The organism is Lentzea sp. NPDC051838 (genome assembly GCF_040681245.1).
Lineage (GTDB): Bacteria > Actinomycetota > Actinomycetes > Mycobacteriales > Pseudonocardiaceae > Lentzea.
In genome coordinates this window covers 1-54626 of the sequence record NZ_JBFAYI010000043.1, presented here as the reverse complement: position 1 = coordinate 54626, position 54626 = coordinate 1, and the positions used below count along the sequence as shown (strand labels likewise).

Sequence of the window (54626 nt, the reverse complement as noted above, 5' to 3'; positions counted from 1 at the left end):
ACAGCAAGCCGCCCAAACCAACAGGCGTGCCATCAACCCGCAGACGGCGCTGGCCCCCAGATCAGATTGGCGGGGTTTGGGGCAGAGCTCCCAAGAGGGAAGCACGCAACAGCAACCCGCCAAACCAACAGCACCACCTACAGACCCAACGCGCCCCTAATCGTCAAACCCCCGCTCAGCCAACTCCTCAATCCGCCGAACCGCCTCCCCGGCATCCTTCCCAGTAGCCACCACAGTGATCGCCTTCCCCCCAGGCGCACTCAACCCCATCAACGCCAACACACTCGCAGCGTTGGCCTCCTCATCCCCGTACCGAACAACAACATCAGCATCCAACTCAGCAACAGTCCGAGCCAACAAAGCCGCCGGCCGAGCATGCAACCCGACCTCGTTGGTCAACAACACCTCAGCCGAAACGGCCCCAGAAACCAGATGCAACGCAGGCCGAGCAGGCACCACGACAGGAGCCTCCCCAGAAGCCCCCTCAGCAGCAGCCGCGACGTCAGCCAGCGAAGCACCACCCTGTGCCGCAACAGCAGCAGCCACCGCCCCCTCGACCAACGGCGCATCGACCACCGCAAAACGAGACGGATCGTCAGCAGACTCCACCGCCATCTCAGCGGTCATCTTGGCGCTACCGAGGTCGTAAAGAACCACAACCCCAACCCCGGAATCCGCATCGGCCAACGCCTCGACCACAGACCCGTAGTCGGTGCCGAGCCCACCTTCCTCCGTGCCACCAACGGGCAGCACCGACACGTCCGGCGCCATCTGCCCGGCCAACTCGGCAACCCCGTTGGCCAGCATGTCGCTGTGCGAAACGACCACCAGCCCGACCCGCCCGCTCATGCCTTGGCCGCCGAATCAGCGAACGCCCGCAACAACAACGCGGTGGACCGAGCCCCGGGATCCAGGTGCCCAGCGCTCCGCTCCCCCAGATACGAAGCCCGCCCCTTCCGCGCCACCATCGGCACGGTCGACGAAGCCCCCTCCTCAGCAGCATCAGCCGCCGCGGACAGAGCATTGGCCACCGAGTCAGCCTGAGCCGCGGCAGCAACGGCGGGCGTCAACGCGTCCACCATCGTCTTGTCCCCGACGACGGCCTTGCCCCGAGCGACCACCCCGTCCAACGCGGCCTGCAAGGCCCGAGCCACCGCCTCGCAGTCCAGCTCCTCCAGATCCCCCACCGCAGCAGCGGCACGCAGGAACGCCGTCCCGTACAACGGCCCAGCCGCCCCGCCCACAGTGGAGATCAGCGTGGTGGCTACGAGCTTCAGCACCTTCCCAGGCGTAGCGGGCGATTCACTGTCCAACTTGGACACCAACGCGGTGAACCCGCGCCGCATGTTCTCGCCGTGGTCAGCGTCCCCGATGGCCTGGTCGAGCCGCACCAGCTCGTCCCGGTGCTCCTGCACGACCACCGCGGCAGCCCGCAGCGCCGCGACGACGTCCGCCGCCGTGCACCCCACCTCAGACTCCCCACCGCAGAGCGGGCGTGTGCACCGGCGCGTCCCACAGCGAGATCATCTCGTCGTCCAGCTTCAACAACGTGAGACTCATCCCCTGCATCTCCAACGACGTGATGTAGGGCCCGACCAGCCGACGTTCCACCGTGATCCCCCGATCAGCCAGCAACTGCTCCGCGATGCCGTGCGCCAAGTACAGCTCGATCAACGGAGTTCCGCCCATCGAGTTCGTGAACAGCAGCACCCGGTCGCCCGAAGAAAACGGCAGATCCTCCAAGATCGGCTCCAGCAACGCCGACACCATCTCGGACGCCGACGACACGGGCACGCGCGCACGGCCGGGCTCGCCGTGGATGCCGATGCCGATCTCCATCTCGTCGTCGGCCAGCTCGAACGACGGCGTGCCCACGTGCGGCACCGTGCACGCCGTCAGGGCCAGGCCCATCGACCGCACCGACGCGATCACGCGCTCTGCCAGAGAAGCACACGCGTCCAACGAGTCGCCGCGCTCCGCCGCCGCGCCGACGATCTTCTCCAGCAGCACCGTGCCGCCGACACCGCGACGGCCCGCGGTGTAGAGCGAGTCCTGCACGGCCACGTCGTCGTCGATCACCACCGAGCGCACCTCGGACTCCGCGAGCTCACCGGCCATCTCGAAGTTCATGACGTCGCCGGTGTAGTTCTTCACGATCAGCAGCGCGCCCGCGCCGCCGTCCGTCAGCGACACCGCGGACGCCATCTGGTCCGGTGTCGGCGACGTGAAGACCGCGCCGGGACAAGCGGCGTCGAGCATCCCGCGCCCGACGAAGCCGCCGTGCATCGGTTCGTGGCCCGACCCACCGCCCGAGATGAGCGCGACCTTCCCCTGCACCGGTGCGTCCGCGCGCACGATGACAGCAGGGTCGAACTCCACCCGCAGCAGATCGGAATGGGCAGCCTGCATGCCCCGCAGCGCGTCCTGCACCACGGTTTCCGGATCGTTGATGATCTTCTTCATCGAACTGCCCTCCAGAGAAGCCGGTGACCGTGTTCCTTCTTACTCCGGGGGTCTGACACTCGGAACGGGCTAAGGACCCGAGGTCCGTTAGGCTGCCCTAATAAAGCCAGGTCAACATCACTGCGAGTAGCGGAGGAACAACGTCGTGTCGAAGAGAGCAGCACTGCTCGTCGCAGCAGCCCTGACCTTGACCGCGTGCACCCAGAGCACGCCGGACAAGCCCACCGTCGCCCAGGGCGGCGAGGACTTCGGCAAGGCGTACGAGCTGAGCAACGGCTTCGGCACCAAGGAGAAGCCCGGCGTCTTCCCCCGCACGATCAAGCACGCGATGGGTGAGACGAAGCTCGAGAAGAAACCCGAACGAGTGATCGTGCTCGACACGGGCGAGCTCGACAACGTCGTCGCCCTCGGCATCAAGCCCGTCGGCATCGCGTACACGGACGGCTCGCCGACCATGCCGTCCTACATCGGCGACAAGGGCGGCACGCCGGAGAACGTCGGCACGATCAACAACCTCAACCTCGAGGCGATCACCAAGCTCAACCCGGACCTGATCCTGGGCTCACAGCTGCGCGCGGAGGCCCTCTACCCGAAGCTGTCCGCGATCGCCCCGACCGTCTTCTCGGTGCGCCCCGGCTACGTGTGGAAGGAGAACTTCCTCCTCAACGCCGCCGCGCTCGACCGCCAGGCCGACGCCGCCAAGATGCTCGAGGACTACACGAACAAGGCCACCGAGACCGGCAACGCCATCGAGAAGAAGCTCGGCGTCCGCCCGACCGTCACGGCGCTGCGCTTCATGCCCGGCAAGATCCGCCTGTACGCCAAGAAGTCGTTCATCGGCACGATCCTGATCGACGCCAAGATCGGCCAGCCGACGCCGTCCCAGGTGGACGACCTGGCCGCCGAGGTCAGCGCCGAGCAGATCGGCAAGGCGGACGGCGACTTCATCGTCTACTCCACCTACGGCGACCCGGCCAAGACCGCGTCGGCCTCCGTGCTCGGCGGTCCGCTGTGGAGCGGCCTGAACGCGGTCAAGGCGGGCAAGGCCAAGCCGGTCGCCGACGAGACCTACTTCCTCGGCCTCGGCGTGCTCGCCGCGAACGTGGTCCTCGACGACCTCAAGAAGCAGCTCGGCGCCTAACGTCCGAACAGGAGGCGGGCAAGCCGCAGCATCTGCTTGCCCGCCAGCGACGAGCGGTCGAACGTCGTCATGTTGAGCAGAGCCTTGAACCGCTGCTTCGTCACGGCCTTGGGGTAGGCGAACTCGCGCAGCCCGTCCTCGCCGTGGATGCGCCCGAACCCGGAGTCGCCCACGCCGCCGAACGGCAGCCCGGGAACCGCCGCGTAGGTCAGCACCGCGTTGATCGACACCATGCCGACCCGCAGCTCCCGCGCCAGCTCCTCACCACGCGCCCTCGAAAAAACAGCCGCGCCCAGCCCGTACTTCGACTGGTTCGCCAGCCGCACGCCCTCCAGCGCGTTCGGCACCCGGTTGATCACCACGGTCGGCCCGAAGGTCTCCTCGGTGATCGCGAGCGAGTCCTCCGGCACGTCCGTCAGCACGACCGGCTCGACGTACGGCGGCCTGATCGACTCGGGCCCACCCACCAATGCCTTGCCACCGCGGTCCAGCGCGTCCTGCACGTGCTCGCGGATGATCTCCACCTGCGACGGCATCGTGATCGGCCCGAGGTTCGCGCTCGGCTCGCCACCCGGCTTGAGCTTGCGCGCCCGCTTCACCGCGATCTCGATGAACTCGTCGGCCACCTCTTCGGCCACGTACACGCGCTCAACGCCCGCGCACGTCTGGCCGGCGTTCGACACAGCGCCCCACATCGCGGCCTCGGCGGCGGCCACGAGGTCCGCGTCCGAGTCGACGATCAGCGCGTCCTTGCCACCGCACTCGACCAGCACCGGCGTCAGCGTGGAGGCACAAGCCGCCATGACCTTCTTGCCGGTTCGCGTGGAGCCGGTGAAGGCGACCTTGTCGACGCCGGAAGCACACAGCGCCGCGCCCGTCTCGCCGAAGCCCGTGACGACCTGGAACACCGGGTACTCCGGCACGGCCTCGGAGAACGTCGACGCGAGGAACGTGCCCACACCCGGCGTGAACTCCGACGGCTTGAACACCACGGCGTTGCCCGCGGCGAGCGCGTACGAGATCGAACCCATCGGCGTGTGCGCGGGGTAGTTCCACGGCCCGATGACGCCGATGACGCCCAACGGCCGGTATTCCAACGTGGCCGCGTGGTTGAACATCAGCATGCCCGAGGAGACACGGCGCTTGCCCAGCACACGGCCCGCATGACGCGAGGCCCAGTGCAGGTGGTCCATGACCAGCGCGATCTCGACGCGGGAGTCGTCGGCGGGCTTGCCGGTCTCGGCGCTGATCAACGCGACGAACTCGTCAGCACGTTTCGACAGCACTCTGCGCCACGCGTCGAGCTTGGTCTTGCGCCCCTCGAAACCGAGGCCGGCCCACCACGCGGAAGCTTCGCGCGCCGAGGACACCGCCTCGTCGACCTCCGCCGCCGTGTGGATCGGGTGATGCGCGACGACCTCGCCCGTGCGCGGGTCCAGTGAAGCGAACCGCCGCTGCTCGCCATCGGCCGACAGCGCGCTGTCCGAAGCGGTCTGCGTCATGAGCCCTCCCGGGTACTCGCCAGTAACCTCGACACTAACGCGTACTTGAAGAACTTTCAGCCCCCGCCTGGCCCCGTCAGGCGCTGGGCAGGCTCGGGAGCACTGCCTTCGCGAACGCCTGCGCCGCCTGGCAGCGATCTCCAGCCTTCTCCTTCGACATCCCGACCTGGAACTCGGCGATCTCACCCGCGTCGCTCGAGTCCTTGGTGCGGACGACGATCAGGTGACAGGTCGGGAACGGCCCGTCCTTGAACACCTGGTAGCCCTTCGCGCCGCCGAGGTCGACCTCGGCGGAGTCCTTGTCGAACTTGCCGTCCTTCGGGATGCGCGCCGTCCTGAAGTCGAGCTGCATCGACCCGCTCTGCCCGCTCCACGTGCACTGATGCAGCCCGAACGGCAGTGACCGCGGCGAGGCACCGAGCACCGGCGCGAGCGTCGCCTTGTCCACGATCGTGCACGGGTCGACCTCGACCGGCGACCCCTTGGGCGGGCTGTACTTCTGCGGGTTGCCCTTCGCCTTGCGGACAGCGCCCTCGAGCACCTTGCGCGCCGGCTCGCACGTCTCGGCCGCGGCGTCGTTGCCGGTGCCGGTGCTCGCCGAGATCTGCAGGGCCTGACCGGGGTTCTCCTGCGTGACGGCCGTCACGCGGCACGACGACGTGAGCTTTTGCTCGCTGCTCTTGAGACCCGCGATCTGCTTGGTCGCGTTCTTCAGGTCGCCGGACGTCAACGTGTAGCCGACGTCCACGCTGATGCTGAGCGACTTGCCCGCCTTGTCCTTCATGTAGTTCGAGCAGCGCGTGTAGTTGCTGCTCGTGTACCTCGACGGCGTGCCGACCGTCTGCAGGACGTCCTTGTCGATCAACGCGCACGGGTTGACCAGCCGCATCCGCTCCGCCGCGAACGCCGGGTCGACCGGTTTGCCCGGCTGCGAGGACGGCTTGGTCGACGGGTCCGTCGACGTCGCGTCCGCCTCCGCCTGCACGGTGCGGCGCAGCGAGTGGGTCTTGTCGAGACCGGGTCCGGTCGCGCAGCCCGCCATCAGCAGAGCGGCGGCGGCGACCACGGCCGTGGCACGAAAACGGGGCACGACGTGCACGGTAGCGACCTTTCCCCGCGCTCGTGGGCGGTACCCCGAGTTAGCCCGTGGCACATGTCACTCAGCGCTACGGGAACGATTCAGAAGATCAACGCGATGTACAGGATGAAGACCCCGACAGAAGGAGAGACGTGGTTAACCGAATTCGCCGCGCATTCAACTGGCTCGACGCGTGGACGATCGAGGCCTTCAACCCTGTTTACCCAGGTCGTCCCCAGTCCTAGTCCTTTTTCGCGAACTGAGGCCGCAGCGTCGCCCACAGCGCGAACAGCGCCGAGAGCACGACCATGGCGATGCCGGCCCACAGGTTGATGTTGACCCCTTCGGCCTTCTTCAGGTCCGCGTCGGACGTGAACCCGACGCCTATGACGACCAGTACAACGCCGTACAGGCCGAAGAGGAAAGCGATGATCAGTCGCAGGTCGAACAACCTCATGACGGCCTCCCTCAGCCGAAGATGATGTAGAGAACGGTCGTCAGCGCCAGCACTCCGCCGCCGAGCAGGGCGGGCGAGCGGTACCAGCCCGCGTCCTCACCGGTGGTGGAGTGCGAGCGGTCTTCCTTGGGCGTCAGGCTGTAGACCAGTCCGACGAGCTCGCTGTCCGCCTTCGGCCGCGTGACGAGGCTGACCCCCACGGACACGACGACGTCCACCACGAACGCGAGACCCGCGCCGAGGAAGCTCGCACCCTGACCGGGCAGCTCCAGCCACTTGATGCCGAACGACGGCTCCGAGATCGCGTAGACGAACATCGCGGTGAACGTGCCCGCGAGCAGACCCACCCATCCGGCGGTGGGCGTCATGCGCTTCCAGAACATGCCGACGATGAACGTCGCGAACAGCGGCGCGTTGAAGAACGAGAACAGCGCCTGGATGTAGTCCATGATGTTGGACCCGCCGAGCGCCGCCGCGATGAACGCCGTGCCGATCGCGAGCACACAAGCACCGACGGTGGCGAGGCGTCCGACGCGCAGGTAGTACTCGTCCGGCCGGTCCTTCTTGATGTAGTCCTGCCACAGGTCGTACGTGAAGACGGTGTTGAACGAGCTGACGTTCGCCGCCACACCGGCCATGAAGCTCGCCAGCAGACCCGTGATCGCGATGCCGAGGATGCCGTTGGGCAGAAGGTCGCGCATCAGCAGTGGCAGCACGTTGTTGTAGACGACCCCACTGCTCGTGTCGCCCGACTTCAGCTGCGCCATCTCCGGCACGATCACCGCGGCGATGATGCCCGGAATGATGATGATCGCCGGGATGAGCGCCTTCGGGTACGCACCGATGATCGGCGTGCGCTTGGCCGCGCTCATCGACTTCGCACTCATCGCGCGCTGCACCTCGGCGAAGTTCGTCGTCCAGTACCCGAACGACAGCACGAAGCCGAGACCGAACACCAACCCGACGACGCTCCACACCGGGTTGCTGATGCCGGTCAGCTCAGTCGCGGGCCACGCACTCAGCTGCTCCTGGTCGGTGACTTTCTGCACCAGTCCCTGCCAGCCGCCGACCTTGATCAGGCCGACGATCGTCAACGGCGCCAAGGCAGCCACGATGACGAAGAACTGCAGAACCTCGTTGTAGATGGCCGCACTGAGACCACCCAGCGTCGTGTACGCCAGCACCACCAGCGCGGCGACCACGATCGACACCGGCAGCGGCCACCCCAGCAGCGCGTCGATGATCACCGCGAGCGCGAACAGGTTGATGCCCGCGATGAGGATCTGCGCGACGGCGAAGCTGATGGCGTTGACGAGGTGAGCCGGCTTGCCGAACCGCCGGCGCATGAACTCGGGAACGCTGCGCACCTTGGAGCCGTAGTAGAACGGCATCATCACGAGACCGAGGAACACCATCGCGGGGATGGCGCCGATCCAGTAGTAGTGCACGGTCGCCATGCCGTACTGCGCGCCGTTGGCCGTCATGCCCATGAGCTCGAGCGCACCGAGGTTCGCGCTGATGAACGCGAGCCCGGTGACCCACGCCGGCAGCGACCGCCCGGACAGCAGGAAGTCGAGACTGGAACTCACGGATCGGCGTGCCATCACACCGATGCCGAGCACCACGCCGAAGTAGATGATCAGCAACGCGTAGTCGATCGGTCCCGCGTCGAGCCGCAGGTCCGCCTCGGCCAACACCGTCGTCGGCACGGCCACCTCCCAGACTTCCAACAAAGTCGAACATGAACGACCAGGAGAGGACACTACTCCAGGTGCGCGAGTTCTTACCCCGTGTGCCCGATCACGAAACCACGAGCCGAGATGGGGTGCTCACTGAAGTCGGAGTACCGGGAAATCGGGTGCGCTGACCAACGGCAGGGCCAAGACTTCTCGCCATGGACGTCACGTACGCCAGACGCTGCGACGCCTGTGGGGCGACGTGGTCGAGCACCAGCCCTGACACGGACTGCGTCGACTGCCCCGCGCTCGCACTGCTCGCCGACCTGCCCGACGAGGTGCTGGCCGAGGTGCAGGAACTCGTGCTCGTCGAGAGGATCTTCCAGGCGACGAGGGTGATGTGGGAAGCGTCCAGGCCCCGTCACTCGCTCCGCGCGGCGATCATCGCCGTCGGAATGCTGTGCGAGACCTGACAGCTCAGAACAGGCGGAACTCGTCCGGCTCGATCCCGCGCAACGCGTCGTAGTCCAGCACCACGCACCGAATCCCGCGGTCCTCGGCCAGCACCCGAGCCTGCGGCTTGATCTGCTGCGCCGCGAACACCCCCTGCACGGGAGCCAGCAACGGGTCGCGGTTGAGCAGCTCCAGGTACCGGGTCAGCTGCTCCACACCGTCGATCTCGCCGCGGCGCTTGATCTCCACGGCGACCGAGACGCCGGAGGAGTCGCGGCACATCAGGTCCACCGGGCCGATGGCGGTCGGGAACTCGCGGCGCACCAGGGTCCAGCCCTCGCCCAGGGTCGTGACGTGCTCGGCGAGGAGCTTCTGCAGGTCGGCCTCGACGCCGTCCTTCTGCAGGCCGGGCTCCGGGCCCAGCTCGTGCTTGGAGTCGTGCATGACCTCTTCGAGGGTGATGATCAGCTTCTCCCCCGCCTTGTTCTGCACTGTCCAGATGTCCGGGTCCTCGATCAGCCAGCAGGGCGGGCTCATCCAGTTCAACGGCTTGAACGCACGGTCGTCCGAGTGGATCGACACCGAACCGTCGGCCTTGATCAGCAGCAGGCGCTGAGCCATGGGCAGATGGGCGGTGAGTCGGCCTACGTAGTCGACCTGGCAGCGAGCGATGACGAGACGCACCGCGACAGGCTACGGGGTGTGTCCAGAAACGGGTCGTTAGGTACGGTCCGTGGCGTGGAGAGCCTCGGCACCCGTGAGGTGTACGCAAACCCGTGGATGACCGTTCGCGAGGACGAGGTCCGGCGCGCGGACGGTACTACCGGCATCTACGGCGTGGTCGACAAGCCCGACTTCGCGCTGATCATCCCGCTCGACGGCGAACGGGTGCGGCTCGTCGAGCAGTTCCGGTACCCGATCGGGATGCGGCGCTGGGAGTTTCCGCAGGGCACGGCGCCGGATCGGGCTTCAGCCGACCCGCTCGAACTTGCGGCCAGGGAACTTCGCGAGGAGACGGGGCTGCGGGCGGGCAGGATGACCGAGCTCGGTGTGGTCGACGTGGCGCCGGGCATGTCGTCGCAGCGCGGGCGCGTTTTCCTCGCCACCGAGCTCACCGAGGGATTCCACGAGAGGGAGCACGAGGAGCAGGACATGCGTTCGGCGTGGTTTCCGCGCGCCGCGTTCGAGACGATGATCGCGAAGGGTGAGATCACGGACGCGCAGTCGATCGCCGCGTACACGCTTCTGTTGCTGCACGAGCATTCTCAGCCCTGAAAGGCCGCGCGGTACGACTGAGGTGAAGTCCCCGCGATCCGCTTGAACCTGTCGCGGAACGCCGTGGCCGACCCGAAACCGACCTTGCTCGCGATCAGTTCCACCGAGTCCTTCGACGTCTCCAGCAGGTGCTGCGCCTGACGAACGCGCGCCCTGTGCAGCCATTGCAACGGTGTTGTGCCGGTCTGCTCGCGGAACCGGCGGTTCAACGTCCGGGTGCTCATCCCCGCGCGGCCGGCGATCTCCACCAATGTCAGATCGCGTGCCGCATTGGTCTCCATCCACTTGAGCACTGGTTCGAGCTCCGCACCTTGAGGCGCCGCAGGCGGTGTGACGATGAACTGCGCCTGCCCGCCTTCTCGCTCCAACGGCATCACGGCCAGGCGCGCCGCGTCCGCCGCCACCGCCGATCCGTGGTCGCGCCGGATCATGTGCAGGCACAGGTCGAGGCCGGCCGCAGCGCCCGCGGACGTCAGGAACTGCCCGTTGTCGACGTAGAGCACGTCCGGGTCGACCTCGACGGACGGGTGCCGCGCCTGCAGCTCCTCCGCCCCGAGCCAGTGCGTGGTCACCCGCAACCCGTCCAACAGCCCGGTCTCCGCGAACACGAACGCGCCCGTGCAGATCGACGCGATCCGCGCGCCTCTCGCGGCCGCCTGCCGCAAAGCCTCGATCACCCGCTGCGGAACCTTCAGCTCCGGATCGTGGCCGGGAATCATGATCGTGTCCACTTCGGACAACAACTCCAAGCCGTGCGGCACTTTCAGCTCGAAGTGCTCACAGCGGGCAGTCCTCTTCGGACCGCACACCCGGACCCGGTAGCGCCCGGTCCAGTTGAACCCGTCGAGCCCGACCGCGAAGTCGAACGGGACGAAGCTGTCCATCACCAGTACCGCAACCTCGTGCACGCCTCTCACCATAGCTGGCGAGAATCCGTTGGAACATGGCATTCCAGCCACTCCTGCCAGGAGCCGTCCCCTCCTACCGTCGTGATCACAGACGAAGGAGGGGCACGTGCACGCTCAGGTGGTGCTGTTCGACGGGTTCGACCCGTTGGACGCGATCGGCCCGTACGAAACGCTGTCAGCAGCCGGAATCACGGCCGAACTGGTCACGGCGGAAGGCCCGCGCGAGGTCCCCGCTGGCTTCGGCCTGCTGACGCTCAACGCGACCGCGCAACTCGACCCGACCGCCGACGTCATCATCGTCCCCGGCGCGGCTTCCTTCGACGAGAAGGAGATGTTCGGGCTGTTCAGCGCGGCGGCGCCGACCCTTGCCCCGTTGCTCAAGGACTCCAGCGCGATCATCGCCACCGTGTGCGGCGGATCGCTGCTGCTGGCCGTGGCCGGGCTGATCAAGGGCCGCAACGCGACCACCAACCACCTCGGCCTGCAGGCGCTGGAGTCCCTGGGCGTCAACGCCATCCGGGCCCGCATCGTCGACGACGGCGACCTCGTCACCGCCGCCGGCATCAGCTCGGGCCTCGACCTCGGCATCTACCTGGTGGAACGCGAGATCGGCGCCCAGAAGGCACTCGAGGTCGAAACCCTCTTCGCCCACGAACGGCGCGGCACCGCGTGGAGGGCCGCGTGAGCAAGCTGTTCCTCTCGCTGCACGTCCTGGCGGCCATCATCGCCATCGGCCCGGTGACGGTCGCGGCCAGCATGTTCCCGAAAGCCGTGCGAACCAACGGCAATCCCGAACTGCTGCACCGGATCTGCCGCGTCTACGCCCTCATCGGCATCTCGGTGCCGGTCTTCGGGTTCGCGACGGCCGGCGTGATGGGCGTGACCGGCCACCCGTGGGTGATCGTCTCCATCGCGCTCACCACCGCCGCCGCGTTCCTGCTCGCCCTGAAAATCCTGCCCGGCCAAGAGAAGGCCATCAAAACCCAGAACCTCAAGGGTCTCGCCATGTACACGGGCCTGTTCAACCTGCTCTGGGCGACGGTCACCGTGCTGATGATCCTCCGGCCGGGCTCGACGACCGGCGCCTAACGCTGGGACACCGGCCGCACCACGATCTCGTTGACGTCCACCGATGCGGGCTGCGAGATCGCGTAGGAGATCGCCTCACCGATCGCCGAAGCGGGCAGCGCGATCTTGCGGAAGTCCTCCATCAACGACGCCGCGAAGTCCTCGGTGATGGTGTCCGCGAGCTCGGACTCCGTGACACCGGGCGAGATCACGGTGACCCGCAGGTCGTCGCGCTCCTGTCGCAACCCCTCGGACAACGCCCACACCGCGTACTTGGTCGCGCAGTACACCGCGGCGGTGGGCATGACCATGTGCGCGCCGATCGAGGCGACGTTCACGACGTGCCCGCCGCCGACGAACCGGGGCAGCACTGCGGCGATGCCGTTCAGCACTCCCTTGATGTTCACGTCCACCATGCGATCCCACTCGTCGACCTTCAGCGAGTCCATGAGGGACAACGGCATCACGCCCGCGTTGTTCACCAGCACGTCGACCCGTCCGTACTGCTCGACCGCCGCGTCCACAAAGGACTGGAACGACTCCCGCGAGGTCACGTCCAGCACCGCGTACCCACCACCGACCTCGTCGGCCAGGGTCTTGAGCCGGTCCTCCCGCCGCGCCCCGAGAAACACCTTGTGCCCGGCAGCGGCCAGAACACGGGCCGTCGCCTCGCCGATACCGCTGGAAGCTCCACTGATCACCACGACTTTGCTCATGGCCACAACTTTGACCAGCAAAAACAGCGCCAACCAGGACACCTTCTCCCTAGGTGTGCCACACCCAGGCAGACGAACAGGACACGTAATAGCCTCGAAGACGTGCTCGGAGAGTTCCTGAAAGCCCACCGCGCCCGCGTCAACCCCGAGGACGCGGGCCTGCCGAGCCACACCCAGCGCAAGGTCAAGGGCCTGCGCAGAGAAGAAGTCGCCGTCTTGGCCGGTGTCAGCGCCGACTACTACGCACGCCTGGAACAGGGCCGCGAGACCAACCCGTCAGCCCAGGTCCTCGACGCCCTGAGCCGCGCGCTCAGGCTCGACACCGACGCCCGCGCCCACCTGCACCGCCTGGCGGGCGTCGTCGCCGACGAAGGCCACGCGACCGACGTCGTCAGCCCCGAACTGCGGCAGCTCATCAGCGGCATGCACGACATGCCCGCGTTCGTGATGAACGGCCTGCTCGACATCCTCGCGACGAACGCACTGGCCGACGCCCTGTACGAGCCGTTCACCCCGGCCGACAACGCGGCGCGCATGACGTTCCTCGACCCGGCCGCCCCGAGCTTCTACCCGCGCTTCCAGTGGGTGGCCCAGAGCACGGTCGCCCACCTGCGCCAGACCGCCGACCCGAAGTCCCCGCGCCTCCAGCAGATGGTCGCCGAGCTCAACGCGAGCCCGATGTTCCGCGAGCTCTGGGAACAGCACGAGGTGCGCGGCAAGACCCAGGACGCCAAGGAGTTCGTGCACCCCGCCGTCGGCCCGCTGAAGCTGAACTACCACTCGTTCGACGTGCGCGAGGCCCCGAGCCAGTTCCTGGTGATCTACCAGGCCGAACCGGGCCCGAACGCCGACGCCCTGAAGCTCCTCGCGACTAGTCGGGCCACACGGGCGGCCGCTTCTCCAGGAACGACGCCCGCCCCTCTTTGGCTGACGGGGACTGCGAAGTCTCGGCCATGACCGCCAACGCGATGTCGTAGGCGTCTGCCTCAGGCCGGTCCAGCTGCGCGTAGATCGTCCGCTTGCCAACGGCTTTCGACACCCGCGAACCCCGAGTCGCCCGCGCCAGCAAGTCGTCGACAGCGTCGTCCAACGAGTCGGCGGGCACCGCCCGGTTGATCAGCCCCCACTCGACGGCCGTGGCCGCGTCGATGACGTCGCCGGTGAGCACCATCTCCATCAACCGCTTGCGACCGATCGACCGCGCCACCGGCACCGCGGGCGTGTGGCAGAACCACCCGGCTTTGCCTCCCGGCAACGAGAATCCCGCCGTGTCCGCCGCCACCGCCAGGTCGCACGACGCCACCAGCTGACACCCGGCCGCCGTCGCCAGACCGTGCACGCGCGCGATCACCACCTGCGGCACGGACTGAATGGTCTTCATCAGCACCGTGCACAACTCCAGCAGCAGCCGCACGCCCTCCTCATCCCGGGCGTGCACGTCCGCGAAGTCGTGCCCAGCGCTGAAAACCGGCCCCTCGGCGGCCAGCACGATGCCAGCCGCGTCCGACGAACCGGCCTCCCGGAACGCCTCCAGCAGCTCGGTCAGATGCTCGGCGGACAGCGCGTTGCGCTTCGCCGCGCGGTTCATCGTGATCCGGACAACCGAGCCCTCACGCGCAACATCGACCATGCCGCTGACACTAGGTGCCTACGAGAGCGAGTGCACCTCACGAATCACGGTGACGATCTCGTCCATGATCTCGGTCAGCTCGTAGTCCTTCGGCGTGAACACCCGTGCCACACCCCGCTCCCGCAGCTTCGCCGCGTCGTCCGGCGGGATGATGCCGCCGACGATCACCGGGATGTCCCCGGCGCCGGCCGCGCGCAGGCCGTCGACCACCGCGGGCACGACTTCGAGGTGCGAGCCGGACAGGATCGAGAGGCCGACGACGTGCACGTCCTCCTGCACAGCCGCGGCCACGATCTGCGACGGCGTGAGGCGAATGCCCTGGTAGACGACCTCGAAGCCGACGTCGCGGGCGCGCACGGCGACCTGCTCGGCGCCGTTGGAGTGGCCGTCGAGACCCGGCTTGCCGACCAGCATGCGCAGGCGCTCGCCGATCTCCTCGCCGGTGCCGCGCACCCGCTCCCGCACGCGCGCGATCTCCGAGCCCGCCTCGCCCGAGGCCGAAGCGCCGGAAACGCCTGTGGGGGCGCGGTATTCGCCGAACGTCTCGCGCAGCGCCTGCGACCACTCACCGGTCGTCACACCGGCACGCGCACACGCCAGCGTCACCTCGACGAGGTTCTGGTCGGTCTTGGCGGCCTCGCGCAGTGCGTCCAGAGCCTCAGCGACCGCGGCGTTGTCGCGCGAAGCACGCCACTGCTGGATCGCCTCGACCGCGTGCAGTTCGACGATCGGGTCGATGGTCTCGATCGCCTTCGCGCCCTCGGCCTGCAGCGGCGACGGCTCGGTGGTGTCGAACTTGTTGACGCCGACGATGATGTCCTCGCCGGCCTCGACCCGGCGACGACGATCCGCCAGTGACGACACCAGGTTCGACTTCATGTAGCCGGACTCGACGGCAGCGACGGCGCCGCCCATGGCCTGCACGCGGTCGATCTCCTCGCGGGCACCGGCCAGGATCTCGTTGACCTTGGCCTCGATCACCGGCGAGCCGTCGAAGATGTCGTCGTACTCCAGCAGGTCCGTCTCGTAGGCCAGAACCTGCTGCATGCGCAGAGCCCACTGCTGGTCCCACGGACGCGGCAGGCCCAGCGCCTCGTTCCACGCCGGGAGCTGGATCGCGCGGGCACGAGCGTTGCGGGACAAGGACACCGCGAGCATCTCCAGCACGATGCGCTGGACGTTGTTCTCCGGCTGGGCTTCGGTGAGACCGAGCGAGTTGACCTGCACGCCGTAGCGGAACCGGCGGTGCTTCGGGTTCTCGACGCCGTAGCGCTCCAGCGTGATCTCGTCCCACAGCTGGGCGAACGCGCGCATCTTGCACATCTCCTCGATGAACCGCACACCGGCGTTCACGAAGAAGGAGATGCGGGCGACGACCTCACCGAACTTCTCGACCGGCACCTGACCGGAGTCGCGCACCGAGTCGAGGACCGCGATCGCCGTGCACATCGCGTACGCGACCTCCTGCGCCGGCGTCGCGCCGACCTCCTGGAGGTGGTAGCTGCAGATGTTGATCGGGTTCCACTTCGGCACGTTCGACACGGTCCACGCGACCATGTCCGTGATCAGCCGCAGCGACGGTCCCGGCGGGAACACGTAGGTGCCGCGGGACAGATACTCCTTGATGATGTCGTTCTGCGTGGTGCCGGCCAGCGCCGACGGGTCCGCGCCCTGCTCCTCCGCCACGGTGACGTACATGGCGAGCAGCCACATGGCCGTCGCGTTGATCGTCATCGACGTGTTGGCGCCGGCGAGCGGGATCTGGTCGAAGAGCTGCCGCATGTCGCCGATGTGGCTGATCGGCACGCCGACCTTGCCGACCTCGCCCTTCGCGAGCTCGTCGTCGGGGTCGTAGCCGGTCTGCGTCGGCAGGTCGAACGCGACCGAAAGCCCGGTCTGCCCCTTGGAGAGGTTCCGGCGGTAGAGCTCGTTGGAAGCCGCGGCCGAAGAGTGCCCCGCGTACGTGCGCATCACCCAGGGGCGGTCGCGTTCGCGGTCAGCTGGGTACGGCACAGCAACCTCCCACATCGTCGTTCCTCGGAGCGTACTGGCCGGTAACCATTGCCGCGCGTGCGCTTGCTCACTGAATCGAGACCAGAGGGAGCATGATGAGGAGGTGACGGGCTTCTACCAAACCGCGGTCGTGTTCGGCGTGATCGGACTGCTGGCGTTGGTGTTGCGGTACTTCGTCGGCAACGACAGACGAGCCGTGCCGGATCTGGACGGCACGGACTTCGGGTTGTTGAGCGAGGTCGCGCTCGTGCCCACGGAAGAGGCCGCGAACGTCCTCGTGCAGAAGCTGAAGGCGAACGGGGTGCGTGCCACGCGTTCGCGGAACGCGCCGTACCGGGTGATGGTGTTCCCGGCGGACGTCGCGAACGCGCGGCTGGTGCTGAAGACCTAGGAAACTCGTTCCACGTCAGCGCCGAGCTTGCGGAGGTTTTCCACGAACCCAGGGTAACCGCGCTCGATGTGGAAGATCTCGTAGACCTCGGTGGCCCCGTCGGCACAAAGCCCAGCCAGTACAAGCCCGGCACCTGCGCGAATGTCCGACGCCCACACCGGAGCGCTCGACAGCTGCTCGACGCCGCGGATCACCGCGTGGTGACCGTCCGTGCGCGCGTCCGCCCCGAGCCGGATCATCTCGTCGATGAACCGGAACCGCGCCTCGAACAGGTTCTCGGTGATCATCGACGTGCCCTCGGACACCGCCGACAGCGCGATGGCGAACGGCTGGTTGTCCGTGGCGAAACCGGGGTACGGCAGCGTCACGAAGTCGACCGCCTTGGGCCGTCCGTCCATGACGACCCGGAAACCCTCGTCCTCGCCCTCGTAGACGGTGACCTCGGCGCCCGCCATCCGCAGCTTCTCCAGCACCAGGTCGAGGTGGTGCGGGTTCACGCCGCGCACCCGCACGTCGCCGCGCGTCATGGCGGCGGCGAAGCCCCAAGTGGCGCCGACGATCCGGTCGCCGATGACGCGGTGCTCGGTCGGCTTGAGCTCGGTGACGCCGTGCACCGTCAGAGTCGACGTTCCAGCACCCTCGATGCGAGCGCCCATCTGCGTCAGCATCAGGCAGAGGTCGACGATCTCGGGCTCGCGCGCGGCGTTGTCGATCACTGTCGTGCCGTTGGCCAGCACGGCGGCCATCAGGATGTTCTCGGTGGCGCCCATGCTCGGGAAGTCGAGCCAGATCTGCGCGCCGTGCAGCCCCTCGGCCTCGGCGACGATGCAGCCGTGCTCGATCCACGTCTTGGCGCCGAGCTTCTCGAGCCCGCTCTGGTGCATGTCGAGCGGCCGCGACCCGATCGCGTCACCACCCGGCAGCGCCACGACCGCGCGCTTGCAGCGACCTACCAGCGGGCCCAGCACGCAGATCGACGCCCGGAGTTTGCCCATCGCCTCGGAGTCGGCGTGGTAGCTGAGCTCGTTCGGCGTCGTGATGCGCGCCACGTCGCCTTCGAGCTCGACCTCGCACCCGAGGCTGCGCAACGCGTCCGCCATCAGCGGCACGTCGAGGATGTCGGGGCAGTTCTTGAGGGTCGTTGTGCCCTCGGCGAGCAGAGCTGCGGCCATCAGCTTGAGGACGCTGTTCTTGGCGCCGACGACATCAACCTCGCCGACCAGACGTGCGCCACCGTGTACCCGGAAATGCTCGCTCACGCGGCAATCCTACGTACGCACGGGATTGAGCGTTTCCGCGGTGCCGTCCATGACGAGCGTCATAGTTGACTGCCCGAACCATGACGGTGCATGATGGTTATAGTCAATAACTATTATGGACAACAACTTGAGGAGTCCCGTCATGGTCGTTCTCGTCACCGGCACCTCGTCCGGCATCGGCCTCGCCACCGCGGTCCAGGCAGCCGCGGCGGGTCACCAGGTGGTGGCCACGATGCGCGACACCTCCCGCGCCGACGCCCTGCGCGCCGCGAGCCCGGACATCGACGTCCGGCGGCTCGACGTGACCGACAGCGACTCCATCACCGCCGCGATCGACGGCGTGATCCGCGACTACGGCCGTCTCGACGCCGTGGTCAACAACGCGGGCGCCGGCCACGTCGGCACCGTCGAGACCGACTCGGTCGACAACTTCCGCAAGGTCATGGAGACCAACTTCTTCGGCGTCGTCCAGGTCACCAAGGCCGCCATGCCCCACCTGCGCGCCTCGCGAGGCCGCCTGATCACCGTCACGAGCGTCGGCGGCGTGGTCGGCCAGCCGTTCAACGAGGCTTACTGCGCGGCCAAGTTCGCGGTCGAGGGGATGATGGAGAGCCTCGCGCCCGTCGCCGCGCAGCACGGCGTGACCGTCACCGTCGTCGAGCCGGGCGCGGTCGCCAGCGAGTTCGTCGCCAACGTGGACGTCACCACCGTCTTCGACACCGCCGGCCCGTACGCGCCTCAGCTCAAGGCCTACGTGGGCCGCACTTCGACGTCCTTCTCCGGCGCCCAGACGTCCGACGAGGCCGCCGCGACGATCCTCGAAGCCCTGACCGCCGAGCAGCCGCCGTTCCGGATGCAGACGTCCGACTGGGCGCGGGGGTTCAACGGCGTGAAGCTCGCGGACCTGGACGGCTCTGCTGTGCAGAAGCTGACCTCCGGGTGGATCTCCTAGAGTGCCGTTCATGGCGGTGCATCTCACGAAGATCTACACGCGCGTTGGCGACGACGGCACGACCGGTCTCGGCGACTTCTCGCGCGTCCCCAAGACCTCGCCTCGCATCGAGGCATACGCGGACGTCGACGAGACCAACGCGGCTCTGGGCGTGGCCCTGGCACTAGGTTCGTTGGCCGACGACGTGCACGAGGTCGTGCGCAAGGTGCAGAACGACCTCTTCGACGTCGGAGCGGACCTCTGCACGCCGATCGTGCCGGACCCGAAGTACCCGCCGCTGCGCATCACCCAGGCCTACGTGGACCGCCTGGAGGGCTACTGCGACACCTTCAACGAGCGCCTGGGCAAGCTCGACTCGTTCATCCTGAACGGAGGCACCCCCGGCGCGGCCCTGCTGCACCAGGCGCGCACGATCGCCCGGCGCGCGGAACGGCGCGCGTGGTCGTTGATCGAAGACGACGCCGAGCACACGAACGTGCTCACGGCGAAGTACTTGAACCGGCTTTCGGACCTGCTGTTCATACTGGCCCGCGTCGCGAACCCGGACGGCGACGTGCTCTGGCAGCCGGGCGAGAACGCTTAGGAAGCCCAGGGAATGGTTCGGCCCGGAGGCGCTGACTCCAACCAGGACAGGAATCCTGTCAGCGCGTCCGGGCCCATCGCTATCTCGATCTCACCGGCGGCGGAACGGCATCGCAGCACTGTCGCGCCTGTCGGCATCGCGTACGCCTCCGGCCCCGTGGGCTCGCGGCGCGCGTCGATCTCGAGGCCGTCTCTGGCGATCAGCTGATCCGGGCCGGAGCCGAGCGAGAGCACCCGGAACCAGGCGAACGTGTCGCCCCGGTAGTGCCCCACGCCCAGGTGCCAGCCGCGGCCCCGATCGTCGAACTGGCTGCGCAGCGCGACGTGGACGCCGCCCTCGCGCAGCAGTCGGATTCGGCGCCAGGCGAAGTAGGCGATGACCACCGCCACCACGAGCAGGATCAGTCCGGCAATCTCGGTGATCCCCACGGCTGGGCCCTCGCGCCCGGTCTCAGGCCGACTGTTCCACGGCCCGCACGCGCGCTGCCGCACGTGCGCGCTCGGCGTCGTCCGCGTCCTGCAGCGCCGTCCGCGCCGCGTCCACGTCGATCTCGCCCGCGAGCTCGGCGTCCTCGGCGAGAACCGATACGCCGGTGCCGGTCACGGAGAGGAAGCCACCGTGCACGGCGGCGGTGACGAGGCCACCGTCCGTCGTGCGGATGCGGACCACCCCGCCCTCCACGAGCTGACCGAGAACGGGCTCGTGACCGGGCAGAATGCCGATCTCGCCCTCGGTCGTCTGCGCCGAAACAGAGGTGGCCTTACCGGACCACAGGCGGCGTTCAACGGCGACCAGTTCAACGGTCATCTCGGCCACGCGTATCTCCCTCGTCGTCTGGAGTCGAACTGAGTCTAAACGGTCGCCTGACAACCTTGCCGCCCCGCCCGGTGTCAGTACCTTCGACAACCGCCGAAGGGGGGACATGCAGGACTTCGAGGACTTCGTGGCGTTGCGCTCACAGGCTCTGTTGCGCACCGCGTTCCTGCTGTGCGGCGGCGACAAAGGCGCCGCTGAGGACATTCTGCAGGACGTCCTCATGAGCATGTACGGCAAGTGGCGCCGAATCAGAACCTCTCCGGAGGCGTACGCGCGCACCGCGCTGGCCAACGCGGCCGCGAACCGCTGGCGCAGAAGGTCCCGCAAGCCGGAGGCACCCCTGGAACTGGGGGTGGTGCCTGCGTCCCGGGGCCACGAACAGCAGGTCGTGGACGCGGACAGCGTGGTGCGCGCGTTGGGGCAGCTGCCTCGGAAGATGCGCGCCGTCCTGGTGCTGAGGTTCTTCGACGACCTCAGCGAGGCCGAGACCGCCCGCACGCTGGGCTGCGGCATCGGCACGGTGAAGAGCCAGACCTCGCGCGGCCTCGCCCGCATGCGGGAGCTGATGGGTGAGCAGGTGCTGACGTGGAACTGAAGCAGGCAATGGAGGCCGCGACCGCCGACCTGGACGTGCGGCCTGGATTCGTGGGGGACGTAATGGCCGGTGGGCGCCGAAGGCACACGCGCAAGCTCTTGTCGCTGACCGCGGCGATCGCGCTGATCGCGGGCGTCATCACGGGGGTGGCGCTGACCCGCAACCCCTCTGATCCCAACCAACCGCTCACGCACGACGAACGGCTCACGGCGGCAACGAGCGGCGACCTCGCATCGAGCCGGACGGACATCGACCACGCTTTGCAGGTGTGGCAAAGCACACAGAAGGCGCGCGAGCGCATCGTCGACTTCTCCCAGCCCGCGCACGTCTTCTGGGCGGGCAGCACCCCGGACGGCCCCGCGGTGCTGATCGCGCAGGCGGTCCGGGTCGACACCACGCCCACACCGAAAACGCTCGTCGGTCTGGTCGCGTCGAACGAGGTCGTGGATCGCGAGGTCCTGCTCGACGGCGAAGGCGAGCACGGCATCTACCGCTTCGGCCAGAGCCAGTCGACGAACGTCGTGCTGTCCCTCGGCCAGACCGTGTACTGGTCGCAGAAACCGGTGCGGGGCGAGGACGGCAGGCTGTCCCGGCAGTGGCAGGCGGCGGACACCGGGGGAACCGGTGTCGCCGTGGTGACCGCCCTGCCGAACGACAAGCCGGTGTTCGTGCGCGCCGACACCCAACCGGCCACCGACGACTTCCTCCGCGATCCGCTCATGGCGAAGCAGGACTACGGGCCGGAGGGAGCGTTCCGGCCGCATCCCGGCCTCGGCTGGACCGACAGCGTGTGGGCGACGGACAAGCACGACGAGCACCCGCAGATGAAGTCGATGCTGGCGTACCGCGACATGCAACGGGCCGCGGTGCTCGACTACCTCGTGCGCGACGGCTCGACGGCGCAGTGGCAGGTGCGGGCGTGGTTGCCGGACGGCAGGTACGCCTCGGTGTTCGAGGCGAACGGCGAGACCTACGCCGCCCTGTACCGAGCCGACGGCACCTTCGCCCAAGGGGTGGCCGGTGCCGCGACGAACACGACCGGCGCCCGGCTGCCGGCGCGGGTGCGGCTGCCCGGTGACCTCGGGACCGTCGTCGCCGACTTCGGCTTCCGCATCGGGCCGGACCGGCGGCGCGACGTGTGGATCGCGCCCGCCGGGGCGACGACGGTGACCGTGCAGGCGCCGGACGCCCTGCCGATCGAGGTGCCGCTCTGATGGCACGGCTCGGAACGTTGGCGAGGTGACCTCCCGCTCAGCAGGCCCCACGCGGTCGACGCACGTCCTCCAGCCCACGCCGTTGGTCTAGGTGCCGTGCCACGACCTCCAGAGCGTCGCGTAGGTGCCGTTTCTGGCGACCAGGTCGTCGTGCGAGCCCAGTTCCACGATCCGGCCCGCGTCGACCACCGCGATCCGGTCGGCGTCCCGTGCGGTCTGCAGGCGGTGCGCGATCGCGATCACCGTGCGGCTCTCCCGCACGGCCGCGATCGCGCGCTCGGCGTGGCGCGCTGTGGCCGGGTCGAGCGAGGACGTCGCCTCGTCCAGCACCAGCGTGTGCGGGTCGGCGACCTCCACCCGTGCGAGCGCGAGTTGTTGTGCCTGCGCGGGATCCAGCTCCAGCCCGCCCGCGCCGAGCCTCGTGTCCAGGCCGTCCGGCAGCGCGTCGAACCAGCACGCGTCGACCGTTCGCAGCGCTTCGACCAGTCGTTCGTCGGGTGCGTCCGGCGCCGCCATCGCCAGGTTCTCCCGCACGGTGCCGATGAAGACGTGATGCTCTTGCGTCACAAGGACGATCTCCTGCTCGCCCGCCGCCACCAAATCCGCTACCGGCACGCCGCCCACGAGCACCGAGCCTTCCGCCGGCCGGTCCACGCCCGCGATCAGCCTTCCCAACGTCGACTTGCCCGCACCGGACACGCCTACTATCGCGAGCCGTTCTCCCGGCTGCACAACGAGATCCAGGCCGTGCAGCACATCGTGGCCGTCCACATAGGAGTACCGGACACCGCGCACCTCGACGCGGTCGCCGTCAGGGACAGCGACGACCGGCGCTGGTTCGACCTGCGCCCCGATCCCCTCGATCCGCGCGAACGAGGCACCGCCGCGCTGCAGGAACTCGACCCAGAACAGGATGCGGTCCATCGGCTCGACGATCCGCCACGCCCAGAGCGCCGCCGTGACGACCACCTCGATCCGCACACCGTCGGCCGCGTACGCGAACCCGCCGACGAGCAGCACCAGTGCGGTCGGCACGGTGTTCACGAAGCTCGACACCGGGAACAGCACGCTGCGCAGCTTGAGCGTCCCCACCCGCGCCCGGAACGACCGCGCGATGGTGGCGTCCGCCGCGGCCACCATCCGGTCGCGCAGCCCGTACGTCCCGATCGTCCGGCTGCCCTCTCCGACCGCCGCGGAGATCTCCGCCACGTCCCCGTTCGCCTCGCTCTCGGCGAGATAGGCGTCGCGCGCCCGAGCCAGGTACCAGAGCACAGCCCACGCGACCACCGGCGTCGACACCATCGCGACCAGGCCGAGCACCGGGTCCAGCACGAACATCGCCACGAACACGACAACGAGGTGCACCGAGCCCGTGAGCACCTCGGGAACGCTGTCCCGCAACGCCTGCCCGACCGTGCCGACGTCGGTCGTCACGCGGGTGAGCAGATCGCCGATGCTCAGCCTGTCGACGACCCGCGCGGGCAGGGCGAGCGACCGCGCCACCGCCTCCTCGCGCAACGAGGCCAGCAACCGTTCACCGAGACGCGCGGTCTGCAAAGCGCTGTACCGCATCAACAGCAGCTGCACCACCGCCGCGCCGACCACACCCAGCGCGATCTTGTCCACAGTGGACAGCGTGAGCGCGCCGTCCTTCACCCCGCCCACGATCTTGCCGAGCAGGTAGGGGCCCACGAGCCCCGTCAACGCCGTCAGCGCGGTGAGCGCCAGGACGACGACCAGCGCGCGCCGTTCACCGCGCATCAGGCGCACAGCGGCACGCCGAACCTCACTCCGATCCGCGATCGGCAGCCGGTTCATCGGCTCTCCTCCAGGTGCACGGTCTGATCCGCCTGCCCTATCCACAACGGCGACGACGACACGACCACTGTGGTCCGCCCGAGCCGCATCTCCTTCACCCGCCGCGCGACAGCCGCCTCGGTGACCGCGTCGAGCGCCGACGTCGGCTCGACGAGCACCAGCAGCTCCGGCTCGGCGAGCAACGCCCTGACGAGCCGCAGCCGTTGCCGCTGACCGCCGGACACGTTGCGCCCCTGGGACTCCAGGTACGAGTCGAGCCCGTCCGGCAACGCCTCCACGACGTCGGCCGCGGCCGCCGCCCAGATCGCCCGCTCCAGCTCGGCGTCGTCGTGCTCGGCCACCGACACCACCTCGCGCACCGGCCCCGCGAACAGGTAGTCGTCGTTGTCCGCCACCACACCCGGCAGCCGATCCACCGCTTCCCTCGCCTGCGCCGCGTTGGCCGACGTCACCACCGTCAGCGCACCGCTCTTCACGTCCAGCACCGGGGTCTCGTCGTCGCGGTCGTCCGGCTGCAGCGCGAGGAGGTCGATCACGCGCCGCGCCGACACCAACGCCCGCGGAATCGCGTCCGCACCCTCCATGAAGAACAGCACGGGCACGGTCAGCGTCGTGACGTACAGGTAGACGGCGACCATCTCCTCGATCGCGATCGCCCCGCTCACCGCCATCCGCGCCACGATCCACGTGACCACGGCGAGGAACAGCGGGAGCAACCCCCACGAGAGCGCCTGGACCCAGCTCAGCCACACCGAAACCCGGTAGCCGTCCCGCAGCACCTCACGCGACTTGGCCCCGAACCGCTCCGCGAACGCGGGCTTTCCCCCGATGCCGGACAACACCTTCAACCCGGCCACGACGTCCCCGGCCTGCGCGCTCAGCTCCCCCTGGCTCTCCCGGTAGCCGGCCTCCACGGCGTGCAGCCGCCGCAACATCGGCCCGGAGACCACCGCCAGCACCGGCACGCCCAACAACACCACCACCGCGACGAGCGGCGAGATCCGCACGAGCAACACCGCCGTGACGACGTACGCGACCACGGCTCCGACACCGGGCCCGGTGCTGGTGAGCGCGTGCGCGATCCGGGCGGTGTCCCCGTTCTGCAGGTACGTGATCTCCCCGGCGGACAGCTTCCGCCGAACCACCGCTCCGAGCCGCGTGACGTGCCGAACCACCAGCTGCGCCGTCCGCAACGAGGCGTCGGTCCGCACCATCGTCATCGTCCAGTGCCGCGCGAGGAAGCAGAGGGCCAGCGCCCCCGCCACCGCGACCAGCGCGGCACACCACCACACCAGCGCCGCACGATCACCGCTCCGGAGCGCCTTGATCGCCTGGGAGATGAGGTACGGCGGCACGATCATCCCGCACATCCACAACGACCCCCACCACGCCCCGGCGAGCACCCGCCAGCGCTGCATGAGCACCAGCCACCACAGGTACCGCCAGGGCGAGCGAAGATCCGGAGTGCCCGGATCGGCATGGGGAGCATGTCGAGCCATGCCCCCGACCTTGCCATCACCCAGCAGGCGCCACGACCGATTTCGCCTTCAGCCCAATCGCACCAACGGCCGTAGCACCCAACGCCGCCACAAATGCGAACGCGTAGAACCCCCACGGGTACGCAAGCCCCGCGGTGAGCAACGCACCGCCGAGCAACGGTCCGCTAATGGCCCCCAACCGCCCGATGCCGGCAGCCCACCCGATGCCAGTAGCGCGGTTCTCCTCGTAAACCCGTCCGGCATAGGCATAAACCAGCACCTGCGCACTGAACACGAAGCACCCGGCCAGCAACACCGCGACGTAGATGCTCGCCCCGGGCAACTTGATGCTCAGCAACGCCAAGAACACCACCGCACCCGCGAACCACCCGATGGCAGCAGGCCTCACGCCGATCCGGTCGGCAACGGCCCCCGCGATCAGAAGCCCGATGACAGCCCCGATGTTGAGCGTCAGCAACAGCCCCAGCGCCGCCCCGAGGTCGTACCCGGCACTCCGCATGATCTGCGGCAGCCACGTGTTGAGCCCGTACACCAACAACAGCCCCATGAACGAAGCCACCCAGAACGCCACAGTGGCCTTCCGCAGCCCGGGCTTGAACAGCGACCCGACAGCCTCCCCGGCAGGCGCCTTCCGCGTCACCGTCTCCGGCAAATGCTTGACCATCAAGGGAACCAGCACCAACGCGGGCAACGCCCCAGCTACGAACAGCGCCCGCCACCCGAGCTGCGGAATCAGCACGATCCCGAGCAACGCCGTGATGACCGCGCCAACGTGATACCCGGTCATGATGAGCGTGGTGGCCCTCCCACCCTGCTGCGGCCGCGCCTCGTTGACCAACGCGATGGCCGTGGGCAGACACCCACCAAGCCCAAGCCCCGCAAGGAACCTGAACACCCCGAACGTGGTCGCGTCCTGAGCGAACGCACAAGCCAGCGTGAACACGGAGAACCCGGCCACCGCGAAGATCATGACCTTGCGGCGCCCGATGACGTCCGTGATGGTCCCGATGATCAGCGCCCCGAGCATCATGCCGAACAGGCCCACAGTGGACACCGCGCTTGCGCTCGCCGTGGTGAGCAGCTTCTCCTGCAACAGCACGGGAATCACCGTGCCGAGCACCACCAGATCGAACCCGTCCAGCAACACCGCGGTCCAACACAACGGCAACACCCATTTGTTCACGCGCGTCCTCCTCGACGTCGCTCTGGTGATGCCGTGCATCGTGCGACCCGAGACCGTGCGGCCGGGAGTGCGATTTCCACTGAACGGAAACCAAGCCCCGCGCGGCCAATCGCGGCCAATCGCGCGAAGCCGAAGGCAAGCGGCGATGGCGAAGCCGAGCCGAACGAGAGCACGACAACGCGGGAAACCGGTGATAACCGCAGCCCACCAGCACAAACGCAACCACGCACGCGAAGCGATCGGGCTTGACTTTGGGTTCGAGGTGCTACCGTTTCGCGGATCGGACGGGCGCGAAGCGTCCGCCCTTTTCCGCCCGACAGAGCGCCTCGTAAGGGCCCCGAAGTCAAGCCCGATCGCAATCGTCGCGAAGCGGCGATGACGAAACCAAAGCTCGTCAAGCCCTAGAACGCAACCACCAACGCAAGGCGACACGACCACCCGGCGCGTCAGCGCCCACAAACGCCCGAAGGGCCGTCCCTCCACAAAGGAGGAACGGCCCTTCGAAAGCCAGACGGCTAGCTCAGTTACCAGCCAGCTTCTTGGCGTTGGCCTCGACGTCGTCCAACCCGCCGCAGGAGAAGAACGCCTGCTCCGGGTAGTGGTCGAACTCGCCCTTGCAGACGCGGTCGAACGCCTCGACGGTCTCCTTGATCGGCACGAAGGAGCCCTTCTGACCGGTGAACTTCTCCGCGACGAAGAAGTTCTGGCCGAGGAAGCGCTCGAGACGACGCGCGCGACCGACGAGGACCTTGTCCTCCTCGGACAGCTCGTCCATACCGAGGATGGCGATGATGTCCTGCAGCTCCTTGTACTTCTGCAGGATCCGCTTCACCTCCTGGGCCACCCGGTAGTGCTCGTCGCCCACGATCGACGGCTCGAGGATTCGAGACGACGACGACAGCGGGTCGACGGCCGGGTAGATGCCCTTCTGGGAGATCGGACGGGAAAGCTCCGTCGTCGCGTCCAGGTGGGCGAAGGTGGTCGCCGGGGCGGGGTCGGTGTAGTCGTCCGCGGGCACGTAGATGGCCTGCAGCGAGGTGATCGACTTACCGCGCGTCGAGGTGATGCGCTCCTGGAGCTCACCCATCTCGTCGGCCAGCGTCGGCTGGTAACCCACGGCGGAAGGCATGCGGCCCAGCAGGGTCGACACCTCGGAGCCCGCCTGGGTGAAGCGGAAGATGTTGTCGATGAAGAGCAGCACGTCCTGGTTCTGCACGTCGCGGAAGTACTCCGCCATCGTGAGAGCGGACAGCGCGACGCGCATACGCGTGCCGGGCGGCTCGTCCATCTGACCGAAGACGAGAGCGGTGTCCGGGAGAACACCCATCTCTTCCATCTCCAGGTGGAGGTCGGTGCCCTCACGGGTGCGCTCGCCGACGCCGGCGAACACCGAGGTACCGGAGAACTCACGGGCAATACGCGTGATCATCTCCTGGATGAGCACGGTCTTGCCGACACCCGCGCCGCCGAACAGGCCGATCTTGCCGCCCTTGACGTACGGGGTGAGCAGGTCGATGACCTTCACACCGGTCTCGAGGATCTCGGTCTTGCCCTCGAGCTGGTCGAACGACGGAGCCTTGCGGTGGATGCCCCACTGCTCGCCGTCGCGGCCGAGGCCGGGCTCGTCGAGGCAGTCACCGAGGGCGTTGAACACGTGGCCCTTGACGACGTCACCGACCGGCACCGAGATGGCAGCGCCGGAGTCGGTCACGGTGGCACCGCGGACCAGACCGTCGGTCGGCTGCATCGAGATGGTGCGGACGAGGTTGTCGCCGAGGTGCTGCGCGACCTCGAGGGTCAGCGTCTTGGCGACGGCCTCGAAGGTGATGTCGACCTTCAGGGCGTTGAACAGCTCGGGCACGGCGTCGCGCGGGAACTCCACGTCGACGACCGCACCGATCACCCGGACCACACGGCCGGTGCCGGTGGTGGTGGCAGTAGCACTCATGTCACTCATCACTTCCTGCGCCACCGGTAAGCGCGGCAGCGCCACCGACGATCTCGCTGATCTCCTGGGTGATCTGGGCCTGGCGGGCCGAGTTCGCCGCACGGCTGAGGCTGCGGACGAGCTCGGTCGCGTTGTCCGTCGCGGCCTTCATGGCCGTCCGGCGCGCCGCAGACTCCGACGCCGCTGCCTCCAGCATGGCGGAGAACAGCCGGGTCTTCACGTACTTGGGGAGCATCGCGCCGAGCAACGCCTCCGCGCTGGGCTCGAAGTCGTACACCGCGCGGGGACCCTTGGGGGCCTCACCGGTGTACTCGACCTCCATCGGGGCGATCCGACGGGCGGCCGGCACCTGGGTCAGCATGGACTTGAACTCGGTGTACACGACGTGGATCTCGTCCACGCCCTGCGCGCCGTTGTCCGTGCCCTCCAGGAACGCCTCCACCAGCGCGTCACCGGCCTCGACGGCGTTGACGTAGTGCGGGGTCTGCGAGAACCCGCTCCACGCACCGGTGACCTCGCGGCGACGGAACTGGTAGTAGCCCTGGCCCTTGCGGCCGGTCACGTACAGCACCGGCTCCTTGCCCTCGGACCGGAGCAGCTGCAGCAGCTGCTCCGCGGCCTTGAGGACGTTGGCGTTGTAGCCGCCGCACATGCCCTTGTCACTCGTGATCACCAGCACCGCGGCGCGCTTCGGGTTCGTGCGCTCCGTCAGCAGCGGGTGGTCGAGGTTCGCCGAGGCCTCGGCCAACGCGGAGAGCACGTTCGTGATCTCGTCCGCGTACGGCCGGGAGGCCGCGACCCTGGTCTGCGCCTTCGCGAGGCGAGACGTCGCGATGAGCTCGTATGCCTTCGTGATCTTCTTGGTCGAGTTGACCGTTCGGATCCGCTGGCGGAGCTCCCGAATCTGTGCGCCCATGGCTCAGATCACTTCTTGGTGGGCTCGGGCTTGTGGACCTTCACCGATTCCTGAGCGACCTTGTCGGCATCGAGAGCCTTCGCCGGCGCCTCGTTGACGATCGTGGTGCCGTCCGACGCGGTGAACTGCTTCTTGAAGTCCGCCACGGTGTCGGCAACCCGCTTCTGGGCGTCCTCGGGGAACTTCTTGGTCTCCACGATGCCGCCGAGCAGGTCGGCGTGGTTGCGGCGGAGCGAGTCCTTCCACTCCGACACGAACCGGCGGATGTCGGCGACGGGCACGTCGTCCAGGTGACCCTTGGTCGCGGCGAAGATCTCGACGACCTGCTCCTCGACGGGGACCGGGGAGTACTGGCCCTGCTTGAGCAGCTCGACCAGACGGGCACCGCGGTCCAGCTGGGCGCGCGACGCGGCGTCGAGGTCGGACGCGAACGCGGAGAAGGCCTCCAGCTCGCGGAACTGCGACAGGTCGAGACGCAGCGAGCCCGCGACGTCCTTCATCGCCTTGATCTGCGCGGCACCACCGACGCGGGACACGGAGATACCCACGTTGACGGCCGGGCGGACACCGGCGTTGAAGAGGTCGGACTCGAGGAAGCACTGACCGTCGGTGATCGAGATGACGTTGGTCGGGATGTACGCCGACACGTCGTTCGCCTTGGTCTCGATGATCGGGAGACCCGTCATCGAGCCGGCGCCCATCTCGTCCGACAGCTTCGCGCAACGCTCGAGGAGACGCGAGTGCAAGTAGAAGACGTCGCCGGGGTAGGCCTCGCGGCCCGGCGGGCGACGCAGCAGCAGCGAGATCGCGCGGTACGCCTCGGCCTGCTTGGTCAGGTCGTCGAAGATGATCAGGACGTGCTTGCCCTGGTACATCCAGTGCTGGCCGATGGCGGAGCCGGTGTACGGCGCCAGCCACTTGAAGCCGGCGGAGTCGGAAGCGGGGGCGGCGACGATCGTCGTGTACTCGAGCGCGCCCGCCTCCTCCAGCGCGGTCTTGACGCCCGCGATGGTGGAGCCCTTCTGGCCGATGGCGACGTAGACGCAGCGGACCTGCTGCTTGGGGTCGCCCGACTCCCAGGCCTTCTTCTGGTTGATGATCGTGTCGATGCAGACCGCGGTCTTGCCGGTCTTGCGGTCACCGATGATCAGCTGACGCTGACCGCGACCGATCGGGGTCATCGCGTCGATGGCCTTGATGCCGGTCTGCATCGGCTCGGACACCGGCTGACGCTGCAGCACGGTGGCGGCCTGCAGCTCCAGGGCGCGGTTGTCGTCCGCGACGATGTCACCGAGACCGTCGATCGGCTCACCCAGCGGGTTGACGACGCGACCGAGGAAGCCGTCGCCGACCGGCACGGACAGGACGTTGCCCGTCCGGCGGACCTCCTGGCCCTCTTCGATCTTGTCGAAGTCGCCGAGGATGACCGCACCGATGTTGCGGACCTCGAGGTTCAGGGCGACGCCGAGGACGCCACCGGGGAACTCGAGCAGCTCGTTGGTCATCGTGCCCGGAAGGCCCTCGACGATGGCGATGCCGTCGTAGGTCTCGGAGACGGTACCGACCTCTTCCCGGCTGACCTCCGGGGAGTAGCTCGAGACGTACTTCTCGATCGCACTGCGGATCTCGTCCGACGAGATCGTCAGCTCCGCCATGTCGTTCCTGCTCTCACTTCTTCGTTCTTGGGAAAGGGCTCGGGGGCTAGCTGGCGAGATTGCGGCGCAGTGCCGCCAACCGGCCGGCGATGCTTCCGTCGATGATCTCGTCGCCGATCTTGATCGTGAGACCGCCGGCCAGGGCCGGGTCGACCTCGACGTGCAGCGCGATCGGGCGCGAGTAGATCGTGGTCAGCGTCGCGGTCAAGCGGTCGACCTGCTCCGCGGTCAGCGCCACCGCGGACCGGACGTGCGCCACGGAACGCTGACGGCGCTTGGCCGCCAGGTCGGCGAGCTCGCCGAGGCCGTTCGCGACGCGCAGACCGCGCGGGTGCCGGACCAGCTGGTCCACCAGGGTCTTGGTGACCGGGCTGACCTTTCCCTCGATGAGGGTGTCGACCAGCGCGACCTTGCCGTCGACGGCGCCGGCGGGATCCGCCAGCAGGAGCTCGAGCTCGTTCGACCCCGCCACGATGCGGCCGAGCCGGAACAGCTCGTCCTCCACCGAGTCGAGCTGACCGTCGCGCTCGGCACGCACCAGCAGAACCGTGCGGGCGAGCGACTCCACGCCGTCGACGAGCTCACGCGGGCTGGACCAGCGCGCGGTCACGACGGTGACCAGCACCTGCAGCGTCGCGTCGCTCACCTTGCCCGCGAACAGTCCGCGGATCAGCTGCTCACGACCGGCGGCCTCCGAGGAGGCGTCGGCGGTGGCACGACGCAGCGCGGGCTGCTCGATCAGCAGGCCGAGCACGGCGAACAGCTCCTCGCCCAGCTTGGCGAGGTCAGCCGTCGACGTGGTGGCGTCGGCCAGCTCCAGCAGCCGCAGTTCCGCGGCTGCCAGAGCTTCACGACTTGCGGCATGCAACGTCATCGGCTGCCTCTACTTGCTCGCCGGCGCCGCGACGGCGTCCAGCTCGTTGAGGAAGCGGTCGACGGTGCCGCGGCGGCGGGCCTCGTCCTCGAGGGACTCGCCCACGACCTTGCTCGCCAGCTCGACGGCGGTGCGGCCGAGGTCGGCACGCAGCTCGGCGACGATCTGGGCGCGCTGAGCGTCCAGCTGGTGCTGGCCCTGCGCGACGATGCGCGCGGACTCGGCCTGCGCCTGCTCGCGCAGCTCCTCGATGATCTGCAGGCCCTCGGCCCGCGCGTCGTCGCGGATGCGCGCGGCCTCGGCGCGAGCCTCGGCCAGCTGCTCCTTGTACTGCTCAAGAGTGCGCTGAGCTTCGGCCTGAGCCTGCTCCGCCTTCTCGATGCCACCCTCGATCTTGGCCGTCCGCTCCGCGTACAGCGCCTCGAACCTCGGCGACACGAACTTCTTGATGACGAAGAACAGGAGCAAGAACGCGACCAGGCCGAGGATGATCTCCGCGGGGTGCGGGATAACCGGGTTGGGCGGTTCCTCCGCGGCCAGGATGAAGGTGTTGATCACGACGTCTCCTAACGCGATGAGGGGTTGCTCAGCCGGTCGGAGCGGTCGCGATGAAGTAGACGACGAAGCCGATCAGCGCGAGAACCTCGACGATGGCGAAGGTGGTCCACGCGAGGCCGAGCAGCACGCCGCGGGCCTCGGGCTGACGGGCGGTGCCGCTGATGACCGAGGAGAAGATCAGACCCACGCCGATGCCGGGGCCGATCGCCGCGAGGCCGTAACCGATGGCCGCGAGACCCGGGTTGATGTTGACGGCGGCATCCTGCGCAAGAACGAGAGCGCTCACTGTTGCTGTTCCCTTTCCAACTCGGTCCGCGAGTGTTCGCGGATCGGAGGCTTTGTGTTTCTCAGTGCTCTTCTGCCAGCGCCATGCCGATGTAGCTGGCAGACAGCAGCGCGAAGATGTAGGCCTGCAGGCACATGATCAATGCCTCCAGGAAGGTCAGCGCGATGGCGAAGGCGAAGGACACCGGCGCCACGATGACGGTCAGTCCACCGTTCAGCAGCAGGAACTCACCGGCCAGGGTGAACACCAGCAGCAGGAGGTGTCCCGCGAACATCGCGGCGAAAACTCGGATCGCCAGCGTGAGCGGGTTCAGAATGAACTTCTGGAAGAACTCGATCGGGATCAGCAACGGGAGCACGAACCACGGCGCGCCCGGCGGAACCGTCTGGTGCTTCAAGTAGCCCACGAAGCCGTGCCGCTTGAACCCGACGAAGTGGTACACCGGGTAAACGACGAGCAACGAAACGGCGAGCGGGAAGCCGATGTGCGACATCGTCGGGAACTGCACGATCGGGATGAGCCCGAACAGGTTGTTCACGAGGACGAAGCAGAAGATCGTGAGGATCAGCGGGATGAAGGGCTTGAAGTCCTTCGCGCCGATCTGCTCCCTGGCGATGTTGTTGCGCCCGAAGTCGTAAACCGACTCGGCGGCGAACTGGAACTTGCCGGGGATCAGCTTCAGGTTGCGCGTCGCCGCGATGAAGAAGACTCCGATGATCAAGATCGACAGCACCAGCAGGACCATCGGCTTCGTGACCGAGCCGAAGATCGGCGGGAGGAAGAAGTCCTTCACACCGGGAGCGACGAACTCGCCCCCCGAAGCCAGCAACTTGGTCACTGTGTTCCTTCCGGTTCTCCCGGCCGGCGTTCACTCCGCCGGGGGAATCGTCACGATCTGGACTTAACGTACCTTACGGTTCGCAAGCGACTACCAGAGGCACCCCTGCGATCGGGTGTCCCTGGTCAGCGCGGACCCTATCGCAGGTGTCAGGCGCCTTCCGAAGCGGGCACCACCATCTGGCTGCGACTGCGTTTGGAGGCTCTGGCCTCCAGGATCGACGTGACGATCACGGTCGCCACCAGGGTGATTCCCAGCGCCTTGGGCTCGAGCCACGACTCACCGCGCAACAAGATCACCGCGATCAGCAGGACGATCAGCTTGCCCATGAATCCGCCGAGTGCGGCGACCATCACGAACATCGGATCGAGTGCCGCGGTCTTGCGCATCAACAACAACGTCGCGAGGCTCGAAGCGATGGCGATCGCACCACCGATCAATGATCCGAAGAGACCAGCGGTCCCCCAGATCACAGTTGACACGACGACGCCGACGACAAACGTGCCGAGTGCGGCCCATGCGGCCGCGCGGAACATTTCCCCGGCGAGCCGCTGGACGGTCAGCTCGTGCGTGACGGCCTTGTCCGCGTCGCTCATGTCTTGAAGTGTAGGAACTCGCTTTCCCGCAGCGACACCCAGCCCCGGAAAACGACGGTTAACCGGGGCCAAACAAGACGTCCGCCATTTCGCCTACACGCGAGCGCATCGGCACTCGGGCATCTCCACGTCCCCGCTGAGGATGCGGCCGTGCAGGTCGGACAGGCGGGTGCCGGGCGCGACGCCGAGCTCGTCCATGAACCTCCGGTACACGTCGCGGTAGACCGTCAGCGCGTCGGCGGACCGTCCCGCGCGGTGCAGCGCGATCATCAGCAGCTCCGCGAACTTCTCGCGGGTGAAATGCCTGTCCACCAGTCCTTGCAGCTCCGGCACGAGCTCGCGGTGCCCGCCCAGCCGGACCTCGATCTCGATCCTGCGCTCCAGCACGGCCAGCCGTTCCTCGTCGAGCCGGTCGCCCTCCATCCGCATCGAGCCGGAGGTGACGTCGACGAGAGCCGGGCCTCGCCACAGCGCCAGCGCCTGACGGAGGTCGCCGAGCTCGGCGCGCGGGTCGGGATCGCGCCTGCGGGCCAGTTCGCGGAACCGGTGCAGGTCGACCTGGCCGGCGTCGACGTCGATCCAGTAGCCCGTGCTGCTGCGCACGACGGACGGGCCGAGCTTGCCCAGCGCCTGCCGCAGCCGCACGACGTAGACCTGGAGCGTCGAGTGCGCCCGTGCCGGTGGCGCGTCCCAGACCAGGTCGATGAGATCGGTCTCCGAGACGGGTCTTCCCGGCCGCAGCAGCAGTCCGGCGAGCAGGCCGCGCAGCTTGCCGGCCTTGATCGGCACCGCGGTGCCGCCACCGTTGATCGAGAGTTCGCCGAGCAGGCCGAACGTGCATGACTCCATGCGGTTGTCATCCCCCCAGGTTTCAACCGAGGGTGACCATACCGCTACCGCGCGTCTCACGCAGCCGATCCCGTTGCTTCCAATCGCCTACAGCACGTGTAGGCGGTTTGGCGCAGCGCGTGGCTAGCTTCGAATCCGCTCGAACCAACTCGATCCTCTGGGGGAACGATGCGCAAGACCAGGAAGACCGTGATCGGTGCCGCGGCGGTGACCACGGCGGTGGCGACGTTGCTGCTGGGTGCCCCGGCGGCGAACGCGGACGAGAACGGCTGCAACGAGGGCATCTGCATCGACGCCTACGGCAGCGGTGGCCACGTGGCCGCCACCCGCGCGTACGTCAGCGGGTTCGGCAAGTACCTGTCGTTCTACGGGCACTACCGGGTCTTCGGCCCCGACTACAGCCAGGACTCGCCGACCGGCACGTGGCGACGTGGCGGTGCCGGTTTCCGGGTCGAGGTCAACCGCAACTACGGCGACGGCCAGCAGCACTGCGTGGAGGCGTGGTCCAAGCGCGACGACGGCTCGCACGTGCTGCTCGGACGCCCGTGCGTCTCGAACCCGATCTGATTCCTCGCTGACGCGAAAACGGCCAGGCAGAGTGTTCTGCCTGGCCGTTTTTCGTCACGACTTGCGGGCGTCTCTGAGACGCGGGATCACCGACACCACGAACGTCACGATCAGCCCGATGACGAAGCACGTGGCCACGATGATCGGGTCGAACAACGTGAGCGCCACCGCGCCGAACGCGAGCACACCGGCCCACAAGTAGATGAGCAGCACCGCACGCCGTTGCGAGTGGCCGATCTCGAGCAACCGGTGGTGCAGGTGCATCTTGTCCGGCGAGAAGGGACTTTCCCCCCGCCGGGTGCGCCGGATGATCGCCATCAGCAGGTCCAGCAGCGGCACGAACAGCACGGCCGCGACGACGATCAGCGGCGAGAGCAGACCGAGCAGGTCGGCGGCGCTGCCGGTGGCCTGGTTGATCTTGCCGGACGCGCTGGTCGTGGCGGCGGCGAGCATGAGGCCGATGAGCATCGAGCCCGAGTCGCCCATGAAGATGCGCGCGGGGTTGAAGTTGTGCGGCAGGAAGCCCAGGCAGGCGCCGGCGAGCGCGGCGGCGATCAGCGCGGGCGGGTAGGCCTCGACCGCGCCCTGCCGTTCGACGAGCAGGCCGATCGAGAACGCGCACGTGGCCGCGGCGGCGATGAGCCCGATGCCGGCGGCGAGACCGTCCAGGCCGTCGACGAAGTTCATCGCGTTGATCATCGTGACCGCGAGCAGCACGGTCAGCAGCGCGCCCTGGTTCTGGTCGAGGCTGATGGTCGCGCCGCCGTCCCACGGCACCCACGCGATCATCCACTGCAGACCGAAGAGCACCAGGATGCCCGCCGCCGTGACCTGGCCCGCGAGCTTGGTGAGCGAGTCGAGCTCGAACCTGTCGTCGATCGCACCCACGAGCACGATGACGCCGCCCGCGACGATGACACCCCACGGGTCGTTGGAGAAGTCGAACGCCGCCCGCAGCACCGGCAGTTGGTGCGCCACGAACATGCCGCACAGCACGCCGCCGTAGATGGCGACACCACCCATGCGCGGCATCGGCTGCACGTGCACGTCGCGTTGCCGCGGGTAGGCGACCGCCCCGAGCCGGAACGCCATCGCGCGCACCAGCCCGACGAGCAGGAACGTCACGACGGCAGCGATCAACGCGACGAGCAGGTACTCGCGCACGGGAAGGACGAACGAGGATGCGGGCCCCACGGGCCTACCAATCAATCGGGGGTGTTCGGGGTGCTCGCCACGGTACCCGCGGCGACATGATCAATTGTGGCAGCCGTTGGTCAGCGCGCCACGTCGACCTCGATGCCGAGCACCTCGTTGACCTCTTCCTTGCTGACCGCACCCTCGCGCAGGATCAGCGCGTCCGGCCCGGTGAGGTCGACGATGGTGGAGGCGATGTTCTCGCCGCTCAGCCCGCCGTCGAGGTACACCGGCACCGCGTCGCCGAGCTGGTCGCGCGCTTCCTGCGCACTCGCGGCCGGCGCGTGCCCGGTCCTGTTCGCGCTGGACACGGCCATCGGCCCGACGTCCCTGAGGAGCTCGAGCGCGACGGGGTGCAGCGGCATGCGCAGCATCACCGTGCCGCGCGTCTGCCCCAGGTCCCACGCCAGGCTCGGCGCGTGCGGCAACACGATACTGAGGCCACCGGGCCAGAAGGCCTCGATGAGCGCCCGCGCCTGCCGGGGCACGCTGAGGACCAGCCCGTCGATCGTCGTCCAGGACCCGACCAGCACCGGGACGGGCATGTCGGGCCCGCGTCCCTTGGCGTCGAGAAGGCTCCGGACCGCTTCGGCGTCGAAGGCGTCGCAGCCGATTCCGTAAACGGTGTCGGTGGGAAGGACGACGAGGCGTCCGCTTCGCACCGCACCGGCCGCGGCGGCGAGACCCGCCGCGCGGTTGCTCGGTTCGCTGCAGTCGTAGACCGTGCTCACCTCGGTGAGCCTAGCCAGCGTCCCCGATCGGGTGCGCGCAAGGGCCCTGGTCACTCAGCGTTCCCTCAGCATCGACCCCCTACGTTGGCGTTCGATCTGGGGGGATTCTGATGAAACAACACGATCTTGTCGCGCCCGCAGTCGTCGCGATCGCGCTCTTTCTGGCTTTTGGGTTGCTGGCCGTTCTCTTCGTGTTCGCCGGGCCGTTCATCTTGATGCGCATGAACGACGACCTGCCGCTCGACGTCAAGGGCGATCCCTCGACCCCCGTGATGTTCCAGATGCCGGGCACCGGTCCAGCACTCCAGTACGGCGGCGTCCCCGTCCACGACGCCTGCTCTCTCGTCACCTCCTCCGGCCTCTCGTCCTTCGGCGCCCGCCTGTCGCGCGACCACGCCGTCCGCCACTCGCACCTGGCAGGCGACGTCCCGGCGGGGCCAGCAGTGTCGGGTCCTGTCAGCACCTGCTCCTACACGCTCTGGGGCCGCGAGGTCGTCGACGTCTCCGTGCACCAAACCCCGTTCAACTCTGCCTCCGCTCTCGGGCGTCTGGTGGACGAGGCTCGCGTCCTGGGCTCTCCGGCCCGCTCCGCTTCCTCCATGTCCGTCGCGTCCTGGCACGAGTCCGATTCCGAGCACCTGGTCATCTGGAACGCTTCGCTGGTCGTCTCCATCTCCCTGCAGACCGCGGACTCCACCGGCGCCTTCGAGATCGACACGTTGATGGCCAACCTCGAACCCTTTGTGCTGTCCCAAATCTCCTCGGGCCCGACCGCGCCGACGCGCCACGCCTACGACGCCCCAGCGCGTCACGTGAAGGACCCGTGCTCCGTTGCCAGCGCCGAGGCCTACGCTTTGGCATTTCCGGCTTTGAGCACCTCGCCGTCCATTGTGGACGGAAGCTATCCGTTGCACGCCTTGGTGCCGGAGTCCGAGGCAGGCCGCGGCAACTCCCGGCGCGTCCAACTCTCCTGTGCGCGCAGCAACATCGTGGACAGCCCCGGCGAACGCCGAACCCTGCAGGTGGACCTCGTGGTGTGGGACCGCGCCGAAGCAGCCGCCGCCAACCACCGCCCTGGTTCAGAGACGTTTCTCGCCGACACCGTCAGCGTCACCGCATCCGACGCCCGCGCGGCAGAAGTGATCCGCACAACCGGAGTGTTCCGCTGACCTGGCCTTTCATCCTCACTGAGCGCGTTCAGAGCCACCCTGACGAGGGTGAGTTTCAGCCCAAACAGGGTTAAGTAGTTGAACGCATCCCCCAAACGGGCGCACCACTGTAAGGTCAGGTGCCGACCACAGAGCGCAATCGGGGAGGGTCGAGCTTCTGTGTCAGAAGAAGTGGTGACAAGCGGCAAGGTCGGAGCCCTTTCGGGTGGCTCGTGGACCGACATCTTCGGGGGCGGTCTCAGCGCGGTCGTGGAGGCGAGCAAAGCAGTCGCCGTCGCCGTCGAGACCCAACAACTGTCCGTCGACCCGCACCTGGTCGACACCATGATCAAAAAGCTCACCGAGATGCAGGACGAACTGGGCAAAATCCAGCGAAAGCGGGAGGTGCTCAGTAACAAGATGAAGCTCGGCGGTGGATACGCCGAGAACATCGCCAATGCCAACCTGCAGTTCGGGACTGCGGCGATCACACAGATCGCGGACGTTGCCCGAGCCATCGACTCATTGAAGACGCAGATTGAGAAGAGCCGCGCCTCCTACCGCAACGTCGATCAGGCCGGTGCCGACTCGCTCAACAAAATCAACGGGAAGTCATGAAGCGCATCCTCATCGCCACCCTGATCGGCCTCTCAGCATTCACGGCCGCCTGCACCGGCACAACGGGCAGCCCTACGCCCTCCCCCACGGGCGGCGGCACGCCGACGAGCGACAGCAACACGTCGTCCGGCCTGAAGTCGGTCAAGCCTTGCGACCTGCTCACCGATGCCGAGGCAACCAGCTTCAGCTTCAAGCTCCCCGGAGAGGAGGGAACGATCATCGATGCGGCCACGTGCGACTGGACCGTGAGCGGCAACGGTGGACTCCAGGTCGCGGTCAACGCCACCGACGGCGTTAAGGACCTGAACCTCAGCACGGGTAAGCGCTCCGACGTCAAGGTCGGCAAGTTCGCAGGCATCAAGATCGAGGCTCCAGACGGCTCGAAGGACACCTGCGACGTCGTGATCTCGGTCAGTGAGACTTCGTCCGTTCTGGTCGTCGCGACCGCCACTGCCGGATCCGGAGACACCGCGACCGCGTGCGAACGCGCGTCGAAGGCTGCCGACCTCATCGCACCGAAGCTGCCGTAACAACGCCCGAGGGGGGAAACTCATGGCGCCCGTCAAACCCACAGTTCCGCACCCGAACTCGAACTACCCAGGTCAGCAGCACGAGCACATGAAGGGCCTGGTCACCCAGAACTACGCTCCTGAGACCGCGACCGCCGCCGCCGATGTCTGGAAGTCGTTCGGCACCACGTTCAAGGAGCTGGCGACCGACTTCAACATCCTGGTCAACGGCTCGCAGAGCGCGTGGACCGGACGGGCCGCGGACGGTGTTCGGAACGCGCTGAGCAAGATCGGGACGTTCGCGGACCAGACGGGCGAGGGCTTCACCAGAACCGCGGGTGCCATCGAGCAGCAGCGTGAGGCGGCGGTGCAGGCCAACAAGAGCATGCCTGACCCGGTCGAGTTCAACCCCCTCGACATCGCGAAGAAGTGGGCAGGCCCCTCCATCCTCTTCCCGCCGGCGATCGTCGCGTCGCCGGTCGAGATGTACATGAAGCACAACGAGCAGCAGGAGGCCAAGGCCGAGGCTGTTCAGGTCATGCAGACGCGCGACAACACGATGATGTCGGCCGCGATGTCCATGCCCACCATGGAGTCCACGCCTCAGGTCACGCAGGACCAGGGTGTCACGCAGACCAGCAGCAGCAACAACTCGCACAGCCTCAGCAACGTCAACGCCAACCAGCGGTTCAGCAACACGGGCATGCCGAACGTGCCCACGCCGAACGGCACGAACAACGGCACCACGAACCCGTCCTGGGTCGCGCCGCCGACGAATCCGCCGGGCGGCAACCCACCTGGGGGCAACCCTCCTGGCGGCAACCCGCCCGGTGGGAACCGGCCTCCCTTCACCCCGCCCTTCACCCCGCCCGGCATGCGTCCGCCCGGCGGTGGTCAGCCCGGCAGGCCTGGCCAAGGCGGTCCCGGTGGCGGCCGCGGCGGCGGACCCGGTGGCGCGGGTGGTCGCGGTATGGGTCCTGGCGGCATGGCGGGAGTCGGCGGTTCCGGGCGGGGCGGGGGCAGCTTCGGGCCGTCCAACCCCGGCGGTGGCGCGGGTGTCATGGGCGCGGGTGGGCCGGGCGCGGCAGGCGGAAGTGCTGGTGCTGCAGGCAAAGCGGGCGCGGCCGGTGCCGGTGGCATGGGTGGCGCTGGTGCCGGCAAGGGCGGCGAGGAGGACAAGGAGCACAAGTCGAACTACCTCGTCCCCACTGACGAGTTCTTCGACGACGATCGCATGGTCGCGCCGCCGGTGATCGGCGGATGAGGCAGATCGCCCAGCTCTCCCTGCCCGCGTTCGAGGTCCTCTGGGAGGGCCTCGAGGCGGGGAGCGTGCCCTACCCGTTCGACGTCACGCAGCACGGCGAGACGCTGGACGAGCGTGCGCGGATCAAGCACGCCGTGCACCAGGATCTCGAACGCAAGGGGCTCGCGCGCCGCGGCAGGCCGGAGCCCGACCTCGAGGACGCGCTGAACCTGTTGGCGCGCCCCGAACTTCGCGTCATCGCGTTGTGCATGCCGGACCTCAACCAGCAAACGGTGATCAGGGCCAGTGTGGTGGCGCGCGGCGGTTACGCGGTGCTGGTGACCCAGGAGGACGCCGGCATCACGCTGAACCTGGTGCAGCCCAACGAGATCGCGGCGAGCCTGGCCAACGCGATGCCGAAAAACCGTCCAGGGCCCGGAAAACTCGTCACCGTGCCCGCGCAGGCCTTCGAAAGCCGGCAGCAGGAAGGCTTCCGGCAGGCGGTCAGGACGATGGAGAACGACGACGTCCGCATCGCCAAGCAGATGCTGACCGGGCCCGCCATCGGCAACGGCCACTTCCTCGTGCAGATGGGACAGGGGCGCACCAAGCGCGACTTCCCGCCCGTCACGTGGATCGACACGAAACAGGGCCGCTACACCAACGTCGAGACCCGCAGCGGCTGGTTCACCATCAGCCCGGCGGACAACATGGGCCTGGCGAGGCACCTGGGACAAGTGCTCGCGATGACCAGCGAGCGTTGAGTCGGCGCACACGCGGTCACGCGCGAGGCGGCGGATCCTCCAGCGCGTGACCGCGTGCCCTCCCCAACGGGAGAACATACGACCGTTTGGCCCCAATGTGACCAAACGTCACGTAATTGGCCAGGATTTGGCCACTCAGCGACGCGCCCGGTCGATCACCTCGTCCTCCGTCAACGGGCTCGGCGGGTGGTGGCTCAGGCACATCGGCACGGTGGTGAGGCGGAAACCCGTGGCGTCGGTGGCCACGAAGAACTCGCCTCTGGTCAGCCTCGCGATGTCCGGCACGGCGCTGCCCTTAGCTCTGGCTATGTCCTCGGCCGCGCGGATCTGGGCGACGCTGCCCAGGCGGCCGAAGATCTGCGTGGTCGCGTTGCCCGTGATGCGATTGTCGAGGCCCTTGGGTGACTGCGTCGCGAACACCAGGCCCAGGCCGTACTTGCGCGCCTGGGCGGCCAGCATCCGGGTGCTCTCGGTCGAGGTGGTCGCCTTCCCGGAAGGCGCCAGCGTTTGCGCCTCGTCCATCACGAGCAGCCAGCCGAGGGACTGCACGGGGTTGCGCTTCACCCAGGCGAAGAGCTCCATCTGCAACTGGCTCACGAAGCTCTGCCGTTGCTGCTCGGTCGTGAGTCCGGCGAAGCTGATCACCGACACGCGGGCGTGAGCGCCGGGTGACGGGGTGAGCAGCAGGGCCGGGTCCACGGGTTCGCCGGCGCCCGCGAAGAGGCGGTCGGTGATCATCGCGGCCTTCAGGGTCTCCGCCATCTCGCCCGCCATCGCTCGGGCGTTGGCCATGTCCGTGACGCCGTTCGGCAGGTCGCTCAGCAGGTCGATGAACGCCGAGAGCTCGCGCTTTCCCATGCCCGCGAACGACTTCAGTGCATCACGCAGCACGGCTTGCGATCGTTGGCTCTTGACCGCCGACGACGCGACGCCGGCGCGGGGTGCCAGTGCGGACGCCGCTACGTCCAGGGCCATCTCGAACTCGTCGGGGTTGTCGAGGACGGAAGCGAAGTCCGGCAACGGCTGGAATGACAGCGGCCTACCGGACTGCCGGTTCGGTGTCCACACAACGACTTCCGTGCCGGCGAGGTAGGCGCGCGCACGTTCGGCGTCACCGTCGGCCCACTGAGCGGGCGGCACGGGCCACGCGTCGCCCAGGCGGGCGAGGTCGTTGTTCGGGTCGAGGACGATCGCCGACACGCCCCGCAACGCGCATTCCTCCACCAGGCGGCGCAACAGAACCGTCTTGCCCGAACCCGTGCCCGCGCAGATGAAGACGTGCTCCCGCAACGTCGCCAGGTCCACCGAAACGCTGCCGATCGGCACACCCGCCGGCTCGGCCACGGGGTCCGGAGCGGTCAGCAGGCCGGACAACGCGGGGAACACCGTCGGCAGCACCGCAGCCAGCAGTTCGGTGTCACTCGCCGGTTTGCGCGCCATCAGCCAGGCCGGCAGCCGCGGGTCCTGCGCCGTCAGCATTTCCTTCAGCGCGGCGAACGTCCGCAGATCGGACTCGGACACCGGCACGTCCCGGCCGCCTGCCTCGCGGAACGTGGCGATCGCCTCCTGGGTGACCGGGCCCGTCGGCCACGACTGGTTGCGCAGCAGGATCAGCTTGCGCCGCTCGCTCGCCAGGTGGTGCGCGGCCGCGCTGCGTGCTTTCGCCAGCCTCGACTGCGCGGCACGAGCGTTGGAGTGGGCGATGGCGCGGAACGCCCAGTGCGCCTCGTTCTCGGTGTCCTCGTCCAGTGTGCGGATCAGCCTGGCGTGCAACGCGGGCTTCACCGACGGCGGCGACTCCAGGCTCCAGCCCTGGTCGTTCTCCCCCAGCTCGGCGATCCACGCGGTCAACGCGGCGGACAGCAGACCCGGCACCACCTCGTCCTCGGTCCGCTGGTCAAGAGCAGGACCGACGTCCGCCTCGGCTCGCAACTTCTCGAAGACCGCGTCCAGCGCACTCAGGTCGTCCTCGGCCGGCGGCGGTGGCGCGGCAACGGGTTCCACCTCGGCGTCGAACCGCTCCAGCTCCCGCACGACACCACTGCGCAGGCACCAACGCGCGTGCTCGTCGATGCGCTGCAACAACTTGCGCGGCGTGTACTGCTGCATGCCGGCGAAGGCGTACTTGCTGATCGGCCACGTCGGGCTGGGCGGAACGAAGTCCAGCTCCCGGTAGGTCACCGCGAGCCGCTTCTCGACCAGAGCGCGGGCCAGTGTGCCGTTCGGGATGTCGGAGAGCTGCTGCTCGGTCCGGAACCGATCGGCGAACGTGTCCGCCGCCTTGCTACGCAACGAATCCCAGACGTGTGGCAGGCACGCCACCAGAGACAGCGTCCTGCTCGTGTTGTCCCGCAAGGACATCAGGCCCTCACCGACGAGGCCGAACAACTGGTTGTCGTCTTCGTCGGAGGCACCACCGGTGGCCTTCTTCGACACCGCGACCAGCTGGTCGATCTGGTCGACTGCCACCACCGTCGGACCGGTGAGCGCCAGCAGCTTGGTGATCTCGCCGACGATCTCCTGCGGTTGCTTGGGGTGCGGCCTGATGCGCCACTTCTCGCGGTCGCCGGGGATCGTCTCCTGCATGCCGCTCAGGTAGTCGTCGCCGATGTTGGTCAGAGCGTCGTCCTGGGACGCGAAGAGCACCAGCGCCCGCAACGTGTCCTGGCACTCCTGCCACACCAGGCGGTTGAACCGGCGCACCGAGCCTACGAACTCGTCCATGTTCGTCACTGGTGTGCCCGTCAGCGCGGACAACCTGTCCAGGAACTGCGAAACCTGAGTCCGGCCGCCGGCACCCTGCCGCACCAGGCCCTCGACGAACGCGTTGGCCGTGTTCGTCCAGAAAGCGTTGCCCTCCATGAGCTTCACCAGGAAGAAGTAGCCGCCGGTCTCCTGGACCTGCCCTCGCACCCACCCGAGCAGGTGGGTCTTGCCGACGCCCTTCTGCCCCTGGATCACCAGCCCGATCGGGCTGGGTCCGTTGCTTCGCTCGGCATCGGCCAGACCCGCGAGGACGGCTTCCTCCACCTCGGTGTGCAGGCCCTCGACGTGGAACTGGGTCCCTCCCCAGACGTCGTCCGGTGTCAGGGCCCAGTTGAACCGCAACGCCCCCAGAGCTTTGCGCTCCTCCGGAGTCATCGCGCACCGATGGCGATGAGGTGACGGTCCTCCCCGCCGATGCGGATGGCCGCGGCGCGATCCTCCTGCGTCAGCACCTTCTGGTTCGACTCGGGGATGACGTGCACGTCAGCTGCCCTGTTGAGCCGGTGCAACGCCTGGTCCACGTCGTCCCGAGACTCCCCGTTCAACGCCCCGCGCAACGCCGCGAGCCCCACCCACGCACCAGACTCGGGGGCCAGCTTGGCGTAGGCCGCGCGCACCCGGCCGTCGATCGCGAGCTCACCGGCTTCGAAGACCTCGTTCAACCGCAGGCCGGAGCGTTCGATGAACCGCGCGAGGCTGCCGAGAACCGCGTACAGCGCGCCGGCCGACGTCTGGTTGCTGCGCGGCGTGCCGGTCGCCAGTTCCGTGGTGCACCAGGCCCACCCGGCGTCGGTCAGCTCGTGCCGGTACGGGTGCGTGACCCTCGACCGGACGCTGTTCACCAGCCCGAGCTCGTTCAGCACCCTCCGCACGTCGCCGGTCACGCGAAAACCGGTGAGCTCCGCGAGTTCGTTGTTGGAGACCTCCCGCGCCTCGGCCATCAGCGTGAGCAACGCCGAACGCTGCTTGATCCCGAGCTCCCGCATGCTCTTCCCTCTCACTCGACGATCTCGAAGCGGTCCACTTTCAGTTCGGCGCGCTGTCCTTCGCTGAGGAGCCGCCCGGAGACGCGCGCCCAGTGCCCTTCCCTGCCGGCCGTGACCGCCGCGTCGTACCAGGTCAGGTCCGTCAGGCGCATCCACACGGTGTCGACCTGCACCATGCGGTCGTCCCGCACCACCCACACCGGTCCTGTCACCGTGACGGGACCGAGGTCCTTCGACTTCCGCAGAAACCGCGCCCCCGCCTGGATTCGCGCGCCGGCCCGCTCACCGAACTGCACGTCGGACGAGCGTCCGTCGGCCAAGCGGAACGAGAATCCGAACGGCCACAACGACTTCTTGCCCGCGAACCCGGACACCGCGTCGCACAGGTCCGCCGAGGCACCGGCGATCACCGCGTGCCGGAACGCCTCCGGGTCGTCGTCGGCCACCGCCGCGCTCACCGCGTCCAGCGCCGTGTTCAACCGGACCAGCACGCGCCGCGCGTAGTCCTCGGCCGGAACCCGGACCGGCAGCACGCAACTGCCCGCACGCGTCGGCCCGACCTGCATCCGGTCGACCAGGTCGTGCGCCTTCTTCGGCAGCCTGCCCCGCGAGCCGACGAACGCACCTTGGTCCACCGCGCGAATCGCCGCGTGCACGGCAGCGGTGAGACCGGAGAGACTGTCGATCGCGAACGACAGCGGAGACCAGCCGGAAGGCACGTCGGGCGGATGGGTGTGCACGCTGACCACGTCCGCCGGTGCACCAAGATCCAGCTCGACCTCGCTGACAGCACGGCCTTCCCGCGCCGCGACGCGCTGCAGCAGCTCGCGCACGCGCAGCTCCGCGTCGTTCATCCCGTCCCGCACCGGGACCAGCACCTCGGCACCGTCGTCGTGCGCCCACACCGTCACCGCGCTCCACACCTGCGGCTGCGGATACCAGCCCGTGGCACGCAGGTAGCGGGTGATCGTCTCCACGGAGTGAGCCGCGGTCATCGGACCGTCCGCAGCAACTCGCGCAACGAGTCCGTGGTGAGCACGCGGGCGAGCGAGATCCGCACGGGGCGGGAGTGCGAGCGATCCGGTGCCGGCACGGGCTCCTCGTCGCCCATCGGGTGGAAGTAACCGAGGTGCCGCAACACCATTCCGTCGGACTGGAACGACACGTAGGCCTCATCGGGCGGCAGCACCATCAGGAAGAGGAAGCGCGGCACCGTGAAGTCCCGCCCCGCCAACCTGGTGAAGCCGACCTCGTCGAGCCCGTCGTAACACCACTCCGCCTCGCCACCGAGAGGCTTGGCGGTCCACACGACCCGCGCCTCGATGGCGGGAAAGACGGAGGACGGGAAGCGGAACCCGAAGTCGACGCCGTCGGCGGTCACGTCGCAGACGGACACGTGGAGACCCGCGGCGGTGGCCAGTGCTCGCACGTATCCGCGCGCCAACTCCGCCGGCTCGGACACGCGTCAGAAACTAGGTGCCGACGGACCGCACACCGCCCGGCGTCGCGTTATTGGCCAGGATTTGGCAACTCCTGCCACGCGGTGACCATGTTCACCGCGCTGCGCAACGTGGTGAGCCCTTCCCGGAAAGCGATCATGGGGCGCCGCAGCGGAACGCTCATCAGCTCGGCTCGCGCGGTCCTGGCGAGCAACTGCTCGACCGCGTCGGCGAACTCGCGCAGCGCCGCGCCATCGGGACCGGGCCGAACCGGGTACGCCCGCAGCAGCCGGTCGACCTCGATGACCCTGCGTTCGTACGCACGGGCCGTGTCGCGCAACTGCAACGCGCCTGGAAGCAGCGCCTCGGCGCGCGTCGCGTCGTCGGCGGCCATCGCCACGACGTCCTGGAACTGCTGCAACACCTCGGAAGCCACTTCCACGACGTGGTTGGTGTCGAAGCCGAAGCGCTCGATGTCGGCGACGGCTTCCTCGGCATCCGGCACGTGCGGCGTGGCGTCGGTGACCAGGCGGCGCTCGGCTTCCTCGACGTGATCCACCAGTTCGCCGGCCAGGTCGAGCATCGTGCGCCGCCACGCGGGTGAGGACGGACCGTCCAGCCACGCCTCGCGCACGCTGCGGTACTGGCGCTCCACGATGATCTGCACGGCCAGGTCGGGGTTGTAGTCGGTGAGGTGGTTGTGCCCGAGCAGGACGACCGGCAGGAGCAGGCTGCGCACACCGTCGACGAACGCCTGGTTGTAGAAGACGAAGAGCTCCTCGCGGCAGTACGGCCGGTCGAAGTAGGTGCGGGTCAGCACCGGGATGAAGACGGTCGTGGCGCGCACCGCGGCCCTGATCTCCGGCTGGGCCAGCGCACCCCAGCCGATCGCCTCGCGGTCGACGAAGATCTCCAGATCGCGACCGCGGTCGGCGTAGGCGTAGTGGCGCAGGGAGTCCCTGAAGTCCTCGACGAAGCCCATGACGACGTCGTCCTGGCGCGCGTAGCTCAGGAAGCAGCGGATCGGCGGCGCGTCCGGGAAGAGCGTCATCTGCCCTCGTTCGGCGCATTGACAATTCGCAATTCAGCCACCTCTGGTCAATTCCGATCTGGACCGACTATTGTGCCAGCAAACAGATGTGAAGACTTGCGAAACAAAACGTTCACAAAGCCTCTGACCAGCGCAGATGCGAAGTGTCCGATTCAATGACAGAAAGTGGACAGGACAATGTCATCTCCCATGGAAGACGCCGGGACCATTCCACGGTCCCCCGGCGCCGATCGCCGGGAGTGGATAGCCGCTCGTACTCGAGCCGGTCTCGCCGCGCGGACAGCGCGCGCCCGGCAGAGCGGTGAGCCTGACCGCGCCGTTCTCGATGCTCAGCAGGCTCACCGGCGGGTTGTCCGGGAGCAGCAACGACAGCGCGCCGTGCGAGGAGTGCGGGGGAAGCACATGAGCGACCGGAACTTCGTCCACATCGGACACATCAGAGACGTCAGCGAGGTCCTGCGGCTCCTCGACGAGCTGCGCGAGGACCTCAACGACGCCAAGGCGCCGACGTCCACCATCGAGACGGTCGACGACCTGCGGATCGAAGCGCGCAAACCCAAGCCCAGCAAGGACATCACCGGACAGCTGATGGAGAGGCTGGCCGACCACGGGCTCGACCAGGAGATGAAGGAGCTGGCGAAGGCCTTCGACGCGCTGTTCTAGACGCGACGAGCGGTCGCGAACCTTGGCCGTCCTGCCAGGTCGGCGTGATCGGCCACGTCCGCGAGAACCCGGCGCGCGGACAGCAGCGCCGGCACGGACTCCCCCTGCGTGTCGTCGTGCTCGATGCCGACGAACCCGCCCGGCTTCAGCCAGCGCGCGGCGGCGGACACGACGTGCCGGATCACGTCCAGCCCGTCGGCTCCCGAGAACACCGCGTGGTGCGGATCGTGCACGCCGACCTCGGGCTGCACCTCCACACCCTCTGGCACGTAAGGCGGATTGCACACCACGAGATCCACCTGACCGTCCAAATCGGACAGCAGTGACGGGTCCGTGGCGTCGCCGGAGTGCAGTCGAACCGGCGTGTCACCGGAAGCGGCCCGCGCGTCAGCGTTGCGCCGGGTCCACGCCAGCGCCTGCGGATCGATCTCGACCGCGTGCACCACCGCGTCCGGACGGGCGTGAGCGATCGACAGCGCCAAAGCACCCGACCCCGTGCACAGATCCACGACCACGGGCGAGGCAACGCCGACGAGTGCCTTGAGGCCCCACTCCATCAGCAGCTCGGTCTCGGGCCGCGGCACGAACACGCCGGGCCCGACCTCGACGGAGATCGCGCCCATCGGAGCCCAGCCGAGGATGTGCTGCAACGGAATCCGCGAGGCGCGGACGAGCACGAGCTTGTGCAGCTGGTCGACCACCGGTGGATCGACCAGCGGAATGAGCGGCAGCCGCCCGCGTTCGACCCCGAGCACGTGCGCGGCCAGGTACTCCGCGTCGACGCGGGGGCTGTCCACGCCCGCCTCTTCGAGGATCTTGGCCGCCTCGGAGATCGCGAGGCGGAGCGGCTGCCGGTTCATCATCGTCAGGAAAGCTATCTCAGAAGTTGATCATGTGCCCGGCCAGGCCGTGCACCGCTTCCTTGACCGCCTCGGACAGCGTCGGGTGCGCGTGGACGTTGCGCGCGACCTCGTGGACGGTGAGGTCCCACTGCTGCGCCAGGGTCAGCTCGGGCAGGAGCTCGGTGGCCTCGGGGCCGATGATGTGGCCGCCGAGCAGCTCGCCGTGGGTCTTGTCGCTGATCAGCTTCACGAAGCCGCCGGGGTCGGCCAGACCGTGCGCCTTGCCGTTGGCGGTGAACGGGAACTTCGCGACCTGGACGTCGTAGCCCTTCTCGCGGGCCTGCGCCTCGGTGTAGCCGAACGACGCGATCTGCGGCTGGCAGAACGTCGCCCGCGGGATCATGACGTAGTCGAGCTCCATGGTCTCCGCGCCCGCGATCGTCTCCGCAGCGATGATGCCCATCGACTCGGCGGTGTGCGCGAGCATCAGCTTCGCCGTGACGTCGCCGATCGCGAAGATGTGCGGGACGGACGTGCGGCCGCGGCCGTCGATGTCGATGGCACCGCGGTCGGTCAGCTTCACGCCGGTGTTCTCCAGGCCGTAGCCCTCGACGCGCGGCACGAAACCGATGGCCTGCATGACCTTGTCGGCTTCCAGGACCTCCTGAGCACCGTTCTTCGACACGGTGACGCGGACCTTGGGGCCGGACTCGTCGATCGACTCGACGCGCGTGCCGACGCGGACGTCGACGCCCATCTTCTTGTAGCGCTTGAGCAGCTCGGCGGACACCTCGACGTCTTCCAACGGCACCATGCGGTCGAGGAACTCGACAATGGTGACCTTCACGCCGTAGTTGTGCATCACGTAGGCGAACTCGACGCCGATCGCGCCCGCGCCGGCGATGATGATCGACTCCGGCAGGTCCTCGGTCATGATCTGCTCTTCGTAGGTCACGACGCGGTCCGACACCTGCGTGTTCGGCAGCAGGCGGGTCGTGGCACCCACGGCGAGGATCGCGTGGCCGAAGGTGATCGTCTCGTCCCCGACGGTCAGCGTGTGGTCGTCGGTGAAGTTGGCCCACCCGTTGTACTCGGTGATGCCGTTCTTCTTCATGAGGAAGTGCACGCCCTTGACGCGCCCGTCCGCGACCTTGCGGCTGCGCTGCCACGCCGCGCTGTAGTCGAAGCTGACGGTGCCGTCGACCTTGATGCCGAACGTCTTCTGCTCGTGCGTGAAGATGTGGGCGAGCTCCGCGTTGCGCAGAAGTGCCTTCGACGGGATGCAGCCCACGTTCAGGCAGACGCCGCCCCAGTACTTCTCCTCGACGACGGCGGTCTTCAGCCCGAGCTGAGCCGCCCGGATCGCGGCCACGTACCCGCCGGGACCCGCACCCACGACGACGACATCAAAGTGTGCGCTCATAAGAGCACACCCTAGGTCCCGAGCTGCTCCGACAAGAACTCAACCGTCCGTTTCCAAGCGTTCGCCTGGGCGTGCGCGGTCGCCTGCGGCACACCACCACCCGAGAAGGTGACGCCGGGCCCTGGATAGGTCACGTCGGTCTGCGGACGGTACGGCGGAGCCGCGATCAGGTGTCCTGCCTCGGGATACACGACGTGCTCGAACGGGAACGGGTGCTCGTGGTCCTTCAGCCGGCGCATCGCGACCTCGCTCAGCTCCGTCGACGGCCACCCGTCGTCGTGCCCGGACGAGATGAGCAACACACCCCCGACGATGTTCTCGACGCGGATTTCAGTGTCCTCGGGGATGCCGTCGGACGTGTCGAACGCGAGCCGCAGCGGCACCGGTTCGCCGTTGACGATCCTCGACCGCAGCTCGTCGCTCACGTAGTACGGCAGGTACGGCAGCGGCTCGCCCTTGAGCGTCCACGACGCGACGTCGTGCTGGAGGATCTGCAGCAGGTTCGCGCCGGGCCCGATGCCCTGCGTCACCACACCGCTGCCCACCAGGCTCACCACGGCCCGGACCTGCGGGAACGTCGCCCCGACGAGCAACGCCAGCTCACCCCCGCGCGACCCGCCGATCACCCCGATCTCGCCGCAGCGCTCGGCCAGGTAGTCGATCGCGGCGCCGAAGTACTCCAGCGGGATGTCGACGAGGTGCTTGGGCAGGTCCTTGAGCCCGAAGTAGCCGACCGCGAACGTGACGAACCCGTGCGCCGCCAGCAACGCCGCGTCCGACTCGTGCATGCCGCCCTCGGACCCTCCGAGCACGATCACGCCCGGCAGCTCGCCTCCGTCGTCCTCAGGAGCGAACAGGGTGCCGACGAGCCCGTTCTCCCGCACCTCAACGCGCTCGACACCCTCAGGCACGTCGAGGCGCTCCAGAACGCGATCACCCACGCCCTCGACGGACAGGCACATCGGGCTGGGCTTGCCACCGGTGCGTTCGAGCGACCAGAACAACCCCATCGGGTCGACACCGCGATAGCTGCCGTCCACCGGCGCATGCCTGGTCAGGTCGACCACGCCACGATCATCGGCCTCGAACGAGGCGTGCGAGGCACGGTCGCCTGTGGACAGTTGGACCGTGACGGCCTGGCCGGGTTTCAGGCCGACCACGACGACGTCGACCGGTTGGTCGAGAGGCGCGACTTGGGGATTCACCAGGATCTCGGCCACAACGCGCCCCTCTCACGTCGGATTACCCGCCTGCGAGCCGTTCTGCCCGGTCGGCGGCGGCCAGCGCGTCCACCACCGCGTCCAGGTCACCGTCGAGCACCTGGTCCAGGTTATGCGCTTTGTACCCAACCCGGTGATCAGAAATTCGCGATTCGGGGAAGTTGTAGGTCCTCACCCGTTCACTGCGGTCAACGGTCCGGATCTGGGTGCGCCTCGCGTCCGACTGCTCCTGAGCCTTCTGCTCCTCGTACAACGCCGCCAGCCGCGACTGCAGCACCATCATGGCGCGAGCCTTGTTCTGCAGCTGCGAACGCTCGTTCTGGCACGACACCACGATCCCGGTGGGCAGGTGCGTGATGCGCACGGCGGAGTCCGTGGTGTTGACCGACTGCCCACCCTTGCCGCTCGACCGGTAGACGTCGACGCGCAGGTCCTTCTCGTCGATCTCGACCTCGCCGCTCGTCTCCTCGGCCTCGGGGAACACGAGCACACCGGCCGCCGACGTGTGGATACGGCCTTGGCTTTCCGTGACGGGCACGCGCTGCACCCGGTGCACGCCGCCCTCCCACTTCAACCGGCTCCACACCCCGTCAGGAGTCGCGGACTTGGTCTTGATGGACACCGTCACGTCCTTGAACCCACCGAGGTCCGAGTCCGTCCCGTCCAACATCTCGACCTTCCACCCCTGCCGCTCCGCATACCGCGTGTACATGCGCAGCAGATCCCCGGCGAACAGGGCGGACTCCTCGCCACCCTCACCAGACTTGATCTCCAGCAGCACGTCGTCCCCGTCGTGCGGGTCACGCGGCAGCAGGAGCTCCGTGAGTTTTTCCTCCAGCTTCGGGAGCTGCTCCTCGAGCTGCTCGACCTCTTCCTGGAACGCCTTGTCCTCAGCCGCCAGCTCCCTGGCAGCCTCAAGATCGTTCTTCGCCTGCTCGATCTCCCTCGCCGTCTTCACGATGGGCCCGAGCTGGGCATACCTCTTCCCCAACTTGCGCGCCCCCGCCTGGTCAGCGTGCACGCTGGGATCGGCGAGCTTCTTCTCGAGCTCGTCGTACTCGGCGAGCAGGCTGTCCAGCGACTGCGACACTTCGTCAACTCCTTGCAGTGGGGACGTGCAGACGGCAAACGGCGCCTGCCTCGGCACATTTGCCGAGGTCAGGCGCCGTTGAAGCAGCTACTTGTTGCGCTTGCCGTAACGCGCCTCGAAGCGCGCGACGCGGCCGCCGGTGTCCAGAATGCGCTGCTTGCCCGTGTAGAACGGGTGGCAGTTGGAGCACATCTCGACACGAACCTCAGCCGCGGAGGTGGTGCTGCGCGTCGTGAAGCTGTTACCGCAGCTGCACGTCACCTCGGTGGCGGTGTACTCGGGGTGGATTCCAGCCTTCAAGATCTTGTCCCTTTCAGTGGTTGGCCGCCGGGTCCCTAGCTGTGCAGGGTGAACCGGAGCCGGACTCGACCATTTAGTTTGCCAGACGCTTCAACACCAGCAAAAACGCGGTTGTTCCCGACGTCCGCACGCAGCTCCGCAGGTGGCCGAAGTCACAACCACTTAACGTCCTCAATACGCCGTTCGGCGCAAGGTGCAGCCGTTCGGCCACATACGGCTCCGTGTTGTTGGTGAACGTCCATCAGACTGTGTGCCGTGTTCTGCACCGCCGAGCGGCCCATGAGCCAGCGCCTGTGGCTGGCCGTGCCGTTCCTCTTCTCTTTCGCCGTGTTCGGCCTGATGGGGTCGGCAGGCTTGATCACGGCATCCTGGACAACGGTCCCCCTGTCACCCGTGGTCTCCGGGGCAGGCGTGGCGGTGGCAGCAGCGGTGTCAGGCGGCGTGCGATGGAAGCGCCCATGGCAACGAACGTGGCTCCGCTGGCCCTACCTGGCAGCAGTCCTGGCATTCGGAGTGTTGGTAGGCGCCGTGGAGGTACCGGCGCTGGTAACCACAGTGGTGGGCCTACCGGTGCTACTGGGCCTGGTCTTCCAATGCCTGGTGCAGAACGACGAGGGCCAAGCAGCCTCAGACTGCCGCTGACCAGCGAAAAGGCGAAGGCGAAGCCGAGCTGCTTTGGCGACGCCGAAGGCGAGCTGCAGTTAGCGAACACTCTGGGTGGGGTGGGTCCCGTCACGAGTCGTGGCTGATCGTTGGCCGCGCCAGGTCAGGGGTGTCAACTCGACACGCTTTTCGTCGAGTTGACACCCCTGACCTGGTGTGGCTCGCTCGGACGCGACTCGTGACGGGACCCACCCCACCA

58 protein-coding genes are annotated in these 54626 nt (G+C 67.9%); 18 read left to right on the top strand and 40 right to left on the bottom strand.

Going from position 1 to position 54626, the window contains the following annotated elements:
• Nucleotides 1-156: 156 nt before the first annotated feature.
• The 3 genes from dhaM to dhaK are packed head-to-tail and all read right to left on the bottom strand — an operon-like array spanning nt 157 to nt 2463.
• Nucleotides 157-849 (bottom strand): dihydroxyacetone kinase phosphoryl donor subunit DhaM, encoded by a 693-nt coding sequence (dhaM, locus tag AB0M24_RS44175; protein ID WP_363780529.1) that lies wholly within the window; start codon nt 847-849, stop codon nt 157-159.
• Entirely contained in the window at nt 846-1469 is a 624-nt protein-coding gene (gene dhaL / locus AB0M24_RS44170) for a dihydroxyacetone kinase subunit DhaL (RefSeq protein ID WP_363780527.1), read from the bottom strand. The genes dhaM and dhaL overlap by 4 nt, the downstream gene beginning before the upstream one ends.
• A gap of 1 nt (nt 1470) precedes the next feature.
• Nucleotides 1471-2463: a dihydroxyacetone kinase subunit DhaK gene (gene dhaK, locus AB0M24_RS44165; protein ID WP_363780525.1), complete on the bottom strand. Its 993-nt coding sequence runs from the start codon at nt 2461-2463 to the stop codon at nt 1471-1473.
• A 145-nt stretch (nt 2464-2608) separates the two neighbouring features.
• Between dhaK and AB0M24_RS44160 the strand changes: the two genes are divergently transcribed.
• Nucleotides 2609-3604: an iron-siderophore ABC transporter substrate-binding protein gene (locus AB0M24_RS44160; protein WP_363780523.1), complete on the top strand. Its 996-nt coding sequence runs from the start codon at nt 2609-2611 to the stop codon at nt 3602-3604.
• Here the strand turns inward: AB0M24_RS44160 and AB0M24_RS44155 are convergent.
• The 4 genes from AB0M24_RS44155 to AB0M24_RS44140 form a co-directional block, all read right to left on the bottom strand.
• Nucleotides 3601-5106, bottom strand: coding sequence for an aldehyde dehydrogenase family protein (locus tag AB0M24_RS44155; RefSeq protein ID WP_363780521.1), 1506 nt, complete (start codon nt 5104-5106; stop codon nt 3601-3603). The two genes, AB0M24_RS44160 and AB0M24_RS44155, sit on opposite strands and share 4 nt — an antisense overlap.
• Nucleotides 5107-5182: 76 nt before the next feature.
• Nucleotides 5183-6196: a hypothetical protein gene (locus AB0M24_RS44150; RefSeq protein WP_363780519.1), complete on the bottom strand. Its 1014-nt coding sequence runs from the start codon at nt 6194-6196 to the stop codon at nt 5183-5185.
• A 229-nt stretch (nt 6197-6425) separates the two neighbouring features.
• Nucleotides 6426-6641, bottom strand: a complete 216-nt coding sequence (locus AB0M24_RS44145) for a hypothetical protein (protein ID WP_363780517.1) — start codon at nt 6639-6641, stop codon at nt 6426-6428.
• Between the two features lie 11 nt (nt 6642-6652).
• Nucleotides 6653-8350 carry a sodium:solute symporter family protein gene (locus AB0M24_RS44140; protein WP_363780515.1) on the bottom strand — a complete coding sequence of 566 codons (1698 nt, stop codon included), beginning with the start codon at nt 8348-8350 and terminating at the stop codon, nt 6653-6655.
• 185 nt (nt 8351-8535) lie between these two features.
• On the opposite strand from AB0M24_RS44140, the gene AB0M24_RS44135 reads away from it, so the two are divergent.
• On the top strand, nt 8536-8790 hold the full coding sequence (locus AB0M24_RS44135) for a hypothetical protein (protein WP_363780513.1): 255 nt from the start codon (nt 8536-8538) through the stop codon (nt 8788-8790).
• A gap of 4 nt (nt 8791-8794) precedes the next feature.
• Here AB0M24_RS44135 and nucS read toward each other — a convergent pair whose 3' ends face one another.
• Nucleotides 8795-9454: an endonuclease NucS gene (gene nucS, locus AB0M24_RS44130; RefSeq protein WP_363780511.1), complete on the bottom strand. Its 660-nt coding sequence runs from the start codon at nt 9452-9454 to the stop codon at nt 8795-8797.
• Nucleotides 9455-9508: 54 nt separating this feature from the next.
• On the opposite strand from nucS, the gene AB0M24_RS44125 reads away from it, so the two are divergent.
• Nucleotides 9509-10045, top strand: coding sequence for an NUDIX hydrolase (locus tag AB0M24_RS44125; RefSeq protein ID WP_363780509.1), 537 nt, complete (start codon nt 9509-9511; stop codon nt 10043-10045).
• Here AB0M24_RS44125 and AB0M24_RS44120 read toward each other — a convergent pair.
• Nucleotides 10036-10953 carry a helix-turn-helix domain-containing protein gene (locus tag AB0M24_RS44120; RefSeq protein WP_363780507.1) on the bottom strand — a complete coding sequence of 306 codons (918 nt, stop codon included), beginning with the start codon at nt 10951-10953 and terminating at the stop codon, nt 10036-10038. The genes AB0M24_RS44125 and AB0M24_RS44120 overlap by 10 nt on opposite strands.
• A gap of 106 nt (nt 10954-11059) precedes the next feature.
• On the opposite strand from AB0M24_RS44120, the gene AB0M24_RS44115 reads away from it, so the two are divergent.
• Nucleotides 11060-11638, top strand: coding sequence for a DJ-1/PfpI family protein (locus AB0M24_RS44115; protein ID WP_363780505.1), 579 nt, complete (start codon nt 11060-11062; stop codon nt 11636-11638).
• Nucleotides 11635-12042 (top strand): hypothetical protein, encoded by a 408-nt coding sequence (locus AB0M24_RS44110; RefSeq protein ID WP_363780503.1) that lies wholly within the window; start codon nt 11635-11637, stop codon nt 12040-12042. Before AB0M24_RS44115 ends, AB0M24_RS44110 begins: the two co-directional genes overlap by 4 nt.
• On the opposite strand, the gene AB0M24_RS44105 is transcribed toward AB0M24_RS44110, so the two are convergent.
• On the bottom strand, nt 12039-12737 hold the full coding sequence (locus AB0M24_RS44105; RefSeq protein ID WP_363780501.1) for an SDR family oxidoreductase: 699 nt from the start codon (nt 12735-12737) through the stop codon (nt 12039-12041). The genes AB0M24_RS44110 and AB0M24_RS44105 overlap by 4 nt on opposite strands.
• A 102-nt stretch (nt 12738-12839) precedes the next feature.
• On the opposite strand from AB0M24_RS44105, the gene AB0M24_RS44100 reads away from it, so the two are divergent.
• Nucleotides 12840-13694, top strand: coding sequence for a helix-turn-helix transcriptional regulator (locus AB0M24_RS44100; protein WP_363780499.1), 855 nt, complete (start codon nt 12840-12842; stop codon nt 13692-13694).
• On the opposite strand, the gene AB0M24_RS44095 is transcribed toward AB0M24_RS44100, so the two are convergent.
• The gene (locus AB0M24_RS44095) at nt 13609-14367 is read right to left on the bottom strand and encodes an enoyl-CoA hydratase-related protein (protein WP_363780497.1); all 759 of its coding nucleotides are present in this window, start codon (nt 14365-14367) and stop codon (nt 13609-13611) included. The two genes, AB0M24_RS44100 and AB0M24_RS44095, sit on opposite strands and share 86 nt — an antisense overlap.
• Nucleotides 14368-14385: 18 nt before the next feature.
• The gene (locus AB0M24_RS44090; RefSeq protein WP_363780495.1) at nt 14386-16380 is read right to left on the bottom strand and encodes a protein meaA; all 1995 of its coding nucleotides are present in this window, start codon (nt 16378-16380) and stop codon (nt 14386-14388) included.
• Between the two features lie 103 nt (nt 16381-16483).
• Between AB0M24_RS44090 and AB0M24_RS44085 the strand changes: the two genes are divergently transcribed.
• Nucleotides 16484-16771: a hypothetical protein gene (locus AB0M24_RS44085; RefSeq protein WP_363780493.1), complete on the top strand. Its 288-nt coding sequence runs from the start codon at nt 16484-16486 to the stop codon at nt 16769-16771.
• On the opposite strand, the gene murA is transcribed toward AB0M24_RS44085, so the two are convergent.
• Entirely contained in the window at nt 16768-18030 is a 1263-nt protein-coding gene (murA, locus tag AB0M24_RS44080) for a UDP-N-acetylglucosamine 1-carboxyvinyltransferase (protein WP_363780491.1), read from the bottom strand. The genes AB0M24_RS44085 and murA overlap by 4 nt on opposite strands.
• Nucleotides 18031-18172: 142 nt before the next feature.
• On the opposite strand from murA, the gene AB0M24_RS44075 reads away from it, so the two are divergent.
• A complete protein-coding gene (locus tag AB0M24_RS44075; RefSeq protein ID WP_363780489.1) occupies nt 18173-18982 on the top strand; it encodes an SDR family oxidoreductase in 810 nt (269 codons plus the stop codon).
• Nucleotides 18983-18992: 10 nt separating this feature from the next.
• On the top strand, nt 18993-19565 hold the full coding sequence (locus AB0M24_RS44070) for a cob(I)yrinic acid a,c-diamide adenosyltransferase (protein WP_363780487.1): 573 nt from the start codon (nt 18993-18995) through the stop codon (nt 19563-19565).
• Here the strand turns inward: AB0M24_RS44070 and AB0M24_RS44065 are convergent.
• Together AB0M24_RS44065 and AB0M24_RS44060 are read right to left on the bottom strand one after the other, a co-directional pair.
• Nucleotides 19562-19993 (bottom strand): DUF2550 domain-containing protein, encoded by a 432-nt coding sequence (locus tag AB0M24_RS44065; RefSeq protein ID WP_363780485.1) that lies wholly within the window; start codon nt 19991-19993, stop codon nt 19562-19564. The two genes, AB0M24_RS44070 and AB0M24_RS44065, sit on opposite strands and share 4 nt — an antisense overlap.
• 22 nt (nt 19994-20015) lie before the next feature.
• Complete coding sequence (locus AB0M24_RS44060; protein ID WP_363780483.1) at nt 20016-20381, bottom strand: F0F1 ATP synthase subunit epsilon; 366 nt, start codon at nt 20379-20381, stop codon at nt 20016-20018.
• 106 nt (nt 20382-20487) lie between these two features.
• Between AB0M24_RS44060 and AB0M24_RS44055 the strand changes: the two genes are divergently transcribed.
• Complete coding sequence (locus tag AB0M24_RS44055; protein ID WP_363780481.1) at nt 20488-20976, top strand: SigE family RNA polymerase sigma factor; 489 nt, start codon at nt 20488-20490, stop codon at nt 20974-20976.
• A complete protein-coding gene (locus AB0M24_RS44050; RefSeq protein ID WP_363780479.1) occupies nt 20967-22190 on the top strand; it encodes a hypothetical protein in 1224 nt (407 codons plus the stop codon). The genes AB0M24_RS44055 and AB0M24_RS44050 overlap by 10 nt, the downstream gene beginning before the upstream one ends.
• Before the next feature lie 87 nt (nt 22191-22277).
• On the opposite strand, the gene AB0M24_RS44045 is transcribed toward AB0M24_RS44050, so the two are convergent.
• The 12 genes from AB0M24_RS44045 to AB0M24_RS43990 form a co-directional block, all read right to left on the bottom strand.
• A complete protein-coding gene (locus AB0M24_RS44045; RefSeq protein WP_363780477.1) occupies nt 22278-24008 on the bottom strand; it encodes an ABC transporter ATP-binding protein in 1731 nt (576 codons plus the stop codon).
• A complete protein-coding gene (locus AB0M24_RS44040) occupies nt 24005-25507 on the bottom strand; it encodes an ABC transporter ATP-binding protein (protein WP_363780475.1) in 1503 nt (500 codons plus the stop codon). The genes AB0M24_RS44045 and AB0M24_RS44040 overlap by 4 nt, the downstream gene beginning before the upstream one ends.
• 16 nt (nt 25508-25523) lie before the next feature.
• Entirely contained in the window at nt 25524-26690 is a 1167-nt protein-coding gene (locus AB0M24_RS44035; protein ID WP_363780473.1) for an aromatic acid/H+ symport family MFS transporter, read from the bottom strand.
• Between the two features lie 520 nt (nt 26691-27210).
• A complete protein-coding gene (atpD, locus tag AB0M24_RS44030; protein ID WP_363780471.1) occupies nt 27211-28647 on the bottom strand; it encodes a F0F1 ATP synthase subunit beta in 1437 nt (478 codons plus the stop codon).
• A complete protein-coding gene (locus AB0M24_RS44025; RefSeq protein WP_363780469.1) occupies nt 28640-29554 on the bottom strand; it encodes a F0F1 ATP synthase subunit gamma in 915 nt (304 codons plus the stop codon). Before AB0M24_RS44025 ends, atpD begins: the two co-directional genes overlap by 8 nt.
• 8 nt (nt 29555-29562) lie before the next feature.
• Nucleotides 29563-31209 (bottom strand): F0F1 ATP synthase subunit alpha, encoded by a 1647-nt coding sequence (gene atpA / locus AB0M24_RS44020; RefSeq protein ID WP_363780467.1) that lies wholly within the window; start codon nt 31207-31209, stop codon nt 29563-29565.
• Between the two features lie 46 nt (nt 31210-31255).
• Complete coding sequence (locus tag AB0M24_RS44015) at nt 31256-32083, bottom strand: F0F1 ATP synthase subunit delta (RefSeq protein ID WP_363780465.1); 828 nt, start codon at nt 32081-32083, stop codon at nt 31256-31258.
• A gap of 9 nt (nt 32084-32092) precedes the next feature.
• Nucleotides 32093-32626, bottom strand: coding sequence for a F0F1 ATP synthase subunit B (locus AB0M24_RS44010; protein ID WP_363780533.1), 534 nt, complete (start codon nt 32624-32626; stop codon nt 32093-32095).
• Between the two features lie 43 nt (nt 32627-32669).
• Nucleotides 32670-32927: an ATP F0F1 synthase subunit C gene (locus tag AB0M24_RS44005; RefSeq protein ID WP_363780463.1), complete on the bottom strand. Its 258-nt coding sequence runs from the start codon at nt 32925-32927 to the stop codon at nt 32670-32672.
• 61 nt (nt 32928-32988) lie between these two features.
• Nucleotides 32989-33765 carry a F0F1 ATP synthase subunit A gene (gene atpB / locus AB0M24_RS44000; protein ID WP_363780461.1) on the bottom strand — a complete coding sequence of 259 codons (777 nt, stop codon included), beginning with the start codon at nt 33763-33765 and terminating at the stop codon, nt 32989-32991.
• Nucleotides 33766-33914: 149 nt separating this feature from the next.
• A complete protein-coding gene (locus AB0M24_RS43995) occupies nt 33915-34361 on the bottom strand; it encodes a hypothetical protein (protein ID WP_363780459.1) in 447 nt (148 codons plus the stop codon).
• Nucleotides 34362-34454: 93 nt separating this feature from the next.
• The gene (locus AB0M24_RS43990) at nt 34455-35210 is read right to left on the bottom strand and encodes an AfsR/SARP family transcriptional regulator (RefSeq protein ID WP_363780457.1); all 756 of its coding nucleotides are present in this window, start codon (nt 35208-35210) and stop codon (nt 34455-34457) included.
• Between the two features lie 168 nt (nt 35211-35378).
• Between AB0M24_RS43990 and AB0M24_RS43985 the strand changes: the two genes are divergently transcribed.
• On the top strand, nt 35379-35777 hold the full coding sequence (locus AB0M24_RS43985; protein WP_363780455.1) for a hypothetical protein: 399 nt from the start codon (nt 35379-35381) through the stop codon (nt 35775-35777).
• A gap of 54 nt (nt 35778-35831) precedes the next feature.
• Here AB0M24_RS43985 and AB0M24_RS43980 read toward each other — a convergent pair whose 3' ends face one another.
• Entirely contained in the window at nt 35832-36971 is a 1140-nt protein-coding gene (locus AB0M24_RS43980; protein ID WP_363780453.1) for an MraY family glycosyltransferase, read from the bottom strand.
• A gap of 80 nt (nt 36972-37051) precedes the next feature.
• The gene (locus AB0M24_RS43975; protein ID WP_363780451.1) at nt 37052-37702 is read right to left on the bottom strand and encodes an L-threonylcarbamoyladenylate synthase; all 651 of its coding nucleotides are present in this window, start codon (nt 37700-37702) and stop codon (nt 37052-37054) included.
• A gap of 110 nt (nt 37703-37812) precedes the next feature.
• Between AB0M24_RS43975 and AB0M24_RS43970 the strand changes: the two genes are divergently transcribed.
• The 5 genes from AB0M24_RS43970 to AB0M24_RS43950 all read left to right on the top strand — a co-directional run bounded on the left by AB0M24_RS43970 (nt 37813) and on the right by AB0M24_RS43950 (nt 41984).
• Complete coding sequence (locus AB0M24_RS43970; protein WP_363780449.1) at nt 37813-38871, top strand: hypothetical protein; 1059 nt, start codon at nt 37813-37815, stop codon at nt 38869-38871.
• A gap of 159 nt (nt 38872-39030) precedes the next feature.
• Nucleotides 39031-39468, top strand: coding sequence for a hypothetical protein (locus tag AB0M24_RS43965; protein WP_363780447.1), 438 nt, complete (start codon nt 39031-39033; stop codon nt 39466-39468).
• Nucleotides 39465-39998, top strand: coding sequence for a DUF3558 domain-containing protein (locus tag AB0M24_RS43960; protein WP_363780445.1), 534 nt, complete (start codon nt 39465-39467; stop codon nt 39996-39998). Before AB0M24_RS43965 ends, AB0M24_RS43960 begins: the two co-directional genes overlap by 4 nt.
• Nucleotides 39999-40020: 22 nt before the next feature.
• Nucleotides 40021-41241: a hypothetical protein gene (locus AB0M24_RS43955; protein WP_363780443.1), complete on the top strand. Its 1221-nt coding sequence runs from the start codon at nt 40021-40023 to the stop codon at nt 41239-41241.
• On the top strand, nt 41238-41984 hold the full coding sequence (locus AB0M24_RS43950; RefSeq protein ID WP_363780441.1) for an ESX secretion-associated protein EspG: 747 nt from the start codon (nt 41238-41240) through the stop codon (nt 41982-41984). The genes AB0M24_RS43955 and AB0M24_RS43950 overlap by 4 nt, the downstream gene beginning before the upstream one ends.
• Before the next feature lie 135 nt (nt 41985-42119).
• Here the strand turns inward: AB0M24_RS43950 and AB0M24_RS43945 are convergent, their stop codons facing one another.
• The 6 genes from AB0M24_RS43945 to AB0M24_RS43920 all read right to left on the bottom strand — a co-directional run bounded on the left by AB0M24_RS43945 (nt 42120) and on the right by AB0M24_RS43920 (nt 48628).
• Nucleotides 42120-45125: an ATP-binding protein gene (locus AB0M24_RS43945; protein WP_363780439.1), complete on the bottom strand. Its 3006-nt coding sequence runs from the start codon at nt 45123-45125 to the stop codon at nt 42120-42122.
• The gene (locus AB0M24_RS43940; RefSeq protein ID WP_363780437.1) at nt 45122-45736 is read right to left on the bottom strand and encodes a hypothetical protein; all 615 of its coding nucleotides are present in this window, start codon (nt 45734-45736) and stop codon (nt 45122-45124) included. Before AB0M24_RS43940 ends, AB0M24_RS43945 begins: the two co-directional genes overlap by 4 nt.
• A gap of 11 nt (nt 45737-45747) precedes the next feature.
• Nucleotides 45748-46731 (bottom strand): hypothetical protein, encoded by a 984-nt coding sequence (locus AB0M24_RS43935; protein WP_363780435.1) that lies wholly within the window; start codon nt 46729-46731, stop codon nt 45748-45750.
• Nucleotides 46728-47198, bottom strand: coding sequence for a hypothetical protein (locus AB0M24_RS43930; RefSeq protein ID WP_363780434.1), 471 nt, complete (start codon nt 47196-47198; stop codon nt 46728-46730). The genes AB0M24_RS43935 and AB0M24_RS43930 overlap by 4 nt, the downstream gene beginning before the upstream one ends.
• 47 nt (nt 47199-47245) lie before the next feature.
• Nucleotides 47246-48226: a TIR domain-containing protein gene (locus AB0M24_RS43925; protein WP_363780432.1), complete on the bottom strand. Its 981-nt coding sequence runs from the start codon at nt 48224-48226 to the stop codon at nt 47246-47248.
• 180 nt (nt 48227-48406) lie between these two features.
• Nucleotides 48407-48628 (bottom strand): hypothetical protein, encoded by a 222-nt coding sequence (locus AB0M24_RS43920; protein WP_363780430.1) that lies wholly within the window; start codon nt 48626-48628, stop codon nt 48407-48409.
• Between AB0M24_RS43920 and AB0M24_RS43915 the strand changes: the two genes are divergently transcribed.
• Complete coding sequence (locus tag AB0M24_RS43915) at nt 48629-48889, top strand: hypothetical protein (protein ID WP_363780428.1); 261 nt, start codon at nt 48629-48631, stop codon at nt 48887-48889.
• On the opposite strand, the gene prmC is transcribed toward AB0M24_RS43915, so the two are convergent.
• The 5 genes from prmC to rpmE form a co-directional block, all read right to left on the bottom strand.
• On the bottom strand, nt 48886-49749 hold the full coding sequence (gene prmC / locus AB0M24_RS43910) for a peptide chain release factor N(5)-glutamine methyltransferase (RefSeq protein ID WP_363780531.1): 864 nt from the start codon (nt 49747-49749) through the stop codon (nt 48886-48888). The genes AB0M24_RS43915 and prmC overlap by 4 nt on opposite strands.
• 19 nt (nt 49750-49768) lie before the next feature.
• Nucleotides 49769-51154: a dihydrolipoyl dehydrogenase gene (gene lpdA / locus AB0M24_RS43905; RefSeq protein ID WP_363780426.1), complete on the bottom strand. Its 1386-nt coding sequence runs from the start codon at nt 51152-51154 to the stop codon at nt 49769-49771.
• Between the two features lie 11 nt (nt 51155-51165).
• Nucleotides 51166-52374, bottom strand: coding sequence for an acyl-CoA thioester hydrolase/BAAT C-terminal domain-containing protein (locus tag AB0M24_RS43900; protein ID WP_363780424.1), 1209 nt, complete (start codon nt 52372-52374; stop codon nt 51166-51168).
• A gap of 22 nt (nt 52375-52396) precedes the next feature.
• Complete coding sequence (gene prfA / locus AB0M24_RS43895; protein WP_363780422.1) at nt 52397-53464, bottom strand: peptide chain release factor 1; 1068 nt, start codon at nt 53462-53464, stop codon at nt 52397-52399.
• An 87-nt stretch (nt 53465-53551) separates the two neighbouring features.
• A complete protein-coding gene (rpmE, locus tag AB0M24_RS43890; protein WP_363780420.1) occupies nt 53552-53764 on the bottom strand; it encodes a 50S ribosomal protein L31 in 213 nt (70 codons plus the stop codon).
• Nucleotides 53765-54626 lie beyond the last annotated feature (862 nt).

Bases quoted from the DNA above. Each gene is read 5' to 3' on its own strand.
- AB0M24_RS44095 (WP_363780497.1), bottom strand. From the start codon at position 14,367: ATGGTCGATGTTGCGCGTGAGGGCTCGGTTGTCCGGATCACGATGAAC.
- AB0M24_RS44055 (WP_363780481.1), top strand. From the start codon at position 20,488: ATGCAGGACTTCGAGGACTTCGTGGCGTTGCGCTCACAGGCTCTGTTG.
- AB0M24_RS43970 (WP_363780449.1), top strand. From the start codon at position 37,813: ATGAAACAACACGATCTTGTCGCGCCCGCAGTCGTCGCGATCGCGCTC.
- AB0M24_RS43940 (WP_363780437.1), bottom strand. From the start codon at position 45,736: ATGCGGGAGCTCGGGATCAAGCAGCGTTCGGCGTTGCTCACGCTGATG.
- AB0M24_RS43925 (WP_363780432.1), bottom strand. From the start codon at position 48,226: ATGACGCTCTTCCCGGACGCGCCGCCGATCCGCTGCTTCCTGAGCTAC.
- dhaK (WP_363780525.1), bottom strand. From the start codon at position 2,463: ATGAAGAAGATCATCAACGATCCGGAAACCGTGGTGCAGGACGCGCTG.
- AB0M24_RS44075 (WP_363780489.1), top strand. From the start codon at position 18,173: ATGGTCGTTCTCGTCACCGGCACCTCGTCCGGCATCGGCCTCGCCACC.
- AB0M24_RS43995 (WP_363780459.1), bottom strand. From the start codon at position 34,361: ATGAGCGACGCGGACAAGGCCGTCACGCACGAGCTGACCGTCCAGCGG.
- AB0M24_RS44135 (WP_363780513.1), top strand. From the start codon at position 8,536: ATGGACGTCACGTACGCCAGACGCTGCGACGCCTGTGGGGCGACGTGG.
- AB0M24_RS43990 (WP_363780457.1), bottom strand. From the start codon at position 35,210: ATGGAGTCATGCACGTTCGGCCTGCTCGGCGAACTCTCGATCAACGGT.
- AB0M24_RS43935 (WP_363780435.1), bottom strand. From the start codon at position 46,731: ATGACCGCGGCTCACTCCGTGGAGACGATCACCCGCTACCTGCGTGCC.
- dhaM (WP_363780529.1), bottom strand. From the start codon at position 849: ATGAGCGGGCGGGTCGGGCTGGTGGTCGTTTCGCACAGCGACATGCTG.
- AB0M24_RS43915 (WP_363780428.1), top strand. From the start codon at position 48,629: ATGAGCGACCGGAACTTCGTCCACATCGGACACATCAGAGACGTCAGC.
- AB0M24_RS43955 (WP_363780443.1), top strand. From the start codon at position 40,021: ATGGCGCCCGTCAAACCCACAGTTCCGCACCCGAACTCGAACTACCCA.
- AB0M24_RS43985 (WP_363780455.1), top strand. From the start codon at position 35,379: ATGCGCAAGACCAGGAAGACCGTGATCGGTGCCGCGGCGGTGACCACG.
- AB0M24_RS44045 (WP_363780477.1), bottom strand. From the start codon at position 24,008: ATGAACCGGCTGCCGATCGCGGATCGGAGTGAGGTTCGGCGTGCCGCT.
- AB0M24_RS44155 (WP_363780521.1), bottom strand. From the start codon at position 5,106: ATGACGCAGACCGCTTCGGACAGCGCGCTGTCGGCCGATGGCGAGCAG.
- AB0M24_RS43960 (WP_363780445.1), top strand. From the start codon at position 39,465: ATGAAGCGCATCCTCATCGCCACCCTGATCGGCCTCTCAGCATTCACG.
- atpD (WP_363780471.1), bottom strand. From the start codon at position 28,647: ATGAGTGACATGAGTGCTACTGCCACCACCACCGGCACCGGCCGTGTG.
- prmC (WP_363780531.1), bottom strand. From the start codon at position 49,749: ATGAACCGGCAGCCGCTCCGCCTCGCGATCTCCGAGGCGGCCAAGATC.
- AB0M24_RS44015 (WP_363780465.1), bottom strand. From the start codon at position 32,083: ATGACGTTGCATGCCGCAAGTCGTGAAGCTCTGGCAGCCGCGGAACTG.
- AB0M24_RS44105 (WP_363780501.1), bottom strand. From the start codon at position 12,737: ATGAGCAAAGTCGTGGTGATCAGTGGAGCTTCCAGCGGTATCGGCGAG.
- lpdA (WP_363780426.1), bottom strand. From the start codon at position 51,154: ATGAGCGCACACTTTGATGTCGTCGTCGTGGGTGCGGGTCCCGGCGGG.
- AB0M24_RS44040 (WP_363780475.1), bottom strand. From the start codon at position 25,507: ATGGCTCGACATGCTCCCCATGCCGATCCGGGCACTCCGGATCTTCGC.
- atpA (WP_363780467.1), bottom strand. From the start codon at position 31,209: ATGGCGGAGCTGACGATCTCGTCGGACGAGATCCGCAGTGCGATCGAG.
- AB0M24_RS43950 (WP_363780441.1), top strand. From the start codon at position 41,238: ATGAGGCAGATCGCCCAGCTCTCCCTGCCCGCGTTCGAGGTCCTCTGG.
- AB0M24_RS43945 (WP_363780439.1), bottom strand. From the start codon at position 45,125: ATGACTCCGGAGGAGCGCAAAGCTCTGGGGGCGTTGCGGTTCAACTGG.
- AB0M24_RS44070 (WP_363780487.1), top strand. From the start codon at position 18,993: ATGGCGGTGCATCTCACGAAGATCTACACGCGCGTTGGCGACGACGGC.
- AB0M24_RS44145 (WP_363780517.1), bottom strand. From the start codon at position 6,641: ATGAGGTTGTTCGACCTGCGACTGATCATCGCTTTCCTCTTCGGCCTG.
- AB0M24_RS44025 (WP_363780469.1), bottom strand. From the start codon at position 29,554: ATGGGCGCACAGATTCGGGAGCTCCGCCAGCGGATCCGAACGGTCAAC.